Genomic DNA, 48,628 nt, shown 5'->3' on the forward strand with positions numbered 1-48,628 from the left:
TGGAATAGCTCTCGTTCGGGTCGTAAGGCTCGCTGCGCTCCTCGCGCGGCAGGCTGGCAGGCTGGTAGGTGGTGGGCTTGCCGTCGCCGGAACCGCCCTCCTGTTCCCCGGCCTCGCCACCGGCCGACCTGTCGGTGCCGGGGTCGTTCTCCGCCTGGAAATCGGGCGCCGGTTCTTCCGGCGCGAACCAGTCGTGGGGAATATCGTGCTCGGCGTGATGGACGGCGCCCGGCTCGTCGTTGCTTCCGGCCGGCTGATCCAGGTCCGGCTGCCCGTCCGGCGGCATGGTCCCGGCGGGCTCGGGCGCGTCGGCACCGGACGGAGGGCTCGCATAGGGGGGCTGCTCGCCGGTTCCGGGAACGTCACCGGAAGGCTCGGCCGCAGGGGGTTCCCGGGTCTGCTGACCGGTGTCGCCGCCGAAATCGTCGCGTCCCTCCGCGAACGACTCGGAGCGCCCCTGGCGCCGGGAGCCGCGGCCGGGCCGGGGATCGCCCATTTCCACGTCGGCGCCGATGGTGTCCTCGCGCTCTTCCAGGTCGCGTTCCTGGGCGAGCAGCGCTTCGCGGTCGGCGACCGGGATGCGGTAATAGTCAGGATGGATTTCGGAGAAGGCCAGGAAACCGTGACGGTTGCCGCCATACTCGACGAAGGCTGCCTGGAGCGATGGCTCGACCCGAGTCACCTTGGCCAGGTAGATATTGCCTTTCAATTGCTTCTTGCTGGCGATTTCGAAATCGAGTTCGTCCAGCTTGTTACCATTGACCACGACCACCCGAGTCTCCTCGGAATGGGTCGCGTCAATCAACATGCGCTTTGCCATATGTCTACCTCGTGACGCCGCCGGGCCCCCGCGCGACTTACGGGTGGCGGCGCGTCATCGTCAAAGGCGAAGCGTTCGGCACGGTTCCCACCGGATCGTCTAACGGCGCTTTCCACAGCAGCCAGGACGGGCGGGGCACCGGACGCCGGGCTCCGGCCCGACGGGGCCAAAGCCAGCTTCAAGGTTTCTCCTCCACCGCAGGTTCCGTAAGCGCCACCCGGCCGGTGCGCTGCCTGAAAAAAAACCGATAAATGGCAGCACGTTACCCGAAGGCGACGCCGCCTCTCCCAAGTGGGGATCGGCGGAATGCGGTATGTCGCACCCCTACCATAATGGGGGGCGCCGCATTCCTCAATCACAGAATTGTCTTGTTGGAATGGTGACAGTGGACGGCGGCTCAACCGGCGCGTCGCCCGGGGGGCTCTTCGGGGGCTCCGCCGCGGGACTGAGGCAGTTTGTGATGATCATGCTTGAACACTTTGATTTTCTTAGGGTATATGTATGACAAAATCGAACGTTCGTGCCCTTTCGGAGACCGACGCTGCGCGCGCTGTTCCTGATCCTCGCCGTCTTCTGGCTGGCCGCGGCGCACGCGGGGCAGGCGGCTGCGCGGCCCGCGGTCGTCGATGCGCGCCTCGGCGTCCATCCGGACAAGACCCGATTCGTGATGGAGGTGACCGACCAGATCGATTTCAGGGTCTTCACGCTGCCCGACCCCTACCGGGTCGTGGTCGATCTGCCTGACCTCGACTGGGATGCCGCCGCCAACCGGGGCAGTGCCGCCGCCGGGCTGGTGCGCGGCTATCGCTACGCCTCCTTCCGGCCGGGTACCCTCCGGCTCGTGCTGGAGGTCGCAGGCCCGGTCCGCGTCCGGGAAGCGTTCCTGATTCCGCCACGTGACGGCCGGCAGCCGCGGTTCGTGCTCGATCTCGAGTCGGTAGGGGCCGGCACCTTCGCGGCGGAGTTGAGCCGGGTCCACGGGACGAGGGGGGCCGCCGACGGCGCGGCGCCGCCGGTGCCGGCCTATACCGTTCCCCTGAGCACCGCCGCGGCCACCCGGCCGGTTGCCCGCCTTCCGGACCCGCCGACCGACACGGTCGCCGTCACCATGTCCCCCGCGGAGGCCGCGGTCGTCCCGCCGCAGATGCCGGCGGGCCTCCGGGAAGAGGCGGGCGGCGGTCCGGCGACCCTGGCGGCCCTGGGAACCGTGCCCCTGCCGCCCCGCCGGCCAAGCCCGCGCACCGACGCCAGGCGCGTCATCGCGCTGGACCCCGGCCACGGAGGCGTCGATCCCGGCGCGATCAGCGTAACCGGGGTCTACGAGAAGGACATAACGCTGGCCATGGCGCGGGCGGTGCGCGACCAGCTCGTCGCGACCGGCCGGTACAGGGTCGTCATGACCCGGGACAGCGACGTCTTCCTCCGCCTGCGCGACCGCGTGGCGCTGGCGCGCGAGGCCGGGGCCGACCTGTTCATTTCCCTGCATGCCGATTCGATCGGCAGCAGCGACATGCGCGGCATGTCGATCTATTCCCTGTCTGACAAGGCGTCCGACCGCGAGGCCGACATGCTGGCGGCCCGCGAGAACAGGGCCGACGCGCTCGGCGGCGTCAACCTGACGGCGGAAAACGACGAGGTCGTCAGCATCCTGATCGACCTCGCCCAACGCGACACCATGAACCAGTCCCGGCGCCTCGCCAACCTTCTGGTCGAGGAGGTCGGGCGCCATACCAAGCTGGTGCCGCGCCCCCACCGCTCCGCCGGTTTCGCGGTGCTGACCGCTCCGGACGTGCCTTCGGTGCTGATGGAGCTGGGTTACCTGTCAAGCCCGCAGGACGCGAAACTGCTGGCGCAGTCGGAACATCGGGTCAGGATCGCCCGTTCGATCCAGCGGAGCATCGATGGGTATTTCGCCGCAAGGGCTGGCGTAAGCCGGTCTTGACCTCAACATAGCCGTATTCGATCTGCTAGAGTGCGTCCCCGCAGGTTGGATCATGACAGGCCGGCTCGTTTGAACTGCGGTCGGGCGAACTGCGGTCGGGCGAAGCCCGAGGCCTTTTTATCGTTCGTGGAATATTGATGCGTATCTTAGCCGGGATTCTGTCCGCCGTTCTCTTCCTCGTCGTGGTGGCTGCCGGCGGCGCGGTGTTCGCGATCCACCATTACAGCCAGGGACTGCCTGAATACAGCCAGCTGGCCGATTACCAGCCGCCGACCGTGACCCGCGTCCATGCCGGCGACGGGCGCCTGCTGGCCGAGTTCGCGACCGAGCGGCGGGTCTTCATCCCGATCGAGGCGATGCCGAAGCGCGTGATCCGCGGCTTTATCTCCGCCGAGGACCAGAACTTCTACAGCCACCGGGGCGTGGATTTCGGCGCGATCCTGCGCGCCATCGTCGTCAACGTGGAGAATGTCGCGAGCGGCCGCCGGATGATCGGAGCCTCCGGCATCACCCAGCAGGTCGCCAAGAACTTCCTGCTGACCAACGAGGTGTCGTTCGAGCGCAAGATCAAGGAAGCGATCCTGGCCTTCCGCATGGAACAGGCCTTCACCAAGGACCGCATCCTCGAGCTGTACCTGAACGAGATCTTCCTCGGCAACCGCTCCTACGGCGTGGCCGCGGCCGCGCTGAACTATTTCAACAAGCCGCTGGACGAGCTGACGATCGCCGAGGCCGCCTACCTCGCCGCCCTGCCCAAGGCGCCGAACAACTACCATCCGGTCCGCCAGCACGACGCCGCCGTGGCGCGCCGAAACTGGGTGATCGGGCGGATGCAGGAGGACGGCGCCATCACTGCGGAGGAGGCGGCCCAGGCCAAGGCCGAGCCGCTGGAGGTCCGCCGGCGCGAGGAGACCGAATACGTCACCGCCGACTATTTCGCGGAAGAGGTCCGGCGCCAGCTGCTGGCCCGCTTCGGGGAGCAGCAGCTCTACGAGGGCGGCTATTCCGTGCGGACCACGGTCGACCCCAAGCTCCAGGACATCGCGACGCGCAGCCTGCGCGACGGACTGATCGCTTATGACCGCCGGCACGGCTGGCGCGGCGCGATCGGCAAGCTGGAGAGCTTCCAGAACTGGGCCAAGCAGCTGGCCGAGATGCCGGTCCCGGCCGGCGGCGAGATCTGGCAGATGGCCGCCGTGCTGGAGGTCGAGGCCGACGAGGCGCAGATCGGCCTGGCGGACGGCGGACGGGGCCGGATTCCGCTGTCCGAACTTAAATGGGCGCGCCGCTGGGTCGAAGGCGAACGGACCGGCCCCGAAGTCAGGCAGGCCGGCGACGCGCTGGCCCAGGGCGACATCGTCCTGGTCGAGCCGGTCGCCAAGGATGCGAAGGGCAAGGACCTGCCCGCCGGCACGTACGGGCTCCGGCAGATCCCGGCGGTACAGGGCGGGCTGGTCGCGATGGATCCGCATACCGGCCGCGTGCTCGCGATGAGCGGCGGCTTCAGCTCCCGGATCAGCGTGTTCAACCGTGCGACCCAGGCGCTGCGCCAGCCGGGCTCCTCGTTCAAGCCCTTCGTCTACATGGCGGCGCTGGACAACGGCTTCACGCCGTCGAGCCTGGTGATGGACGCGCCCTTCGCGATCCAGCCGGGTCCGGGGCAGGCGCTGTGGCGGCCGCAGAACTATTCCGAAGACTTCCTCGGGCCGACCACGCTGCGGGTCGGCATGGAGAAGTCCCGGAACGTCATGACCGTACGCCTCGCCAACAGCGTCGGGATGGACAAGGTCGCAGACTACGCCGAGCGGTTCGGCGTGGTCGACAAGCTTCCGCCCGTCCTGTCGATGTCGCTGGGCGCCGGCGAGACGACCGTGCTGAAGATGACCACCGCCTATTCCATGATCGTGAACGGCGGCAAGAAGGTGATCCCGGCCTTCATCGACCGTATCCAGGACCATACCGGCAAGGTGGTGTTCAAGCACGACATGCGGCCCTGCCCGAACTGCGGCGGCATCCAGTGGTCGCCCGACCTGGCGGTGCCCGACGTGCCCGACGCGCGGGAGAGCGTGATCGACCCGCGCACGGCCTACCAGATGGTCTCGATCCTCGAAGGCGTCGTCCAGCGCGGCACCGCCAGGATGATCTCGTCGATCGGCAAGCCGCTGGCCGGCAAGACCGGCACCACCAACGACGCGCTGGACGCCTGGTTCGTCGGCTTCTCGCCCGACCTGGCCGTCGGACTCTATATCGGCTTCGACCAGCCCCATCCGCTCGGCGGGAAGGAGACCGGCGGCTCGGTGTCGGCCCCGGTGTTCAAGGACTTCATGGCCGACGCCTTGAAAGGCGAACCGGCGACGCCGTTCCGCATGCCGCCGGGCATCCGGCTGGTCCGCGTCGACGCAGCCACCGGCCAGCTCGCCGAGCCCGGGCAGCGCAACGCGATCTGGGAGGCCTTCAAGCCGGGGACCGAACCCCGTCCGGGCGATTATGTCGTGCTGGACGGCAGCGAGATCGCGTCCGGCTCCGGTTCCGGCGGCGGCGCGTTCCTGCCGCCGGGCAGCGTCCCGCCGCCGGGCCGGACCCAGGGACAGGAGCAGGCGCCGTCCTCGACCGGGACGGGCGGGCTCTATTGACCCTTGGCGCGGAAGCTTCAAGGGTCTAAGTAAGCGTCACTGAACAGCGATCATGAACAATAGCGACGAGGAGGCCCGCCATGCGAGCCGAGATCGAAGCGGCTGCCGAGGCGATCAGGGAATCGCTGGCGCTGCTGAGGAGGCATCTTTGACTGGGAAAATGCAGTCAGGCGCCTGGACGAACTGAACGCCATCTCCGAGGACCCGAATCTCTGGAACGATGCCGACCGCGCGCAGAAGGTGATGCGCGAGCGGACCCAGCTCGACACCGCGGTCAACGGCTATCGTGCATTGGAGCGCGAGCTGAACGACAGCATCGAGCTGATCGAGATGGGCGAGGCGGAAGAGGACCAGACCGTCGTCACCGACGCGGAGAACACCCTGCTGGCGCTCAAGGACAAGGCCGCCAAGCTGGAGCTGGAGAGCCTGCTGTCCGGCGAGGCCGATGCGAACGACTGCTTCATGGAAGTCAATGCCGGCGCCGGCGGAACCGAAGCCCAGGATTGGGCCGAGATGCTCCTGCGCATGTATCTGCGCTGGGCGGAGCAGCACGGCTACAAGACCGAATGGCTGGAAGAGAGCGCCGGCGAAGAGGCGGGGATCAAGTCGGCGACGGTGCAGATCAAGGGCCACAACGCCTATGGCTGGCTGAAGACTGAGGCCGGCGTCCATCGCCTGGTCCGGATCAGCCCTTATGACAGCCAGGCGCGCCGGCATACCAGCTTCGCCAGCGTCGCCGTCAGTCCGGTGATCGACGACAAGATCGACGTCGAGATCCTGGACAAGGACCTGCGCATCGACACCTACCGGGCGTCGGGTGCCGGCGGCCAGCACATCAACAAGACCGACTCGGCGGTCCGCATCACGCACATCCCGACCAACATCGTCGTGCAATGCCAGCAGGAGCGGTCCCAGCACAAGAACCGCGCCAAGGCCTTCGACATGCTTCGGGCGCGCCTCTACGAGGCGGAACTGAAGAAGCGGGAGGACGCGGCCGCGGCCCTGGAAGCCACCAAGTCGGACATCGGCTGGGGGCACCAGATCCGCTCCTACGTGTTGCAGCCCTACCAGATGGTCAAGGACCTGCGGACCGGGGTGGAAACCAGCCAGAGCGGCGCCGTCCTGGACGGGGACATCGACGAGTTCCTCGCCGCGGCCCTGGCCCAGCGCATCAAGGGGCAGGGCGACAGCGAGGCGGCGGACTGAGGACAGGGCTATCGGAAGAGGTGTGTGGATGAAGGGTGCGGGATGGTGCGTCGGTGCTGCGATGCTGACGCTCTTGGCAGGCGGCCCGGCTTGGGCGGCCTGCCAGCCCGCCCCGACCGGCATGGTCGAGGGCATCCAGCGGGAGTTGGCGGTCAACGGGTTCGATCCCGGGGGGATCGACGGCCGGTTCGGGCCGCGCACCGCGGAGGCGATCCGGCAGTACGAGCGGGCGGCCGGGCTGCCGGTGACCGGCTGCGCCAGCCAGGAACTGCTTGACCATGTCAGCTTCCACCTGCCGAAGGTCTATTCGCGGAGCCGTCCCGATACCCCGACCCCCGAGGTCGAGGTCCAGGAGGGCCTGACCATGCGGGGCTTCTATGTCGGGGCCGTGGATGGCAGGATCGGTGAACGGACCCGCGCCGCTATCCGCCGGTACCAGCAGGAAGCGAACCTGCCGGTGGACGGGCAGGTGACGCCGGATCTGGCCCGGCGCCTCCGCGAGGATACGGCCACCCGGGCGCGCTGACCCGGAGGCCGGCGGCTTTGGATCGGGCCGGCGCTTCCCTGCGGGGGAGTGCCGGCCCGTTTCCGTTTCAGCAGGCGGTTTCGCGGGGAGTCTTCTCGACCTCGAGCCCGAACAGCGGACGCAATCTCGTCCCGACCACGTTTCCGGCCAGGGCGGCGACCAGCCAGACCCAGCCGTGCAGGCTGCCCGACGCGATGCCGCTGAAATAGGCGCCGATGTTGCAGCCATAGGCGAGGCGCGCACCGTATCCCAGCATCAACCCGCCGACGATTGCGCCGGCGAGGGACCGGAGGGGAACCCGCCAGACCGGGGCGAACCGCCCGGCAAGGCCGGCGGCCAGCAGCGCCCCCAGGATGATGCCGAAATTCATCACCGAGGTGACGTCTTGGAAAATGCTGTTCTCCAGCGACGCGGCGCGTTCCGGCGCGGAGAAATAGGGCCAGAAGGCCACGTCGAAGCCGAGCGCATCCAGCGGCTTCGCTCCCCACAGCACGAAGGCGGAGGTGATTCCCCAGGGGCGGCCGGCCAGGGCGAGCGTCGCGAAGTTCAGCACCGCCAGCGCCACGGCGCCCCAGACCAGCGGCCAGGATCCCTGGACGAAGCGCTGCCAGCCGTGATGGGCGGTCCGGTTGCCCGGGAGCAAGGCGCCGTGGCGCTTCCGTTCGAGGATCACGGTCGTTCCGGCGATCGCCGCGAAGACGGCGAGGTTCAGGGCCAGCGCCGGCAGGGCGCCCAGGCTGGCGACCAGCGAGACCGGGCCGATCGAGGGAAGCGCCGACCACCAGTGCAGATGGGCGGCGCCGACGACCGACCCGACGATGAAGAAGATCAGGGTGACGACCATGCGCGTGTTGCCGCCGCCCGCCGTGTAGAGCGTTCCCGAGGCGCATCCGCCGCCGAGCTGCATTCCGACGCCGAACAGGAAGGCGCCGAACAGCACCGAGACGCCGACGGGTGCCACCAGCCCGGTGACCGGCTGCCCGAAAAGCTCACCGGCCGCCAGGGCCGGGAAGAACAAGGCGCAGGCAAGTGCCAGCATGACCATCTGTGCCCGGATGCCGGCGCCGCGACGGTCCGAGATGAAGACCCGGAACGAGGAGGTGAAGCCGAACAGGGCGTGGTAAAGGGTCAGCCCCAGGGCTCCGCCGACAAGGTACAGGGCCGCCTGCCGGGACGACACGGCATCGGTCAGCCAGACCGCGCCTCCGAGGAGCAGCAGGGCGGCGACAGCCACCACGCGCGGGTCCATGGTCCGTTCCCGCGCCGGTATGCCGCTCGGCCTGCCGAGAGAAATGTCCGCCATCGCAATTCACGCTTTCTGAATGGTTTCTACCCATGTGGGTGGGATGATAGCGATGTGAATAGGGAATTAAATGCATATCTGTTGTGTGAAAAAGATGGGCATGCGTCCCGGATTGACCTTAGGGACCGCGGGGCGTAATGCTCGACCGCAGCGGCTGAGCAAAGGGGATTGGCGATGAGCACCGGCATCACGAGGCGCGACGTCCTGCGGCTTTCCGGAGCCTTGTCCACCTTCGCGGCGGGCTTGGCGATCGCCGGCCCGGCCGGCGCGTTCCAACTGCTGCCGGCCGAGGATTACGCCGGCGTGATCGAGGACAGCTGCGGTGCCGCCAACCGACTCCACCGCGCCATGGTGACGGAGGTCGAGCGGCAGCTCGGCGTGAGCCTCGACGATGCGCAGGCCCGCCGGATGATCGAGGCGATCCAGTGTCCCAACTGCGGGTGCTCGATCCTGAAGGGGTTCGCCGAAGCCGCTCCGGGCGACGCGCCGTTCTGAACGGATTCGTCCTGTCGAAATCGTATCTTTAGTGGCAATTTATCCCCATACAGGTTAATCCTGAATGGGGTAAACCGCCGCGTGGAGATACGATGAGCAGCGAGATACGCACCTTCAAGATCCGTGACGCCGCCATTCAGGAGGACGAACTGGCCCTGGCGGAATTCCTGCGCACCGTCGAAGTCAGCAGGATCGAAACGGCCTTCGCCGACGGGGCGTGGCACATCCTGGTGATGTACGAGGAACTGCGCAAGCGTGAGGAGACGGCGCAGATTCAGAGCGCCATCGTCGCGGCGCTCAATGGCTGGCGTGCTCAGACCGCGACCTCGCTCGACCTCGACCGGGAAGCGATCATGTCCTCGTCTGCGGTCCAGGAGATCGCCCGTTACGCGCCGACGACCGAAATCGAGCTGAGCGTCGTCGGCAGCGCGCTCGGCATCGACACCACCGTCCATGGCGCCGCGATCGTCCATGTGGTCCGCCAGACCCTGGAGGACCTGACCAGCTAGGCCGGCTGTCCGGACCGGCACTCCCGATTGGCCCCTGACGCCGTGCGGGCGGCGCGCTATCCTGTGTCCCCGGTTCGAAGACCGCCCATGTGGGCGGCGAGGAGGGACTATCATGCGCCTGCCGATATCGATGTTGTGCGTCAGCGCGATGCTGGCCGTGACTCCCGTCGCGGCCGAACCCGCCGTTCCGCCGCAGCGGGAGCCGAGCGGGACGGACCTCGCCATGGAGGGGCTGAACAAGCTGATGCTCGGGCTTCAGCAGCTGGTCGAGGAGCTGCCGCGCTACGACCTGCCGGAGATCACCGAGAACGGGGACATCATCATTCGCCGGATCGATCCGGGAAGGATTCCCGAGGCGCCCCGCATTCCCGGCGATCCCGCCGATCCAGACGGCGGCGTCGATCTCTAGGCTTTCCGAGGGCGGCTTGGCAGCAGGCTCGGCAGTACCAGGACGATGAACAGGCCGGTGACGACAAGGGCCAGCGCCAGCAGGTCGGCCCCGGCAAGGGGCTCGCCCAGGATCAGGGCACTGGAGAACACCCCTACGACCGGGATCGCCAGGGTTCCGATCGCCGCGATGTTGGCCGGGAAGAGCGACACGATTCGGAACCAGGCCCAGTGGCAATAGATCATCGGGATCAGCGCCGCATAGATCACTCCGAGGGCGCCCGGCGTCGTCAGGTCCAGCACCGACGAGGGGCGGCCGACCAGGAAGGCGGCCGCGATCACCGGCAGGCCGCCGATCGCGAGCTGCCACGCGGCGAGCTGGACCGTTTCCATGCGCCAGGGGATCGCCTTGAGCATCACCGTGCCCGCCGCCCAGGAGACCGCGGCGGCCAGCATCATGGCGGCTCCCCAGGGCGTTCCGCCGATCCGCCCGAATTCCGGGATCAGCAGGATCGCCAACGCCGCCAGCCCCAGCCCAAGGCCGACGACCCGAAGCACCGTCATCCGCTCGCGCAGGAAGATGACGCTCAGGATCGAGGCCCAAAGCGGCATGGTGAAGGCGATGATCGAGGCGCGCCCGGCCGCCATCAGCGTCAATCCGAACGCGGAGAAGACCTGCCAGCAGGTGACGTTGATGAAGGCCGTCAGGATCAGCGGGCCGAGATCGCTGCGCGGGATGCGCAGGCTGAGCCCCCGGGCACGAGCAAACAGCATCAGTCCGCCGGCCCCCGCGATGAAGCAGATCGCCCGGAAGGTCCAGGGATCCATGTCCAGGACGGCGAGCTTCATCGCCGGCCAGTTCGTTCCCCAGAACAGGGCGAGCGACGCCAGCAGGAAGAAACCCTGGCGGGGCAGCGGTTCGGATGCCGGGGCGGTCGTGGACAGGGCTGGCTGGGCCAAGGCGGTTCCTCAGGGTCCGGGATCGTTTTGGTTTGTTCCCCAACCTTAACCCTTCGCCGGGGGCAATGGCACCGGCTAATCAGCCGGACCGGTCGGGAGACTCGACCTTCAGCATGATGCCGTCGGTGCCGACCACCCTGACGGTGCTGCCGGCCGGCTGGTCCTCGCCGGTGACGGTCCATAGGGTGTCGCCGACGAAGGCGTGGCCCCTGCCGTTCACGATCGGCCTTTCAAGCACGACGAGCCGGCCGACCAGGGACGCGCCGCGCCGGTTCAGGGTCGGATCGGCGCTGGTCACGGGATGGCGGCGCTGGTACTGCCGGAACCCGACCGCCGACCCGATCGACAGGATGGCGAAGGCCAGGAATTGAACCTGCCACGGCAGGTCCGGCACCGCCATGAGTGTCAGCCCGACCACTGCCGCCGCGACTGCGAGCCAGATGAAGAAGGTGCCGGGCACGAAAGCCTCGACCGCCGCCAGGACGAGGGCGGTCACCAGCCAATACCAGGATTCGATTTCCATGCCGCCTCCGGCCGCTCAGGTGGACCAGGGCCCGGCGGGAGGCGGCGGCGCTGTCGGGGCCGGCGGCGGAGGCGGCGGATCCGCCCTGAAGCCCCCTTTAGCCAGCTCGGCGATGCCGCCGATCGTGCCGATCAGGCTGGAGGCTTCCAGCGGCATGAACAGGATCTTCTGGTTCGGCGCGGCGGCGATCCGGGTCAGCGCCTCGACATAGCTCTGGGCGACGAAATAGTTCAGCGCCTGGACATTGCCGCCGCCGATCGCGTCCGAGACCGCCCGCGTGGCGGTCGCCTCCGCCTCGGCCTCGCGTTCGCGCGCCTCGGCATCGCGGAAGGCGGCCTCGCGCCGGCCCTCCGCCTGGAGGATCGCCGCCTGCTTCTCGCCCTCGGCCCGCAGGATCGCCGCGGCGCGCTGCCCTTCGGCTTCCAGGATGGAGGCGCGGCGGTCGCGTTCCGCCTTCATCTGGCGGGCCATGCTGTCGACCAGGTCGCGCGGCGGCTGGATGTCGCGGATCTCGATCCGGGTGATCTTCAGGCCCCAGGGGGTGGTCGCCTCGTCCACCACGTGGAGAAGTTGGGTGTTGATCTTGTCCCGCTGGGACAGCAGCTCGTCCAGGTCCATCGAGCCCATGACGGTGCGGATGTTGGTCATGGTCAGGTTGAGCACGGCGGTCGGAAGGTTGTTGACCTCGTAAGACGCCTTCGCGGCGTCCAGCACCTGGAAGAACACCACGCCGTCGACCTTCACCATGGCGTTGTCGCGGGTGATGACCTCCTGCGACGGCACGTCCATCACGGTTTCCATCATGCTCTGCCTGGCGCCGACCCGGTCGATCACGGGGACGATCAGGTTCAGGCCCGGCGACAGGGTCCTGGTATAGCGGCCGAACCGCTCGACGGTGAACTCCTGCCCCTGGGGCACCGTCTTGACGCCCAGCACCACGGTGATGACCGCGAACGCGACGACCGCGATCACGAACAGCGAAAAGCCGTTCAGAACCAATTCCACTGCCGCTCTCCCCCTTGTCCCTCTGATCGGCAAAATGCCACAGACCAGGCCCGGGGTGTGAGCCTGTCGGCACCGGCCGGTGCGGCTATGTGCCCGGCTTGCCGCCGAGCAGCGCGCCCAGCGGGTGGAGAGGCTTGTGGGCGTCGCACAGGATCTTGAAGACGGCCAGGATGGGCACCGCCATCAGCGCGCCCGGGATTCCCCACAGCCATCCCCAGAACAGGATCGTCAGGAAGACCGCGATCGGGTTCAGCGTCAGCTTGCGGCCGACGATCATCGGCGTCACGAAATTGCCCTCGATCGTGGTCAGGACCAGGAAAGCCAGCGGCGGGGCGAGGATCTGGAGCGGGCCGTCGAAGGTCAGGGCGGAGACGACGCCGATGATGACGAGGCTGACCGCAGCCCCCAGGTACGGGATGAAGTTGAGCAGTGCCGCCATGACGCCCCACAGGCCGGGATTGGGCATTCCCAGCGCCGTCATGATGCCGGCTGTCGCCATCCCCAGCGCGGCATTGATCAGCGTGACGGTCGCCAGATAGGCCGCGATGTTCTTCTGGACCGTCCCCGCGATGGTCGCGTACTGGATGCGGTTCTCCAGGTTGGTCATGGAGCCCATGACCTGTTCGAGCATGCTGCGCCCGCCCGCCAGGAAAAAGAACAGCAGCACCAGCACGATGAAGGCCTGGGCCAGCACCACCTGGGTCTGGGTCAGCACCTGCTCGGCCAGGGTCGGCCCCCGGACGATCACGGCCTGCGCCTCGTCGTCGGCCGCGGCTGCCATCTGCTCGATCTGGTGGGAGGCCCGGCGGGCGCTTTCGATCGAGTCGCGCAGGTCGCCCAGCTTGAACTCCATCTCGCGCATGACGACCGGCGCCCGCTCGATCCAGGACGTCGCGGGCTCCGTCAGGCTGAAGGCGGCGCCGATCAGCCCGGCGAGCAGCAGGGCCACCAGGACGATGGCGCTCACCATCTCGGGGATGCGCAGGCGGCGTAGCGCCTTGACCAGCGGGCGCAGCAGCAGGCTGAGCAGCAGCGCCAGGAAGATCGGCAGCAGGAGGTCGCGCGCCAGGTACAGCGTATAGAGGACCGCGAGGCTGAACAGGCCGATCAGCGCCACCCGTTCGGCGGTGCTCCGGCTTCCCGAGCCCTGGGAATGGTTCGGCGTCGGTCCGGTGGCCCGGGGGCGGCCTTCCAGATGGGGGGCGGCGATGTTGCTGGTCATGCAGCGAACAACGCTTGGGGCCCCCAGTTGGTTCGCGCTACCCGCCCGAGGGGGGCGGGGGAGGCTCCCCGGTTCCCTTCGGAAGCCCGCGGTCCACCATATGGCGGTAAATGCGGAAGACCAGCGGCACCAGCGACACGATCAGGACGATGCGCACGATATGGTGGGTCGAGACGAAGGCGGCATCGACGCCGAGCGCCAGGGCCACCAGGCTCATTTCGGCCAATCCGCCCGGCGCGAAGGCCAGCACCAGCGCCGGCAGCGGTATTCCCGTCAGCCAGTGCAACACTACGGAGAACACCATCGTGACGGCCAGCAGCATCAGCGTCAGGCCGGAGGCGATCGCCAGCGTATGGGCGATCCGGCTGAGCCTGACGCCGGAGAACCGGCTGCCCAGCGCGGCGCCGACGACGATCTGCGCCGCGGCGACCAGGACGCCCGGCGGTTTGCCTGTGGTCAGGCCGGCCAGATGGATGGCGGCGCTCAGCAGCATCGGGCCGACCAGCATGTAGGCCGGCAGGCGCAGCCATTTGCCCAGGAGCGCGCCGACGGCGCAGGACGCCAGCAGCGCGAGATCGACCGGCGGGACCTCCGTCAGCCCCGGCCCGAGCGGTCCCCGGGCGGCGGGGCTGTATCCCTCGAAGAACTGGAACCACACCGGGACGACCATGACGACCAGCATGACCCGCGCGCTGTGGGCGACCGAGATGGTGCGGTCGTCCCCGCCCATCGCCCCGCCGACGATCACCATCTCGTTCAACCCGCCCGGCGTCGCGGTGAAGAACGAGGTGATCGGGTCGTAGCGGGCGACCCGCCGCAGGAACAGGATGCCCAGCGCCCCGCCGGTCAGGATGTAGAGCGCAAGGCCGGTCAAACTGAGCGCCCAGTCGCCCAGACGGCCCAGGATGTCGGGGTTGAAGGCGCTGCCCAGCATGATGCCCAGGATCATGATCATGGCGGAGCGCAGGCCGCCGGGCACATGGACCGGCAGGCCGCTCATGGCGGCCGCCGTGCAGAACACCATGGAGCCGATCATCCAGGCGAGCGGCAGGTGGAAGAAGGCGAACAAAGCGCCGCCCGCCGTCCCCAGCGCGAGGGTCAGCGCGAGTTGGCCGGGCTTGAGGCCGCGGATCGAGTTCCGCCACCGGTCGGCAGGAGAATGCGTCATCGGCCGGTCAGGAGACGATGCGGCCGAGCCGGACCGCCGTCTGTCCCCGGCGCAGCCGCCGGGACGGCATGATCAGGACGCAGTCGTCGTAGGGCGTGCGGATCTCCCTGTCGTCGTCATGCGCGATCAGGGTTCCGGCGCGTTCGATGACCTCCATCCCGACATAGTCCGCCTCGTACAGGAAGTCGCTCCCGGCCATGGTGACCGCTTCGGTGATCTCGATCACCTTCTGGGGCGGCGGCGGTGTCGGCGGAAGATGGGGGGCCGCGAACTCCGGCGTGACGGTCCCGGTCGCGAGCAGGAAACGGAGAGTCACCTCGATCGCCACCTTGGCCGACGACGCCGCCCAGTGCTGCCCGCATTCGGCCAGCAGCGCGGTCTTCCGGCCGGCGGGATCGACGAAGGGCGCGTAGTCGAGGAGACGCCGTCCGGCGGCATGCCCTGAATCCCTCACCACCCACTCCGGGACGCCGACCGCCTCGGCCAAGTCGCGCCCGCGGTCCGTGGCGCCGCACAGCACCAGGGGCGCGGTCGCGTTCTGCATGGAATGCAGGTCCAGCAACAGATCGACCGTGTCGTAGAGGGGACGCAAGGTCCGGGCACGCTCCAGTTCGACGGAACGGCGCGGCCCCTCCAGGACGTCCTCCGACCATACCCGGTTGAAATCCTCGTCGACGAAACGCGAATTGCCCGGCCGCTTCGGATCGAAGCACTGGTATGCCGTCGTGTTGGCGAAGCAGAGGGTCAGGGCTCCCCGGATCGGGCGTACGCCCTGGCGGAACAGGAAGTCCAGCGCGACCGGGCCGCAGAGTTCGTTGCCGTGGGTCAGCGCGTTCAACAGTACGTGCGGACCGCTCCTGCCGCTGTCCAGCGTCGTCACGAAATCGATGCCGGTATTGCCGGCCCGATAAGGCGTGATGTCCGGCGGCGTCAATTCGATCCGGTAGGCGGTCTGGGTCAACGTACTGGTTCCCTCGGGGCCATGGGCGGCGGAGTGCGGCGTAACGCTGCTGTCCCATTTCGGCCGGCCGGTCCACTATAGGATGCGCCGGGACTATGGACAAACCTGTACAGGAGCAAGCCCGTACGAAACAGGCATGCGGCGGAAACGCTCCAGCCTCCGGTATGGACCTAAACCTCGAATGTTTCCATCGACGGTACGCACGGCACGGGGTATATCGTCGGTGTAACAATTTCGAAACTCCAATCCGGAGCGGCTTCGTGCCGGGCGGAGGCCTGATGAGCTTTGTGATCGAAGATGTGCTGGTGCGTGACGATCCGGTCGGGAAGGTGGTCCCGCTCGTTCTCGACTCGCCCCACAGCGGCTCCGTCTATCCCCGGGATTTCAATTTCGTCTGTCCGCTGCCGGCCCTCCGGCAGGCGGAGGACACCTATGTGGACGAGCTGGTCTCGGCCGCGCCGGAGGCAGGGGCCACCCTGATCGCCGCGCTCTTCCCGCGCAGCTACATCGACGTCAACCGGGCCATCGACGACATCGAGCCGGAACTGCTCGACGGGCGTTGGCCGGAACCGCTCCACCCCAGCGACAAGAGCAACGCCGGCATGGGGCTGATCCGGCGCCTGTGCAAGCCCGGCATTCCCATGTATGACGGCCGACTCCCGGTCCCCCACGTCGCGGAACGGATCGACCGCTACTACCGCCCTTACCATGAGCAGGTCGCCGGCGCGATCGACCGGGCCTATGCCCGTTTCGGCACGGTCTATCACCTGAACTGCCACTCGATGCCGACCTTCGGCCGCGATCCGGCAAAGCGGGCCGATTTCGTCCTGGGGGACCGGGACGGCACCACCTGCGAACCGGATTTCACCCGCTACGTCGCCGCGTTCCTGACCAGCCTGGGTTACAGGGTCAGGATCAACGATCCCTACAAGGGGGTCGAACTGGTCCGGCGCTATTCCGATCCGAAGCGCGGCCTGCACAGCCTGCAGTTCGAAATCCACCGCGGCCTCTACATGAACGAGGAGACGCTGGAGAAGAACGAGGGCTTCGGCCGCCTGCAATCCCATCTGACCATGCTGATCCGGCATCTCGCAGCCTATGCCGGCGACGCGGTCAAGCTGGATGCCGCCGAGTAGGGCGTTTTTCTCGACCAATGCACCGTTGCGCGGCGACTGGCGGGCGGGTTAGACGGGGATCGTTTCGAGACGGCTCCGGATACCAGACCATGACTCCGCACCCATGATCCTGCCTCGCCGGCCCGGCCTTGCGGCCGTCCTGTCCTTGCTGACGGCACTTGCGCCGTCGGCGGCCGCGGCGCAGTTCTCGTCCGAAGACGAGGCGCCGCTTCCCACGGTTGAACTCGCCCGCGAGGGACCCTTCGAGGTGGTCTGCGTTGATAGCCGCAACCAGGAGATCACCAGCTTCGGGCCGCTGTTCCGGGTCCTGAGGGACAACGGGCGCGAGGTGCGCTGGCAGTACGAGATGGAGGACGGATTGACCTTCATCGGCCGCTTCGACGATCTGCTGACCTGCCGGTACGAGGACAAGAGGCGCCGGAAGCGCTGATGCTTCCGGCCGGCCGAAGGGTCAGGGAGCGAACTGCTCCTTCAGGATGCGCTCTTCCAGATTGTGTTCCGGGTCGAACAGCAGGGTCAGGGAGACGTCGCGGTCCTCGTGGACCTCGACGCGGACGACCTCGCGCACCTCGGTGAAGTCGCCGACCGCGCTGACCGGGCGCTTGGAGCATTCCAGCACGTCGAACACGATGCGCGCCGACTGGGGCAGCAGCGCGCCGCGCCAGCGGCGCGGGCGGAAGGCGCTGATCGGCGTCAGGGCCAGGATGCTCGATCCCAGGGGCAGGATCGGGCCGTGGGCGGACAGGTTGTACGCGGTGCTTCCGGCCGGCGTGGCGACGAGGCAGCCGTCGCAGATCAGTTCCGGCAGGCGGACGACGCCGTCCACGGTGATCCGGAGCTTCGCCGCCTGCCGCGTTTCGCGCAGCAAGGCCACCTCGTTGATGGCGAGGCCCTCGGTCCGTTCGCCATTCTCCCGGATCGCGACCATGCGCAAGGGATGGAGCGTCACCTTCTGCGCGCGGCCGACCCGGTCCACCAGGTTCTCCTCGCTGAACTCGTTCAGCAGGAACCCGACCGAGCCGCGGTTCATGCCGTAGACCGGAATCGGCCGCTTCAGCGTCCGGTGCAGCGTCTCCAGCAGGAAGCCGTCGCCGCCGAGCGCCACGACCGTGTCCGCATGGTCGAGCGGCGTGTTCCCGTAGCGATGCGCCAGCCGCACCTGTGCGTTGCGCGCCTCGTTCGTGTCGGCGGCGACGAACGCGATCGTCGGATGTCCCTCGGGCATGTCTCTGGGGTGCTCTTCCGTCGTCTCAGGATGGACAGGCCAGAGGCCCGGTGCCGGGGTCAACCGCCCGTCACGCTCATGTGTCGCGGCACGGGCGCCGCCTTGCTGCGGCGGTCGATGACGAAGTCGTGTCCCTTCGGCTTCCGCGAGATCGCCTCGCGGATGCGCTCCACCAGCAGCGCGTCGTCGTCACTCATGCGGACGGGCGCGCGCAGGTCGGCGGCATCCTCCTGGCCCAGGCACATGTAAAGGGTGCCGGTGCAGGTCAGGCGGACCCGGTTGCAGCTTTCGCAGAAATTATGGGTCAGCGGCGTGATGAAGCCGATGCGGCGCCCGGTCTCTCGCACCTCCACGTAGCGGGCGGGGCCGCCGGTGGTGTAGTCGATCTCGTTCAGGGTCCAGCGCTCGGCGATCCTGGAGCGGACCATCGAGAGCGGCAGGTACTGGTCCAGCCGGGCCTCGCCGCCGATGTCGCCCATCGGCATCACCTCGATGAAGGTCAGGTCGAAGCCTTCGTCGCCGCACCAAGCCACCAGCCGGTGGAACTCGTCGTCGTTGACACCCTTCAGGGCGACGCAGTTGATCTTGACGGCAAGCCCCGCCTCGCGGGCGGCCTTGAGGCCGGCCAGCACCTTGTCGAGCTTGCCCCAGCGGGTGATCGCCTCGAACTTGTGGGGATCGAGGGTGTCGATGCTGACATTGATCCGGCGGACGCCGGCCTCGTACAGCTCGGTCGCGTAGCGCTCCAGCTGGCTGCCGTTGGTAGTCAGCGTCAGCTCCTTCAGCGCGCCGGTGCCGAGATGCCGGCCGAGCGACCGGATCAGGTTCATGATGCCCTTGCGCACCAGCGGCTCGCCGCCGGTCAGGCGGAGCTTGGAGACGCCCAGCCCCACGAAGGCGCTGCAGATCCTGTCCAGCTCCTCCAGGGTAAGGACCTCCGCCTTCGGCAGGAAGGTCATGTCCTCCGCCATGCAGTAGACGCACCGGAAATCGCAGCGATCCGTGACCGAGACACGAAGATAGCTGACGGAACGGCCGAACGGGTCGATGATCGGAGACGGCAGGGGGGAGTCGTTGGCCGCTGACGGAAACAGTGTGCTGCTCATGGTATCCTTTTTCCTCTCCCCTGCGCCGCGGCTCATCTTGCGTGGATGGCAGCCGTCATTGGAAGATCATACTAGCAGGTTAGATCATGGATGCCTGCAATTTCACCCTTGGCGGTCCCGCGGTGCTGGCGCATGACCTATGCATGTGGCAAAGCGCTCTATACGGCCAGATGTAGCGATCCCGGGCGGCTCCGTAAACCGGGACCCGCCGGTCCAAGGCCGATTTCCGGAAGTTTATCCCTTCCGGCCGTCGCGGAAAGGGAGCGGCCAAGCGGGACCGGCCGTTAAGCCGGCCAGAGAGGACCGGCCGGAGAGCCGGCCAGACAGAAGGACAAAACGGATGAGAAAGTTCCTGATCGGCCTTGCGCTGGTTGCCGTCGTCCTGGTGGCGGTGGTGGTGGCCGTGCCGTTCCTCGTTCCGGTCGAACAGTACAAGGGACGCATAGAGGCCGAAGTCGCCCAGCGTACCGGCCGCGAGTTCCGGATCCAGGGGCCGATGTCGCTCTCCCTGTTGCCGACCCTGGCCATCGAACTTAACGACGTCTCGTTCGCCGGCCCGCCGGGCGCACGGACTCCGGAGATGGTCCGCCTCGGCCAGCTCGAACTTGAACTCAAGCCGTGGCCTCTGCTGCGGGGGGAAGTCCAGGTCGACACGCTGGTCCTGCGGGAGCCGAGGATCGCCCTGGAAGTCGATGCCCAGGGCCGCCCCAACTGGGTCCTCGACCAATCCCCGGCGGCGGACCAGCCGGCGCCGGCCGGGCCGGGCGACGGGCAGGAGCAGACCGCCGGAGTGCCCGACATCCGGCTCGGCGAGGTCGAGCTGGTGGACGGCAGGGTCAGCTACTTCGATGCCCGTACCCAGGCGCTGCACGAGGTCACCGACGTGGACGTGACCCTGATGGCGCCCGATCTCGCCCGGCCGGCCGACCTCAAGGGCCGCCTGGTCTATCGCGAGCGGCCCGTGACGGTCGAGACGCGCATCGAACAGCCCCGGGCCTTGATCGAGACCGGTGCCTCCGGGCTGACCGCGGCGGTCAACGGCGATCTGCTGTCGATCCGGTTCGACGGCGCGCTGGAGCGGGCCGCGGCGGGACCGGGAGCCACCGGGACGCTGGATCTCCGTGCGCCGGAACTGCGCCAGCTCGCGACCTGGGTGACCGGAACCGATCCGGGCGACCTGCCTGTCCAGTCGGCTTCGGTGGCCGGCGGGCTGGCGGCGAACGCCGACCGCATCGCCCTGACCGGCGGCACCTACAAGGCGGGTGACATGGAGGCGACCGGCAACGTCGCGGTCGCGCTCGCCGGAGCGCGTCCGAAGATCGAAGGCGTGCTGAACGTGGCCCGGCTCAACCTGGACCGTTATCTGAACCAGCCAAGGACCGCCGGGAGCGCGGCGCCCGCGCAGCCAACTCCGGCGGCACCGGCTGCGGCACCGGGTCCAGCGCCCTCTCCCGCCGGGGACGCGGGGTGGAGCACCCGTCCGATCGACTTCAGCGCCCTTCGTACGGTGGATGCCGACCTCAAGGTCGCCCTGGCCGGGCTGACCGTGAAGGGGGTCGATGTCGGCGCTTCCGACATGGCGATGACGCTGGATGGCGGCCGGCTCCGGACCGTGCTGGGCGAGACCGCCCTGTTCGACGGAACGGTATCCGGGCAGGTGAACGCCGACGCGTCCGCCGCGGTGCCGGCCCTGGCGCTCGATCTCCGGATCAACGGCGTCCAGGCGGAGCCGGTGCTGACCCGGTTCGCCGATTTCAACCGGCTGGCCGGAACGGCGCGGGCTGTCGCCTCGCTGAGGACGACCGGCGCCAGCGAGCGGGCCATGGTCGAGGGGCTCAACGGGCAGGGCTCGGTCACCTTCACCGACGGCGCGATCAAGGGCATCAACCTGGCAGCCATGGTGCGGAACGCGGCGGCCGCCTTCCAGGGGCAGCCGGTCGGCAACGAGCCGCAGCAGACCGACTTCGCGGAGCTGGGCGGCAACTTCACCATCCAGAACGGCGTGGTCCGGAACGACGACCTGCGCCTGCTGGCGCCGCTCCTCCGGCTGGAAGGCCGCGGCACCGTGGCGCTGCCGTCCAAGACGATCGACTATCGGCTGCAGCCCCGGCTTGTCAGCACGATCGAGGGGCAGGGCGGCACCCGCGACGTCACCGGCATCGCGGTGCCGGTCCTGGTCCGCGGCAGCCTGACCGACCCGAGCTTCGCGCCCGATCTCGCCGGTCTCGCCGAGGAGGCGCTGCGCAATCCCGAGGCGATCCGCGAGCAGATCGAGGGGCTGAAGGGCAAGAAGCCGGAGGAAGCGGTCAGGGGCCTGATCGAGGGGTTGACCGGCGGCCAGAACGCCGCTCCCGGCCAGGGATCGAGCGATCCGGCACAGCAGTTGCGGGGGCTGTTCGGCCGCTGACCTGCTGGACGCGGCGCCCGAATCGATATGTGAGGACGAATGATTGCCGCCTTGATGGGCCTGCTGGCCTGCCAGCTGGCGGGTGAGCTGCTGGCCCGCCTGCTCAGCCTTCCGGTGCCCGGTCCGGTGCTCGGGACGATTCTGCTGTTCCTGGTCCTGATCACCCGGGGGCGGATTCCGGACACGCTGCGCGACGTGTCGCGGACCCTGCTGGCCAACCTGTCCCTGCTGTTCGTTCCGGCCGGGGTCGGCATCATCCAGCATCTCGACCGCCTGCGCGGCGAGTGGCTCGGGATCGCCGCCGCGGTGTTCGGCAGCACCGTGCTGACCATGGTGGTCGCGGTGCTGGTCTTCCGCGGCGTCTCGCGCCTGACCGGGGCCGACACGGAGGCATCGGACCGGGGGCGGGCATGATCACGGACGTCATCGAACCGGCGATCCAGGATGTCTGGGTCTATCTGACCGCCCGTCCGCTGGTCTGGCTGACGGTCACGATCGCCGCATACCTGATCGGCCAGTGGTGTTTCGAACGGGCCGGCCGCCGTCCGCTGGTCAATCCCGTCGCGATCGCGGTGGTCCTGCTGGTGGCGTTGCTGATGCTGACCGGAACGGACTACCAGACCTACTTCGACGGGGCCCAGTTCGTCCATTTCCTGCTGGGGCCGGCCACGGTGGCCCTCGCCGTGCCGCTGTTCCAGAACTTCGCCCAGGTCCGGCGCGCGGCCCTGCCGATGCTGGCGGCGCTGGTTGCGGGGTCGGTCACGGCGATCCTGTCGGCGGTGGGCATCGCGATGCTGTTCGGCGTCAGCCTGGAAACCTCGCGCTCGCTTGCTTCCAAGTCGGTCACAATGCCGATCGCCATGGGCATCACCGAGCAGATCGGCGGCATCCCGTCGCTGACCGCGGTCGTCGTGATGATCACCGGCATCATCGGGGCGATGGTCGTGACGCCCCTGATGGACCTGCTCCGGATCGGCGACTGGCGGGCGCGCGGCTTCGCCGTGGGTGTGGCGAGCCACGGGATCGGTACGGCCCGGGCGTTCCAGGTCAACGAGATCGCAGGCACCTTCGCCGGCATCGCCATGGCGCTCAACGGCATCGCGACCGCGATCATGGTTCCGCTGCTGATCTCCCTGCTCGATTGAGCCATTTTTGTGCTGCGTGCTCCCCGGCTTTGCCCCCAAACTGGGCTTGGCGAAAAGAAGTCGGCTGAGGCCGTCCGGTAGAGGGAGGAACGCGTGGACACTCCGCAGGCCCGTAATTCGGCGCCCCCCGTGGCGCCGCTGGTCGTCGTCCTGGAGGGCGGTTTCGGCAGCTACGACAGGGAACGTGACGTCCTGCGGCCGTTCGGCGCCAGCCTCATGGAGCGGTCCTGCCGCGGCGATCGGGAGCTCCTGCACGGCGCGATTCGCCTGGCCGACGCGGTGCTGGTGCGCGAATGTCCGCTCGACCGTGCCGCCTTCGAGTCGATGGAAAGATGCCGGATCGTCGTCCGCTATGGCGTGGCGCTCGATACGATCGACCTGGCTGCCGCGGCAGAGCGTCGCATTCCGGTCGCCAACGTGCCCGAGTTCGGGGTGGACGAGGTCAGCGACCATGCGCTCGGCCTGCTGCTTTCGGTGGCGCGGCGCATTCCGGCGCGCGATCGGGACGTGCGGTCCGGCCGGTGGAACGTGGCGCGGGCCGAGCCGATGCACCGGCTCGCCGGCGGCACGCTTGGGTTGATCGGCTACGGCAGGATCGGGGCGGCCTTCCATCGCAAGGCCGCTCCCCTGGGGTTCGCCCGGACGCTGGTCCACGATCCGGCCCTGGGGGAGGCGCCGGAGGGTACCGAACTGGTCCCGCTCGGCCGGCTCTGCCTGGAAGCCGACGTGATCTCGCTGCATGCGAGCCTTGAAGCGGGGTCGCGCCACCTGATCAACCGGGCCATGATCGGCCTGATGAAGCCCACCGCGATCCTGCTCAACACTGCCCGCGGCGGGCTGATCGACGAGGCGGCCCTGGTCGAGGCGCTGTTGGAGCGCCGGCTGTTCGGGGCCGGGCTGGACGTTTTCGAACGGGAGCCGCCGGGAGCCGACAACCTGCTGATGCAGGTGCCGGGGGTCGTCATGACCGACCATACCGCTTGGTATTCCGAGCAATCGGTCGCCGACCTCCAGCGTTCCGCCGCCGAGGAGATCGCCCGGGTGTTCGGCGGCGCGAAGCCCCTGAACTGGGTCAATCCCTGGCGGGACGACGCCTGACGCCGCCGGTCCGGCCGCCACGCAACCGGGTTGCGCGTTGTCCTGCGCTGGGCGACCATCGCGCCGGTTTCGTCCACGGGGAGCGGTCATGGCGGACTTACGGGGCGATGGGGCGTCGAGCGACCTGGAAGTCGTCGATCACCTGATGAACGCGATGATGGCCCAGGCCACGGGAGGCGTGTCGCCCGCCGCGGTGATGCTGGCCTGGATGGACTGGGGGCTTCATCTGGCCTCCTCCCCGGCCAAGCAGATCGCCCTCGGGCAGAAGGCGGTCAGCAGCATCGCCCACTGGGGCGACTATGTCGCTGGCGCCGCCGCTGGTCGCAGCCCGCCGCCCGTCGCCGAACCCCACGGGGGCGACCGTCGTTTTGCCGCCCGGGAGTGGAGCTTCTGGCCGTTCAACGCCATGGTGCAGGGCTTCCTGCTGACCGAGGAGTGGTGGGACGCCGCCACGAAGGGCGTCTCGGGGGTCAGCCGGCGCCACGAGAACCAGGTGAACTTCATGGCGCGCCAGTGGCTGGACCGGCGCGCCCCCTCGAACTTCCTGGCGACCAACCCCGAGGTGCTGGCCTGCACACTGCTCGAATCGGGTGAAAACCTCGTCCGGGGAGCCCGCAACCTGGTCGAGGACATCCAGCACCAGATCGGCGGCGAACCGCCGGTCGGCACGGAGCGCTACCGCGTCGGGCGCGATATCGCGGCGACGCCCGGCCGGGTGGTCTTCCGCAACCACCTGATCGAGCTGATCCGGTACGATCCGGCCACGCCGCAGGTCCGGGCCGAGCCGTTGCTGATCGTGCCGGCCTGGATCATGAAGTACTACATCCTCGACCTGTCGCCCGAGAATTCGCTGGTCCGGTACCTGGTCGGGCAGGGACATACCGTCTTCATGGTGTCCTGGCGCAATCCGACGGAGGAGGACCGGGATCTCGGGATGGACGCGTACCGCACCGACGGAGTCATGGCCGCGCTTGACGCGATCGGCACCATCCTGCCGGGACGGCGCATCCATGCCTGCGGCTACTGCCTGGGCGGCACCATGCTCGCGATCGCCGCCTCGGCCATGGCGCGCGACGGCGACGACCGGCTCGCGTCGGTGACCCTGCTCGCCGCGCAGACCGACTTCACGGAGGCCGGCGAGCTGACCGTCTTCATCGACGACAGCCAGATAGCCTACCTTGAGCACATGATGTGGGCCCGGGGCTTCCTGGACACCACGCGGATGGCGGGGGCGTTCCAGCTCCTGCGGTCCACCGACCTGATCTGGTCGCGCCAGGTGGAACAGTATCTCAAGGGCCGCCGGGAGCCGGCGAACGACCTGGTGGCGTGGAACGCCGACCAGACCCGCATGCCCTACCGCATGCATGCGGAGTACCTGCGCAGCCTGTTCCTGGAGAACCAGCTGATGGGCGGCCGTTTCCTGGTCGACGGCCGGCCGGTCTCGCTCAGCGATATCCGCGCCCCGATCTTCGCGGTCGGCACCACGCGCGACCACATCGCTCCCTGGCGGTCGGTCTACAAGATCAACCTGCCGACGGACACCAAGGTGACCTTCGTGCTGACCACCGGGGGCCATAATGCCGGCATCGTCAGCGAGCCGGGCCATCGCGGCCGCGGCTACCAGATCGCCACCCGGCATCCGGAGGACCGTTACGTCGATCCCGACGCCTGGGTCGAATCGGCGCCCCGCCGGGAAGGGTCCTGGTGGCCCGCCTGGTCCGGATGGCTGGTGGAGCACGGCGCCCCCGATCCGGAACCACCGCCCCCCGTCACCGAGGGGCTGGGGCCCGCGCCCGGAACCTACGTCTTCCAGAAGTGAGCCCGGGGGCACGTCGAACCGGCAAGGCGCGGCTCGGGAAATATCGCCAATGGCTTAGCGAATCTTAACCAGAACGGCCTAATGCTTCGGGTCCACCGGACTTTGTCGAACGGACCCGATGAACGATATCCTGAACCGGCAGCTGCTCAGCGTCACCGGCCTCGTGCAGTTGGAGAAGCGCATCCGGCACGCGGCGACGCCGGAAGAGTTCGGCTTCCTCGTCGTCAACGAAACCCATGCCCTGGTGCGTTATCGCCAGGCGATCCTGTGGCGGAGGACCGGTGGCGGCGACGGCAAGGTGACGGCGGTGTCCGGTCTGGCGCTGCCGGACGCCAACGCCCCCTTCCTGGTCTGGCTGTGCAAGCTGCTGAAGCACCTGGATTCCAGACCGGAGTCCGGCGGCGCCATCGAGGCGGTCGACGCCTCCCTGGTGCCGGCGCAACTCGCGCAGGACTGGGGCGAGTGGTTGCCGCCCCATGCCCTGAGGATTCCCCTGGACGGCATCGACGGCCAGCGGCTGGGCTGCCTGCTGCTGGTACGGGACGAGCCCTGGACGGACCACGACCGCCACCTCATGGCCTATCTGGGCGACGCCTACGCGCATTCCTGGGCGGCTCTGCTGGACCGGCATCGGGGCCACCGCGCCGGCTGGCCGGGCCGGCGGAAGGGCCGGCTGGGCTTGGCCGTCCTGATCCTCGCCGCCGGGCTCGCCTGGGTGCCGGTCCGCCAGTCCGCCCTCGCCCCGGCGGAGGTCATCCCCAAGGAGCCGGTGGTCGTGCGGGCGCCGATCGACGGGGTGATCGACCGGTTCGAGGTGCGGCCGAACGAGATGGTCGCCGAGGGGCAGGTGCTGCTGGCGCTCGACCCCGCCCGCCTCCAGAACCGGCTGGACGTCGCCCGCAAGGCGCACGAGGTCGGCGAGGCCGAATACCGGCAAGCGGCGCAGCAGGCGGTGTTCGACCCGCGCAGCAAGACCAACCTGGCGATTCTCCAGGGACGCATGGAGCAGAACGCGGCGGAGGTGGCCTACTTGGAAGGCCTGCTTGACCGCATCGAGGTCAGGGCGCCGCGTCCCGGCATCGCGATCTTCGACGACGTCAACGACTGGATCGGCAAGCCGGTGTCGATCGGGGAGCGCATCCTGGTCGTCGCCGACCCGGCCGAGGTCGAGCTTGAGATCCATCTGCCGGTCGCCGACGCCATCGCGCTGGAGCAGGGTTCGGAGGTCGCCCTGTTCCTCAACGTCGATCCGCAGCACCCCATCGCCGGCACGCTGGAGTTCGCCAGCTATCAGGCCAGCCCGACGCCGGAAGGCGCGCTCGCCTACCGCCTGAAGGCCGCCCTGGCCGCCGATGCCGCCCGGCCGCGCATCGGCATGAAGGGCATCGCGAAGGTCCATGGCGAGGAGACGACGCTGTTCTACTACATCATGCGCCGCCCCTTGGCGGCTCTGCGCCAGCGGCTGGGCCTGTGACCGCCGCCGTCGGCCTCGGCGGGGCGCAGCAGCCGGCGCGCCTGCTGCCGCTGCGGGAGGAGCTTACCCTCCATGCGGGACCGCGGACCCGGGACGGTGCGCCCACCTGGACGCTGCACGACCCGGCCAACAACAGGTTCTTCCGGATCGGGTGGCTTGAGTTCGAGATCCTGTCGCGCTGGGGTTCGGGCGACATGGAGGCGATCGCCGCCGACATCCGGCGCCGCACCACGCTCGACGTCTCGGTCGATCATGTCGAGACGGTCGCCCGCTTCCTGATGGCGAGCAACCTGCTGCAGGCGCGGGGCGAGCAGGCGATCGAACGGCTGGTCCGGCAGGCGGCGTCGGTCCGCATGGGTCCGGCCAAGTGGCTCCTGAAGAACTACCTGTTCGTCCGAATCCCGCTGGTCCGCCCGGACCGCTTCCTGAAGGCGGCGTTGCCGCTGGTCGCGTGGATGTTCACGAAGGCGTTCCTGGCGGCGGTGCTGGCGGCGGCGCTGGCCGGCGGATATCTCGTGCTGCGCCAGTGGGACGCTTTCCTCGGCACCTTCCCGCACTTCTTCTCCCTGGAGGGCGCCGCCCTGGCCGCGGTCGCGCTGAGCGGCGCCAAGATCCTGCACGAACTGGGACATGCCTTCACCGCGCGCCGGTTCGGCTGCCGGGTGCCGACCATGGGGGTCGCCTTCCTGGTGCTTTGGCCGGTGCTCTACACCGACACCAGCGAAGCCTGGAAGCTGCCGTCGCGGCACCGCCGGCTGGCGATCGGCGCCGCCGGCATGGCGGCGGAGCTGGCGCTGGCGGCCGCGGCGACGCTGGCCTGGAGCTTCCTGCCGGACGGCCCGCTGCGGAGCGCCGCCTTCCTTCTGGCGACGAGCACCTGGCTGCTGACCCTGGCGATCAACCTGAACCCCTTCATGCGGTTCGACGGCTACTACCTGCTGTCGGACTATCTGGACATCCCCAACCTTCAGGACCGCTCCTTCGCGCTGGCCCGGTGGCACCTGCGGGAGATGCTGTTCGGGCTGGGCGATCCCGTGCCGGAGCGCTGGCCCGGTCACACGCGGCGGGTCCTGCTGGTCTATGCCTACTGCACCTGGATCTACCGGTTCTTCCTGTTCCTCGGCATAGCGCTGCTTGTCTATCACCTGTTTTTCAAGCTGCTCGGCATCTTCCTGATGGTGGTCGAGCTGGTCTGGTTCATCGCCCGGCCGATCTGGGGCGAGCTCAAGGAGTGGGGAATGAGGCGCGATCGCGTCCGCTTGAACCGGCACAGCCTCGCGACGCTGCTGGCGCTGGGCTGCATCGTGGCGCTGGTGCTGGTCCCGTGGCGCAGCGCCGTGCCGGCTTCCGCGATCCTGCGCGCGGAACAGCAGTTGAAGCTGTTCATCCCGCGCGCCGCCCGGCTGGAGGAGGTGCGGGTCCGGCCCGGGCAGATCGTCACTGCGGGAGAGGTGCTGTTCACCTTCCGGTCGCCCGACCTGGAGCATGAACTGGGCCAGGCCGAGCGGCGCGCCGAGCTGTCCCGCTGGCAGGTCCAGTTCCAGGGCATGAGCCGGGACCTGCTGGAGCGCAACCAGGTTTCCTGGCGGGAGCTGGAAGGCGCGCTGGCACAGGCGGCGGGCTACCGGAGCGAACTGGCGCGGCTGCTGGTCACGGCGCCGATGGACGGCAGGGTGGTGGAACTGGCCGACCCGCTCCGGCCGGGCGAATGGCTGACGGCCAACACGCCCCTGGCGACGGTGATCGATCCCGCGTCGGCCATCCTCGAGGCCTATGTCGCCGAAGCGGACCTGGCCCGGATCGCGGTGGGAACGCCGGGCGTCTTCCATCCCGACGACCTGGGCCAGCCATCGGTGCCGGGCACCGTCGTCGCGATCGACGACGGCAGCAGCCGAACCCTGCCGGAGCCTGTGCTGGCGTCGATCCATGGCGGCGACGTGGCGGTGCGCGATATCCGCGGCAACGAGGATTCCCTGATCCCGGAAAGCCCGGTCTATCGCATCCTGATCCGCCCGGATGCCGGGCTCGCCGCGCCGGACCAGGTCGTGCGCGGTCGAATCCTGTTGCAGGGCGAGCGCGAGAGCCTGATCGCCCGGACCTGGCGGTTCGCGGTCGGCGTGCTGATCCGGGAGAGCGGCTTCTGAAGCGGCACGGCGGAGGTCTCATACCGAAACCGTATCAGGGTTTCGGCTTGAGCGCCGGGATCAGCGGTTTCGCCGACACGGAGGCCGACACCTTTCCCGCGCCGGGGAACGCGGGCTTGGTCGCGGGCCGGGGAACCTGCGGCCCCGCCGCAACAGCCGGGGGCGAAGCGGGAGCAGGTGCCGCCAGGGATGTCGGGGGGACGGCCGGCGACGGCAACGACACGGGCAATGCTGCCGGCGCGGCTTGGCTGGCCGGCGGGGGAGGGGATTGGATTCCCGCCGCCTCCAGGTGGGTCATCCAGCTTCGTCGCGTGGCCGGGCGCCTGACCGGACCGACACCGACCGAAACCAGTTCCGCGTCGGTGAAGACCTGGGCCAGCAGGGCTTCGGCCCGGCGCTGGCTGACCGGCGGCATGCCGCGCCAGAGTCTCTGCGCATCGCGCGCGGCCGTCGCGGAACCGCCCAGGGCCGCGGCGGTGTACCAGCGCAATGCCGTGGGCGGATCCCATCTGACGCCGACGCCCCGGTCGTACAGCCGGCCCAAGACTTCGGCCGCTTCCCAGTCGCCCGATCCGGCTTTCGCGAGCAAGGCGTCGACCGCGGGGCGCGGGACCGTCCCGGTCTCCATGGCGTCGAGAACGGCCACGGTTTCCGCGGCCCGCGCCGAGGCGGGAACCGGGGCAAGCAGGGGAGCCGCCGGTATCGCCAACGAAAGCACGACGGAAATAGAGCGCCAGCGTAAGGGGATGGGCATCTTCAGGATCCAGGCGTGCGATAGGGGAAACATGCAGCCGTAGGATAGGCGGACTGTTTTGAGAGTTGGTTAATCCTCCAGGCCGCGCTTCTTGCCGGCCGTCCAGGAACCTATCCGTCCGCTCCGGGGTTGGGTTTGCAAAAAACCTGTCCCTGCAGACTTCGGAGATCCCTCATGCGTACGCCCGTCACCCTTGCCGCCACCTGCTTCCTGGCATTCGCCGTGCCGGCCTGGGCGCAGCAGGCGACCAGTCCCGCGACCCACGAGGACATGCCGGCCCAGGAAGGTCCGCTGGCGACCAACAACGAAGTCGAAAGCCTGATCGGCACGGACGCGGTGGCGGCCGACGGCCGAAAGGTCGGCACGATCGAGAACCTGCTGATCGCGCCCGACGGGCGCATCGACTATGTCGTCCTGGAGTGGGGCGGGGTGGCCGGGCTCGGGGAGCGGCAGGTGGCCGTCCCCTGGAACGAGGTCGTGCTGAGCGACGACAACAGCCAGGCCGTGATCGACAAGACCCAGGCACAGCTTGAGGAAATGCAGCGGTACGATCCGGACGTGCCGGCCGCGGCCGGTATCGAATCGAACATCCGGCCGCTGCGCTGAGGCGCCTTCCGGCGACGATGCCGCCGGCTTGCGGGGACCCGTCCTACAGGGTCCCCGGCACCCGGTAGCCCGCCCGGGCGCGTTCCTCGAGTTCCTCGTTGTAGACGATCCGCTTGCCGATCGGCCACAGCGAGATGATCGCCAGCTTCAGGTGCGCCCAGGCGAACGGGATGCCGATGATGGTCAGCGCCAATGCGATGGCGGTCAGCACATGGCCCAGGGCCAGCCACCAGCCTGCTAGCAGGAACCAGATCAGGTTTCCGAAGAAGCCGAGCGGGCTGGTGCCCAGGTCTTCCCGGCCGTCCCACTCGTCTCGGGAAACGGCGGTTCGCCCGAACGGCATCAGGGTATAGCTGGCGATGTTGAACGCCGAACGGGCCCAGGGCAGGCCGATGATCGTGATCGCCATGATCACCGCGGCGAACAGCCAGGCCACAGCCATCCAGATGCCGCCCGTGACGATCCACAGGATGTTCAGGATCAGGCTGACAGGGTTCATGAAATCTCTCCTTCGCCGCAGATATGGGGAGAATCCAGGTGGTTTCCATGGCTTGACAGCCCTGTTGCAAACGGGTTCCTACGACGAAAGATCGGTGGCGATAAGGTCGTAAGATGGTTGCTTCGGCGAACGAAACGGCCTATTGCTCTGTTCATCCGTGCATGGAACGGCGGCCCCGGCTGCCGTGTCCGCACTCTACCCTGGAGCTTCGCGTGAGCGACAACGGTCCGACTAGCTAGGCGGCCGGGCGTTTTCTCATCGTCCGTCCGCCTCTGAAAAGAGAATTGAAAGGATGTGACGATGACGCGCAACCTCGCTGTCGAGTTTCGGATTGCGGCCAACACCCTGCGCCGCCTCACCGGCAACCCCGATCCCCGCAAAGCTGCCCGCGCCCAGGAGATCCTGGCCGACAAGGCCCTGTTCCGTGAGTTCGTCGACCAGCGTCACCGCGCTCTGCGCACCCGCGCCGATGTCGCCGCGGAGGGTGACAGTAGCCGCTTGATCCGGTTGGCCGCCTGAGCGCGAGCACCCTGGTCGCAGGTCGTGGGAAGGGTCGGGCGGGCACGGGTCGGTGCCCGCCCGGTCCTACGCCTTTCACTCGACCAGCTTCAGCCCTATGATGCCGGCGATGATCAGCCCGATGGAGGCCAGCCGTCCGGCGGTCGCCGGCTCGCCGAACAGCACGATTCCGAGCACCGCGGTGCCGAAGGCACCGATACCTGTCCAGACCGCGTAGGCGGTGCCGATCGGCAGGGTCTTCAGGGCGTAGGCCAGCAGGACCATGCTGGCGGCCATGGCGGCTATGGTCCAGACGCTCGGCCACAGGCGCGAGAAGCCCTCGGTATATTTGAGTCCGATCGCCCAGCCGGTCTCCAACAGTCCGGCAACGAACAGGATCACCCACGCCATCGTGTTTCCTTCTTCCTTTTCCAAGTTTCGGCGGAGGCCGCCGACCTTCACCGTAGCGGATCGGGTCTCGCCGTCCTAATCTGCGTCACGATCGCAGCAACGGATTCACCATGAAGATATTCGGCATCGCCGGCTGGAGCGGCAGCGGCAAGACAACGCTCATGGTCCGCCTCCTGCCCGAACTGAACGCCCTGGGCCTGCGCGTTTCCACCATGAAGCATGCCCATCATGCGTTCGACGTCGATCAGCCGGGCAAGGACTCCCACAGCCACCGCATGGCCGGAGCTTCCGAGGTGTTGATCACGTCGGCCAACCGCTGGGCCCTGATGCACGAGAATCGGGGGGAGCCGGAGCCTTCGATCGAGGAACTCGTCCGGCACATGACGCCGGTCGATCTTCTGCTTATCGAGGGCTTCAAGCGCTCGCCGCACCCCAAGCTGGAAGTGTTCCGCCGCGCCACCGGCAAGCCGCTGCTGGCGCTCGAGGATTCGTCGGTCGTCGCGGTCGCCTGCGACGGCCCCGTCCCCGAAGTGACCGTTCCCGTGCTCGATCTCAACCAGCCCGCGGAAATTGCCCGCTTCCTAATGACGCACTGCAGCATGGGGTCTCGCGATAACGCAGCCGGTACGGGTAGTTGACGCCGGAAGGGTCGATTGTTTCTCTCCTGAAACTGATTGATTCCCCGCCGAGCGAACGTATCATTAGTCGCTGAGTCCGGATTCAACGCCGCATGGTTGTGGCGTGCGAAGCCACGATGCATGATGCGTGAGGAGAAGCTGATGACGACCCTGTCTGACGTCGGGCACGAGGGGGACGGAAGTCCCGGCGCTCCGATGGCGGACCACCCGGCCTCGTCGTTTGGCTTCCAGGGACTTTTGACGCCGGGCACGGCCCTCCATGCAACTCCGCTTTACGCGATCCTGGATTTGGCGGGCGACGCCTTCGTGGTGATCGACGCGCAGTTCCGGATCGTCCTGTTCAACCGGGCGGCGGAACGGATTTTCCAGTACGACACGGCCGACGTGATCGGGCGATCGGTCCACATGCTGCTGCCGGAGCGTTACAGGTCCCAGCATGGCAGGCAGATGAGGGAGTTCCAGGCTCACTCCGACGCCTCCCGGCTGATGGGCGAGCGTCGGCAGATCTGCGGGATGCGGCGCGACGGGACCGAGTTCCCGGCCGAAGCCTCGATCGCCTGGGTCAGCCTGGACGGTGGCGGAGCCTATGTCGTCGTCCTGCGCGATATCACGGAGCGGACCCGCGCCGAACAGCAGACCGCGCGGTTCGGCCGCATCATCGAGCAGTCGATCAACGAGATCTTCGTCTTCGATGCCGAGACCCACCGATTCGTGCTGGTCAACCGGCAGGCGCGCGAGAATCTGGGCTATTCGGCCGATGAAATGATGCGCATGACGCCGATGGACCTGAAGTTCGAGTTCGGCGAGGAGGCTTTCGCCGAACTGCTCCGTCCGCTCCAGGACGGCACCATGGACGAGGTCAGCTTCGAGACCTTCCACCAGCGGCGCGACGGCTCGACCTACGAGGTCGAGGTGAGGGTCCAGCTGCTGCGCAACGAGACGCCGCCCGTCTTCGTCGCGATCGCCCGCGACATCACCGAGCGTTCCCATTTCGAGACGCTGATCCGGCGCCAGTCGCTCTATGACGCGCTGACGCTGCTGCCCAACCGCACCCTGTTCACCGAGCGGCTGTCCCTCGCCGCGGAGGAGCGCCAGCAGGATGGCGGCCATGGCGGGCTGCTGCTGATCGATCTGCTGGGATTCCGCATGGTGATCGACAGCATGGGCCGCGCCGCCGGCGATCAGGCTATCCAGGAAGCCGCGCGGCGGCTGGCCGGCTGCCTGCGGTCCACCGACACCTTGGCGCGGCTGGAAGCATCGGAGTTCGCGGTGCTCGCCCCCAGCATCGACCAGTCCTCCCGCATCGGCGTGCTGGCCGACAGGATCCTGGCCGCCTTCGAAGCACCCGTCGAATTGGACGGGATCGAGGTCAAGCTTTCCCCCGCCCTCGGGATCACCAGTTTTCCCGGCGACGGAGTCGATTCGGACATCCTGATGCGCAACGCCGACGCCGCGCTTTGGAGCGCCCGCGAGGCGGAGCCGCCGCACAAATGCTTCTACAGCTCCGATCTCGACACCGAGGTGAACACCCGGATCGCCATCAAGTCGGGCCTCGCCCGCGCCCTTGAGCGGGGCGAGTTCTCCCTTGTGTTCCAGCCCAAGGTCGATCTCAAGAGCTGGACCGTCTGCGGCTGCGAGGCCCTGCTGCGCTGGCGCAACGCGGATCTCGGCAACGTCTCGCCGGCCTCCTTCGTGCCCGTTCTGGAGGAGACCGGCCTGATCATCCCCGTCGGCGAGTGGGTCCTGGAAACCGCCTGCCGCCAGTGCCGGCTGCTGATCGACCGGGGGTTCTCGAACATCCGCATGGCGATCAACCTGTCGGTCCGTCAGATCCGGCCTTCGTTTCCCGCCACCCTGATCGACATCCTGGAGCGGACCGGGCTGAAGCCCGACGACATCGAGCTGGAGATCACGGAAAGCGTCGTGATGAAGGACAGCGTCGAGGTCGTCCAGCTTCTCCAGGAACTGGCCGACATGGGAGTCCATCTGGCGCTCGATGATTTCGGCACCGGCTACTCGTCGCTCAGCTATCTGAAGCTGATGCCGCTGGAGACCATCAAGATCGACCGCTCGCTGATCACCGATATCGCCACCGGCGCGGAGGACGCGGAGATCGTGCGCGCGGTGATCGACATGGGGCATTCCATGTCCCGGCGCATCGTCGCCGAAGGGGTCGAGACCGAACAGCAGCTTGCCCACCTGCGCCGCCTGGGCTGCGACGAGATCCAGGGCTACCTGTTCAGCCGACCCATAGCGGGTCCGGACCTGATGAAGCTGCTGGAGGGCTTTTCAACCTATGCCTGATGGCTAGGGGGCTTCGATCCAACCTACCCACTTGCATATTCCCGCCGGTTCGGATATGACGTCTGAGTAAGACAGTTCTGTCCATAAGAGGCATGAATGAAGGCGGCCCACCCGATCAAGGTACTCTGCGTCGATGACAACGCCATGATCGTCATGGCGACGCAGGCCACCATCGACGCCACGCCCGATATGGATTGCGTCGGCTGCCTGTACTCCGCGGACGAGCTTGTCGATACGGTCGCGGAACTCCGCCCGGATGCCGTCCTGCTCGACCTCACCATGCCGGGCAAGGAGCCGCTGGCAGCACTCCGTGAACTGACCGATGCCCATCCGGAAGTGCCGGTCATCGTCTTCAGCGGCCTGAGCGACCGGAGATCGGCGGAAAAGGCCTTCGCCGCGGGGGCCCGCCGTTACTTGACCAAGGGGGGCGACGGGCGGCCCGTGCTGGACGCGATTCGCGCCGTCGCTTCCGAACAGCAACCGCCCCTGGCCGTCGCCAGCTGAGCCTACTCCGCCGGCAAGCCCTCCGTCGGCTTGGCGTGCTGCAGCTCCAGTTCCTGGATGCGGCGGCGTATCCGGCCGATCGGCTGGAGCCGGCGCGCCAGCAGGCTGTAGAGCAGGGGCGTGCCGAACAGCGACAGCAGCGACCCGACCGAGACGCCGCCGACGATTACCAGCCCGATCGCCATCCGGCTCTCCGCGCCGGCACCTTCCGCCATGGCGAGCGGCACCGCGCCGAATACCGTGGCGATGCTGGTCATCAGGATCGGGCGCAGCCGGGTCGCGGCGGCCTCCCGGATCGCCGCGTCCATGGCCTTGCCCTCGTCGCGCATCTGGTTGGCGAATTCGACGATCAGGATGGCGTTCTTGGCGATCAGGCCGATCAGCATCACCAGCCCGATCTGGGTGTAGATGTTCAGCGTCATGGCGCTGGCGACGATCGCCGCCAGGCCGCCGAACAGGGCGAGCGGCACCGTGAGCATGACGATGGAGGGCAGCGTGAAGCTCTCGAACTGCGCGGCCAGCACCAGGAAGGCGATCAGCAGCGCCATGCCGAACGCGAAATAGATCGCGGCGCTCGATTCCTGCAGCTCCCGCGCCGAGCCGTCGAAGGTCAGCCTGACCTGGCCGGGCAGCACCTCGGCCGCCGCCTTCCGCACCACGTCGATGGCGGTGCCCATGGCGATGCCTTCCAGGTTGGCCGTGACGGTGATCGCGCGCAGCCGGTCGACCCGGCCCAGCTCGCTGGGGCCGGCGACGTCCCGGACGGTCACGACGCTGGAGAGCGGCACCAGCTGTTCCGACGTTCCGGCGCGCAGGAAGATGTTCGACAGGTCGCGCGGGTTGGCGCGGTCGCTGCCCGTGGCCTGGACCACCACGTCGTATTCCTCGCCGCGGTCGGTGAAGCGCGTGACGGTCCGCCCGCCGACCAGCGTCTCCAGGGTTTCGCCGATCGCCCGCGTGCCGAGCCCCAGGTCGGCCGCGCGGTCGCGGTCCACCGTGATCCGGAGCTGCGGCTTGGTCTCGTCGTAGTTCGCCTGGATCGTGCCGAACCCCGGCTCGTCGCGCAGGCGGTCGATCAGCAGGTCGCGCCAGACCGCCAGTTCCTCGTAGCTGCTGCCGCCCAGGACGACCTGCACCTGGTTGAGCGCGCCGCTGCGGGCGATGCCGCCGCCCGCGAAGGCCGCGACCCGGGCGCCCGGCACCGCCTGCAGCTTGCCGCGCAGCTCCGCCATCAGGGCCGACTGCGGCCGGGCACGCCGGTCCCACGGCGCCAGCCGGACCTGGATCGTCGCCCGGTTCACGCCGGTCTGGCCGCCCCATCCGGGGTTCAGGATCGCCAGCACGCTGGAGACTTCGCCGCTTTCCCGGTAGGGCGCCAGGATGCGCTCGACCGCCTCCATTTCCCGCTTGGTGAAGTCCTGGCTGGCGCCTTCCGGCGCGGTCACCGTGATGCGGAAGCTGCCGCGATCCTCCGGCGGGGTGAACTCCTGCGGCACCAGGGTGAACAGGTACCAGGTGGCCCCGGTCAGCGCGCCGAGCAGGGCCAGCATCAGGACGGGTGCGGCCAGCACGCCGTCCAGGACCCTGGAATAGGCCCGGGTCATCCCGTCGAAGAACCGTTCGGTCAGGCGGAACACCGCCCCGCCGTGGTGGCCGCGCAGCACCTGCGAGCACATCATCGGCGTCAGCGTCAGGGCCACCAGCGCGGAGAAGGCGACCGACGCCCCCAGCGTGACCGCGAACTCCTTGAAGAAGCGGCCGACCGTGTCCTGCAGCAGGACGAGCGGGAAGATCACCGCGATCAGCACCGCCGTGGTCGCGATCACCGCGAAGCCGATCTGGCCGGCGCCGCGATAGGCCGCCAGCAGCGGCGGCTCGCCCAGCTCGATCCGGCGGCTGACATTCTCGACCACGATGATCGCGTCGTCCACCACCAGCCCGATCGCGAGCACCAGTGCCAGCAGGGTCAGCACGTTGATCGAATAGCCGAGCGCCGCCAGCACGGTGAAGGCGGCTATGATCGACACCGGGATGGCGACCGCCGGGATGATCGTGGCGCGCAGGTCGCGGAGGAACGCCCAGGTGACCAGGACCACCAAGCCCAGCGCGATCGTCAGGGCGTGGAACACCTGGTAGATCGATTCGGCGATGAACACGCTCTCGTCGAACGACACGTCGATGGCCGCGTCCCCGGGCAAGGTGGTGCCGACCTGCCGGAGCAGCGCCTTGACGCCCTCCGCCACCTCCATCGTGTTGGCGGTCGCCTGCTTGGTGACGCCCAGGCCGACGGCGGCGCGGCCGTTGACCGTGTAGTCCCCGCGGTCGTCGCGGGTGCCCAGCTCCACCCGCGCCACGTCGCCCAGCCGGATGAAGTCCCCGCTCCGCTGGGAAATGACGATGCGGGAGAACTGCTCGGCCCGTGACAGCCGGGTATCGGTGCGGACGGTGAACTCCCGCTGCGCCGACTCGATTCGGCCGGCCGGCAGCTCCGCGTTCTCCCGTCGGAGTGCCGTTTCGACGTCCTGGACGGTCAGATTGCGGGCCGCGAGCGCGCTCCGGTCCAGCCAGACGCGCATCGCGTAGATCCGCTGGCCGCTGATCCGCACGTCGGCGACGCCTGGGACGGCGGTGATCTGGTCGACCAGGACGCGCCGGGCATAGTCGGTCAGCTCCAGCCGGCTGAGCTGTTCGCTGGTCAGGGTCGCCCACAGGATCGGCGAGCTGTCGCTGTCCACCTTGGCGATGACGGGAGCGTCGGCTTCGTCCGGCAGGCTGCGGGCCGCGCGCGAGACGCGGTCCCGCACGTCGTTGGCGGCCCCCTCGATGTCGCGGGTCAGCAGGAACTCGATCCGGACGTTGGACGATCCCTCGCGGCTGGTCGAGCGGATCGTCTTGATCCCCTCGACGCCGCTGACGGCGCCCTCCATCACCTGGGTGATCTGGGTCTCGATCACCTCGGCCGACGCGCCCTCGTAGCTGGTGCTGATCGAGACGACCGGTGGATCGACGCTGGGATACTCGCGCACCGGAAGCTTCGTGAAGGCGAAGATGCCGAAGACCACCAGCAGGGCGTTGAGCACGATGGCGAGCACCGGGCGCTGGATCGAGACGTCGGATAGCACCATGGGTTCAGCTCCCGGCAGCCGGGCGCGCGGCGGAGGGCGGTTCCCGCTCGGCCTTGACCGGGGCGCCGTCGCGCACCCGCTGGGTGCCTCGGACGACGACCAGCTCGCCGGGCTCCACGCCCTCGACCACCTCGACCATGCCGTCGTGACGCTGCCCGATCGTGACGGCGCGGCGCCGGGCGTGGCCGTCGGTCACGACGAAGACGAACTGGCGCTCGCCCAGCGGGACCAGCGCCTCCTCCGCGATCAGCACGGCGTCGGCGCGCGACGACAGGGTCAGGCCGACATTCATGAACATGCCGGGCCGCAGGCGCAGCTGGTCGTTGGGCAGGGCGGCCACCACCTCGACCGCCCGGGTCACCGGATCGACCCGCGTGTCGATGACGGAGACCACGCCGGTGAAGGTCTCGCCGGGGAAGGCTGGGCTCCTGGCGGACACGGCGAGCCCCGGCCGGAGCCCGCCCAGCGCCGCCTCCGGCACGCGGAAATCCAGCTTCACCGTGCGGATGTCGTCCAGCGTCGTGATCGCCGTCCCGCTGGTCACCAGCGCGCCGGGACTGACCCGGCGCAGGCCGGTCTGCCCGGCGAAGGGCGCCGTCACGACAAGCTCCTGCAGCCGGGCGCGGGCGGCCCGAGCCGCGGCGTCGGCCCTGTCCAGCGCCGCGGTCAGCTCATCCACCCTGGCCTCCGCGACGGCCTGCCGGGTCAGCAGGGTGCGCGAGCGCTCCAGAAGCTGCCGGGCGTTGCGCCGGTCGGCCTCGGCGACGGCGAGCTGGGCGCGGGCCTCGGCGTCGTCCAGTTCGATCAGGACCGAGCCCCGCTCGACCCACTGGCCCTCGTCGAACCGGATCGCGCGGATGATGCCGGTCTGCTTGGAATTCACCGTCACCGCCTCGTTGGCGCGCAGGGTGCCGACCGCCTCGGCCACGGTCGCGATCTCCCCGATGCGGGCGGGCTCCGCCACGACATTGACCGGTCGCGCGGCGCGGTCGGGCGCCGCCGCCTGCGGTCCGTTCCCGTGCAGCGCGGGGATGCCGTACCAGGCACCCGCGGCGCCGGTGCCCAGCCCCGCGATCAGGAGAATCTGCCAGATCAGTCGCATGGTATCCTGGTCCGTCCGTACCGGGCCGGTGGAGGTTGGATCGATGGATGCCGCCGCAGGAACAATCGGAAAAAGGGCCTGTTGTCCGGTTCCCGCCGGGACAGGCTGCCGTCCTGATCGGGCCGCGAAAGCTCGATATTCATTGCAACAATAGCAGAATCGCCCTGTCCATGGACCACAATCTTGACGCCGACTTCGCCCCCGGTCGTGACGCGCGCTTGTTCGGCAACCTGGAACTCGACCTCGGCCGGCCCGGCCGCCAAACCGTCGCGGGCGTGGCCGAGGGCCTGGACGGGATGCTTTTGGGCGATCTCGCGCGGCGCGCGGAGTCCACCGGCCTTCTCCACATCGTCCGCGACCACCGGCGGCTGCTGCGGCTGCGTCGTGCGCTGGCCTTCTTCGCGCCGCAGCTGGAGGTTCTGCCGCTGCTGAGCTGGGACTGCGGTCCCTATGAGCGGTGCTCCCCCTCCGCGGCGGTCGCGGCCCGGCGGGTCGATACCCTGCTGAGGCTGGGCCGGCCGTCCGAGGGACCTCGGCTGATCCTGGCGACGGCCGCCGCGTTCCTGCGCCGCCTGCCGCCGCAGGGCGTATTGGAGGCTTCGACCTTCCGGGCGGCGCCAGAGGACGACGTCGAGGAGCCTTTGCGGCGTTTCCTGCTGCGGAACGGGTATTCCCCGGCGGAGACCGTCCAGGAAGTCGGCGACTTCCTGTGGGACGACGACCGCGTGGAGATCCTTCCGCCCGGCCAGCGGTCACCGGTCATGCTGCAACTTCTGAACGGCACCCTGGACACGGTCCGGCGGGGCGGCGCCGACGGGGAGGAGCTGGAGCGGCTGGAACTGCCGCCCCTGTCGGAGGTGGTCCTGACCGACGAGAGCATCGCGCGCTTCCAGACGAACTACCAGGAGCAGTTCGGGCGGGTCGAAAGGGTCGATCCGCTGTTCGAGGCGGTCGGGCAGGGCAGGCGCCTCACCGGGATGGAGCACTGGCTGCCGCTGTTCTACGGCGGCACCGAAACCCTGTGCGAATACCTTCCCGGCTGCCCCGTCACCCTGGACGACGGCGTGGAGTCCTATCGCGACGATTATCTGGAGCAGGTCGCCGACGCCTATCAGGCGCGCAGGGCCATGGGCACGATTGAGGAGAAGGTCCATCTGCCGGCCTTCCACCCGCTGCCGCCCGAGCAGGTCTTCGTCGATGAGGTCGCCTGGGATGTCTGCCTGGAGGCCCGGTCGGTCCTGGCGTTCCGCGCGGCGCCGCCGCAGCCGGGAGAGGATGTTCTGGATGCCGGAGCCCGCCCCGGTCCGCGGTTCCATGACGACGAGCACGGCCAAGACCTGGCCCGGCATGTCCGCAAGCTCCGCGCCGGCGGCGCCCGGGTGCTGTTCGCCGTGGAGCGCGACGTACAGCATGATCCCCTGAGACGGCGGATCGGGATGCCGGAGATGCCTGCTGCGGAGACCTGGGACGGGACGACGGCCGGCGACGCGGCGGTGGCGACCCTGCCGGTGGCGGCCGGCTTCGAGGTCGAGGGCATCCACGTGATCGCGCGGGCCGACATCATCAGTCCCGATCGGCGCGGGACCGCCGGGACCGCCGAGGCCCGGCGCGGCGCCCTGCTTCCCGACGTGCCGCCGATCGCCCTGGGCGACCTGGTGGTGCATGCCGACCACGGCGTTGCCCTGTGCGAGGGGCTGGAGACGATCGACGCCGGCGGCGCGCCCCACGACTGCCTGCGCCTGATCTATCGCCAGGGCGACAAACTGTTCGTTCCGGTCGAGAACATCGACCTGCTGTGGCGGTTCGGCATGCCGGGCGAGACGATCCAGCTGGACAAGCTGGGCGGCGCCGCTTGGCCCAACCGGCTGGAGCGGATGCGGGAGACGTTGCGCGACGCGGCGCACGAACTGATCGCGACGGCGGCGAAGCGGTCGCTCGCGAAGGTCGATCCGATCGTGCCGGATCCCGCCGCCTACCGCCGGTTCAGCGGCCGGTTCCCCTATACCGAGACGGAGGACCAGCAGACCGCGATCGACGATGTGCTGGCCGACCTCGCGTCGGGCAAGGTGATGGACCGGCTGGTGGTCGGCGACGTCGGCTTCGGCAAGACCGAGATCGCGTTGCGGGCGGCCTTCGCGGTAGCGGCCGGCGGCCGGCAGGTCGCGGTGGTGGCACCGACCACGCCGCTTGCCAAGCAGCATGCCGACGAGTTCCGCGAGCGTTTCGCCGGGTTCGGGATGGAGATCGTCGAGCTGACCGGAGGGACGCCGACGGACGAGGCGAAGGCTGCCCGGCAGCGCATCGCCGACGGGCATGCCCGCATCGCGGTCGGCACCCAGGCCCTGTTGAGCGAGTCCGTCCGGTTTAGGGACCTCGGCCTGCTGGTCCTGGACGAGGAGCAACGGCTCGGCGTCAAACAGAAGGAGCGGCTGAAGGACATCGCCGAGGGCGTCCATGTCCTGACCATGACGGCGACCCCGATCCCCCGCACGCTCCAGCTCGCGCTGGGCGGGCTTCGCGACCTCAGCCTGATCGGCACGGCCCCGGTGGAACGCCAGCCGGTCCGCACCCGCGTCCTGACCTACGACGGCGACATCATCCGCAAGGCGCTCCTGCGCGAGCGGGAGCGCGGCGGCCAGAGCTTCTACGTCTGTCCCCGCCTCGCCGACCTCGACCTGGTGGGCGATCGGCTGGAAACCCTGGTTCCCGATCTCCGGGTGCTGCGCGCCCACGGCAAGATGGCTCCCGAGGAGCTTGACGACGCGATCACCGCCTTCGTGCGTGGCGGCGCCGATGTTCTCCTGGCGACCAACATCATCGAAGCAGGGCTGAACATCCCCAATGCCAACACGCTGGTCGTCCACCGGGCCGACATGTTCGGCCTGGCGCAACTCCACCAGCTCCGCGGCCGGGTCGGGCGCGGCAGCACCAGGGCCTATGCCTGGATGACGGTGGAGTCGGAAGCCGACTTATCCGAAACGGCGCGCGGCCGCCTGGACGCCATCGCCATGCTGACCGATCCGGGGGCCGGGTTCAGCGTCGCCAGCCAGGACCTGGAACTGCGCGGCGGCGGCAACCTGCTGGGCGACGAGCAGTCCGGCAGCATCCGGGCCGTCGGGGTCGACCTGTTCCAGGAGATGCTAAGGCAGGCGATCGAGGCGGTCCAGGGCGGCAAGGAGCCGGAGGAGTTCTGGACGCCCCGGATCTCGCTCGGCATGCCCGTGCTGATCCCCGAAAGCTATGTCGCCGGCCTGGACGAGCGCATGGCGCTCTACCGCTCCATCGCGGCGCTCGAGACTGTCGAGGCGGCCAGGGCCTTCACGGAGGACCTGGCCCGCAGGCACGGACCGATTCCGCCGGAGGTCGGGACCCTGATCGGCCTCGGCGAGCTGAAGCGCCTGTGCCGCGACGCTCACGTAGAACAGCTCGATGTCGGGCCGCGCGGAGCCTTGATCACGTTCCGGCGCGAGCCCGAGGGATTGAAGGCGTTCCTCAAGCGCAACGAAGGTGCCCGGCGCCGCGACGACGGCAACCTTGTGGTTCCGCTGGCGGAGAACTCTTCGGCACGGCTCGACGCGGCCCGAAGGCTGCTGCGCGACTTGGCCGGCGGGTAACGCCGGTTCAGGAGATATCGATCACCGTCACGTTGACGGTGAACGTCCGGCCGTCGCGCTGGATCGTCAGCGTCACCGGGTGCCCGACCCCGGTCTGTTCCAGTCTGGTCGCGAGTTCCGCCAGGGTCGCGACCGGGTACCCGCCGGCGTGGGTGATGACGTCGCCTGCCCGTCGTCCGGACGGGTCGAAGCCTCGCAGGCCGGCGCGGTCGGCTGCCGATCCGGGGATCACCTCGGCTATGACAACCCCGGTCACGCCGAGCTGGGCCCCGACCTGCTCGGGCGCCACGCGGATGCCGATCCCGGGGGTCGGCACCCGGCCGTCCCGGATCAACTTGGGCACGATCCGGTTCACGGTGTCGGCCGGCACCGCGAAGCCGATCCCGGCGAAGCTGCCCGACCCGGACAGGATGGCGGTATTGACGCCGATCAGCCGGCCGGCGCTGTCGAGCAGCGGGCCGCCCGAGTTGCCGGGGTTGATCGCCGCGTCGGTCTGGATCACGCCGGCGATCTCCCGCCCGCTGCCGGCCGGAAGCCGCCGCTCCAGCGCGCTGATCACGCCGGTGCTGAGGCTTCGGGTCAGCCCGAAGGGATTGCCGATGGCGTAGACCGACTGGCCGACCTTCAGGTCGTCGGAGGTGCCGATCGGAATCGGGCGGAGCGCCGCGCGGTTCTCGCTCAGCCTCAGCACGGCAAGGTCGCTGTTGGGGGCGATGCCGATCACCCGGGCCGGCACGGCCTCGCCGCTGTCCAGCCGGACGGCGACGCGGGTGGCGCCTTCGACCACATGGTGGTTCGTGACCACATGCCCCGCGGCATCCCAGATGAAGCCGGAGCCGGCGCCGCGCGACCCCCGGCCGTTCGGATCACCGGATGGATCCGCACGGTCGGTGAAGATATAGACGACCGAGGGCGCCGTCGCGTCGAACAGGCTGATCGTCGATTCCTCGGACTCGGCCAGCGATCCCCGCGCCGTGACCGCCCGCGGCTCGCTGGCGGTCAGGAAGACGCCGCGCACGAAGCGGTCGCCGATCCAGATCGTCGCGACCAGCAGCGCCCAGATCAGCATGTACCGCCAGAACCGCTGCCCGCCCATCCGTCCCTCCCGCTCTACGTCGGCCCGACGGGGCCGGAAGTGTTTAAACGGGGTGCATGGGCCGGCGGTCAAGCACAAAGGCGGCAAGCGATCAGCCGAATGATCGGTTGTGACGAGCCGCCGGAACGCGCTTTTATACGGCGGAGAACCGATCCTTGGCGCCGGTGCCTTCGATGACCGATCCATACGAGATCCTGGGACTTTCCAAGACCGCGACGGATGACGATATCCGCAAGGCCTATCGCAAGCTCGCCAAGAAATTCCATCCCGACATCAATCCGGGCAAAGCCGACGCGGAGGCCCGTTTCAAGGACATTTCCGCCGCATACGCCTTGCTGTCGGACTCCGAGAAGCGCGCCCGGTTCGACCGCGGGGAGATCGACGCGAGCGGTGCGGAGACGCCGCGCAGCTTCTACCGCGGCTTCGCCGACGCGGGCGGCGGCGGCCGGTACGGGACGGAGGAGCATTTCGTCGACAACGAGGACATCGAAAGCTTCTTCGCCGATCTGTTCAGCCATCGCGGCGCTGGGCGGAGCGGCGCAGGAACGGGCGGGGCCGCCGGTACCGGCGGCTTCCGCATGCGGGGCGGCGACGTCAACTACTCGCTGCGCGTCCCGTTCCTCGACGCGGCGAAAGGGTCGCGAAAGCGCCTGACGCTGCCCGACGGCCGGACGCTGGAAGTCGAGATCCCGGCCGGCATCGACAGCGGGCAGACGGTTCGGCTGAAGGGGCAGGGGGGACCCGGGCTGGGCGGCGGCCCGGCCGGCGACGCTCTCATCCGGATCGAGGTCGATCCCCATCCGGTGTTCCGCCGGGAGGGGCGCGATGTCCGGATCGATCTGCCGGTGACCCTGGCCGAGGCGCTGCTCGGGGCCAAGGTCCGCGTGCCGACGGTCGACGGCGCGGTCGCCATGACCATCCCGAAAGGGGCCGACAGCGGCACCGTGCTCCGGCTCAAGGGGAAGGGCATGCCGGCATCCCCCGGCGGCGAGCGCGGCGACCAGTATGTCACGGTCCGTCCGGTCCTTCCCCGGCAGCCCGACGCCGAGCTGGAGGAGTTCATCCGGCGCTGGTACGACAGCCACCCGCAGGATCCCCGCGAAACCCTGGAGCAATCGCGATGATGGCGCTCGAACAGGTCCTTGCCACCGTCGGCCGGATCGACCGGCGGGATCTCGCCCTGTGGATCGAACGGCGCTGGGTCCGGCCGCACCACGAGGCCGGCGGCTATGTCTTCACCGACCTGGACGTCGCCCGGGTCACCCTGATCTGCGAGATGCGCGACGACATGGCGATCGACGACGAGGCGATGCCGGTCGTCCTCGGCCTGCTCGACCAGCTCTACGGCACCCGCCGCCGCCTCAGGCAACTGGTCGATGCGGTCGCGGCCCAGCCGGAGGAGGTCCGCCGGTCCGTCGCCGCGGAGTTGAGGCGCCAGGCTCTCGACGGAGGCGATGCCTGATGCATGGGCCTTGGCCGACCCCCGCGGGTCTGCTATGACCGCGCGATGACCGACGATGCCAGCAAGAACCAGAAGCCCGACCCGATCACCGAACGCATCCTGGCGATGATCGAGGATGGCGGATCCGTGTCCCCGCAGGAGGTCGCGCAGGCCTTCTACAAGGACACGAAGACGCCCGGAATGCCGGCCGACGGCTGGCACAAATACATGACGGCGGTTCGCCAGCAGGCGATCCACCTCGCCCGCCAGGGACGGCTGCAGATCACCCGCAAGGGCGAGCCGGTCGACCCGAACAATTTCAAGGGCGTGGTTCGGTTGAGGAAAGTGCCGCCGGCCCAGCCTTGACCGCCGCCGCGACGGCGGGAGCGGCAAGCGCCCGCTTGCGGCGCCACGACACCAGGCCCATGACGGCCCCGACCAGCACGAAGACGCCGAGCAGGCCGACCGTCACGGCCGTCGCCATTTCCCCCACGACCTGCTGGAGCGCCGCGCCCGCGGCATAGCCGGCGCCCGCGAAGCACGCGGCCCATATGCCCGCCGCGACGAAGTTGAGCAGGGCGAAGCGGCGCCACGACAACGTGCTCATCCCCATCGCGAACGAGCTGAAATTCCGTACGCCGTAGATGAAGCGGAAGCTCAGGATGAAGGCCGTGCTGTACTTCTCCAGCAAGCCCAGGGCCTTGTCCACGCCCGGCTGCCAGCGGGGATATCGGGTCAGCATCCGGGCGCCGGCATGGCGTCCCAGCATGAAGTACATCTGGTCTCCCAGGAAGCTGCCGACCCACGCGCAGGAGATCAGCAGGGTGAGGTTGACCACGCCTTCGCGGGCCGCGATGCCCGAGAAGATCACGATGGTCTCGCCTTCCAGGAAGGTCCAGACGGCAACGATGCCATAGAACAGGTCGCCGTAGCGATGGATGAGGTCGAATATTTCCATGACGGTCCGCTAAGGGATCCTTCGCGCGGGACAGGCCCGCATCCTGGGCGGAACTGGTGGCGCGCTTCTGAACTTTGGGAACCGGAATTTCCGGACGGTCGGGGCCGGCCGGGATGACGGCCCTGCCATATTCTTGAAATGAGGCCGGATTGTGGTCGTCTCGCCACGGGGCGGCTCCGGGGTGGGGAGTTAACGGGGAATTAGCATATTCCCCGGATATTTCGCGCGCCTGCGGCTCCGGACCTGATATGAACCGGCGCCGTCCGGGTCGCCCCGTTCCGGCGGGGACATCAAGAAGAACTGAAGAACGGGCGGACTCATCCATCTCCCTGGGGCAAGGGCTTTACGATGATACCAGTGCGCAGCACCGTTGGTCTTGGCGACGGGCGCTCCCGACCTGCCGGCTCATCCGGCTGGGCGACGTTCGATACCCTGTCGATGATCATCCTGGCGGTCGTGCTGGTCCTGGTCGCCGCCACGTTCCAGCACTATGGCATAAGCTGGGACGAGGAAATCCAGAACACTTATGGCAAGAAGATACTGTCGTTCTATCTGAGCGGCTTCGAAGACCGATCGGTCTTCATACATTTCAATCTCTACCTGTATGGCGGATCCTTCGATCTGGTCGCCGCCGTGGTCAACACCGTCTCGCCCTTCGGTGAGTACGAGACGAGGCATCTGCTGGGCGGGCTGGTCGGGCTGCTCGGGCTTGCCGGCGTCTGGCGCCTGGGGCGGCTGTTCGGCGGGCCGCGCGCAGGGTTCCTGGCCCTTCTACTGATGGTCGTGACGCCGGCCTATTACGGCCATATGTTCATCAATCCCAAGGACATTCCTTTCGCCTGCGGCATGACCTGGTCCCTGTACCTGATGTGCCGCGCCATGGAGACGCTGCCGCGGGTTCCGCTGCGCACTGCGCTGGGCCTGGGAGTGGTGCTCGGGATCACTCTCGGGACCCGCATCGTCGGGTTGCTCGCCGGCTTGTATCTCGCCGCCGCTCTGGTCCTGTATCTGGCGCTGGTCGCGGGGCGGGGAGCGGAGCGGCGGGAACTGGTCCGTACCACCGTCGCGCTGGCGCTGTCGTTCCTGCCCATGCTGCCGGTGATGTATCTGGCGATGGCGGCATTCTGGCCCTGGGCTTGGCAGGAGCCTTTGAACCCGATCCGCGCCGCGACGGTGTTTTCCAATTTCCCCTGGCCGGGGTCCGTCCTGGTCAATGGCGAGATGATCAAGGCGACCGAGCTGCCGTCCTACTACCTGCCCCTGTTCCTGGGCACCCAATTGCCGGAACTGGTCCTGGCCGGCATCGCCTCGGCCGCCGTGATCGCCTCGGCCTCGTTCCTGGACGGGAGGCTCGGGGACAGAGTAAACGGGGTGCCGCATGCGTTCGTGCTGAAGTGGACCCTTCTCGTCCTCGCCGCGCTGTTTCCGCTGGCCTATTTCATGGTGGCGCGGCCGCTCGCGCTGAACGGCATGCGCCATTTCCTTTTCATGCTGCCGCCGCTGACGGTGATCGCGGCCCTGGCGCTCGACCGCGTCTGGACCTGGACGGGCACCGCTTGGCCGCGGCTCAAATGGGGGCTGGTCGTGCCGCTCGGGGCCACGGTCGCATTCCAAGCCTGGACGATGGTCCGCCTGCATCCCCAGGAATACATATTCTACAACCAGTTCGTCGGGGGCGTGGCCGGGGCCGAAGGCCGTTTCGAATTGGATTATTGGGGAACGTCGCTGGCGGAAGCCACCGACATGCTCGAAAGCAAGCTGAAGGCGGAGAACGGCGGGCGGCTCGGCGGGCGGTACAAGGTTTTCGTCTGTGCGAACCCGACCTCGGCCCTTTATTTCCTGCCGCCCAACTTCGTTCAGACGG

General features: G+C 68.5%; 43 protein-coding genes (2 of these 43 running past the window's edge). 26 read left to right on the forward strand and 17 right to left on the reverse strand.

Annotated features, from left to right (window positions below):
* On the reverse strand, positions 1 to 820 hold the 5' end (the start) of the coding sequence (locus tag JL100_RS07650; protein WP_228421124.1) for an Rne/Rng family ribonuclease. The gene continues 2,924 nt to the left of window position 1, outside the view; 820 of the gene's 3,744 nt are visible here — the first part of the coding sequence; it begins with the start codon at positions 818 to 820; its stop codon lies beyond the left edge, outside the window.
* 520 nt (positions 821 to 1,340) lie between these two features.
* On the opposite strand from JL100_RS07650, the gene JL100_RS07655 reads away from it, so the two are divergent.
* From JL100_RS07655 to JL100_RS07670, 4 genes are all read left to right on the forward strand, one after another.
* Positions 1,341 to 2,762, forward strand: coding sequence for an N-acetylmuramoyl-L-alanine amidase (locus JL100_RS07655; protein ID WP_228421125.1), 1,422 nt, complete (start codon positions 1,341 to 1,343; stop codon positions 2,760 to 2,762).
* 137 nt (positions 2,763 to 2,899) lie between these two features.
* A complete protein-coding gene (locus JL100_RS07660) occupies positions 2,900 to 5,395 on the forward strand; it encodes a penicillin-binding protein 1A (RefSeq protein WP_202680123.1) in 2,496 nt (831 codons plus the stop codon).
* An 80-nt stretch (positions 5,396 to 5,475) separates the two neighbouring features.
* Positions 5,476 to 6,601, forward strand: a protein-coding gene (gene prfB / locus JL100_RS07665) for a peptide chain release factor 2 (RefSeq protein WP_202680124.1) whose coding sequence is annotated in 2 segments (ribosomal slippage) — positions 5,476 to 5,544 and positions 5,546 to 6,601 — 1,125 coding nt in all. Because the reading frame shifts where the segments join, the coding sequence is not laid out codon by codon here.
* Positions 6,602 to 6,629: 28 nt separating this feature from the next.
* The gene (locus JL100_RS07670; protein ID WP_228421126.1) at positions 6,630 to 7,127 is read left to right on the forward strand and encodes a peptidoglycan-binding domain-containing protein; all 498 of its coding nucleotides are present in this window, start codon (positions 6,630 to 6,632) and stop codon (positions 7,125 to 7,127) included.
* 67 nt (positions 7,128 to 7,194) lie between these two features.
* On the opposite strand, the gene JL100_RS07675 is transcribed toward JL100_RS07670, so the two are convergent.
* Positions 7,195 to 8,430, reverse strand: a complete 1,236-nt coding sequence (locus JL100_RS07675; RefSeq protein WP_202680125.1) for a YeeE/YedE family protein — start codon at positions 8,428 to 8,430, stop codon at positions 7,195 to 7,197.
* A 174-nt stretch (positions 8,431 to 8,604) separates the two neighbouring features.
* Here JL100_RS07675 and JL100_RS07680 point away from each other — a divergent pair, with 174 nt between their 5' ends.
* The 3 genes from JL100_RS07680 to JL100_RS07690 all read left to right on the forward strand — a co-directional run bounded on the left by JL100_RS07680 (position 8,605) and on the right by JL100_RS07690 (position 9,843).
* Complete coding sequence (locus JL100_RS07680; RefSeq protein WP_202680126.1) at positions 8,605 to 8,925, forward strand: hypothetical protein; 321 nt, start codon at positions 8,605 to 8,607, stop codon at positions 8,923 to 8,925.
* 92 nt (positions 8,926 to 9,017) lie between these two features.
* On the forward strand, positions 9,018 to 9,434 hold the full coding sequence (locus JL100_RS07685; protein ID WP_202680127.1) for an HRDC domain-containing protein: 417 nt from the start codon (positions 9,018 to 9,020) through the stop codon (positions 9,432 to 9,434).
* A gap of 112 nt (positions 9,435 to 9,546) precedes the next feature.
* Positions 9,547 to 9,843: a hypothetical protein gene (locus JL100_RS07690; RefSeq protein ID WP_202680128.1), complete on the forward strand. Its 297-nt coding sequence runs from the start codon at positions 9,547 to 9,549 to the stop codon at positions 9,841 to 9,843.
* On the opposite strand, the gene JL100_RS07695 is transcribed toward JL100_RS07690, so the two are convergent.
* The 6 genes from JL100_RS07695 to JL100_RS07720 form a co-directional block, all read right to left on the reverse strand.
* Positions 9,840 to 10,781, reverse strand: a complete 942-nt coding sequence (locus JL100_RS07695) for a DMT family transporter (protein WP_202680129.1) — start codon at positions 10,779 to 10,781, stop codon at positions 9,840 to 9,842. The genes JL100_RS07690 and JL100_RS07695 overlap by 4 nt on opposite strands.
* A gap of 79 nt (positions 10,782 to 10,860) precedes the next feature.
* The gene (locus JL100_RS07700) at positions 10,861 to 11,304 is read right to left on the reverse strand and encodes an NfeD family protein (protein ID WP_202680130.1); all 444 of its coding nucleotides are present in this window, start codon (positions 11,302 to 11,304) and stop codon (positions 10,861 to 10,863) included.
* Between the two features lie 15 nt (positions 11,305 to 11,319).
* Complete coding sequence (locus tag JL100_RS07705) at positions 11,320 to 12,309, reverse strand: SPFH domain-containing protein (protein ID WP_202680131.1); 990 nt, start codon at positions 12,307 to 12,309, stop codon at positions 11,320 to 11,322.
* 85 nt (positions 12,310 to 12,394) lie between these two features.
* Positions 12,395 to 13,531: an AI-2E family transporter gene (locus JL100_RS07710; protein ID WP_211113047.1), complete on the reverse strand. Its 1,137-nt coding sequence runs from the start codon at positions 13,529 to 13,531 to the stop codon at positions 12,395 to 12,397.
* A 37-nt stretch (positions 13,532 to 13,568) separates the two neighbouring features.
* Positions 13,569 to 14,699: an AbrB family transcriptional regulator gene (locus JL100_RS07715; protein WP_202680132.1), complete on the reverse strand. Its 1,131-nt coding sequence runs from the start codon at positions 14,697 to 14,699 to the stop codon at positions 13,569 to 13,571.
* 7 nt (positions 14,700 to 14,706) lie between these two features.
* A complete protein-coding gene (locus tag JL100_RS07720) occupies positions 14,707 to 15,660 on the reverse strand; it encodes a M14 family metallopeptidase (RefSeq protein WP_202680133.1) in 954 nt (317 codons plus the stop codon).
* Between the two features lie 278 nt (positions 15,661 to 15,938).
* On the opposite strand from JL100_RS07720, the gene JL100_RS07725 reads away from it, so the two are divergent.
* Together JL100_RS07725 and JL100_RS07730 are read left to right on the forward strand one after the other, a co-directional pair.
* A complete protein-coding gene (locus JL100_RS07725) occupies positions 15,939 to 16,796 on the forward strand; it encodes an N-formylglutamate amidohydrolase (RefSeq protein WP_202680134.1) in 858 nt (285 codons plus the stop codon).
* 103 nt (positions 16,797 to 16,899) lie between these two features.
* Complete coding sequence (locus JL100_RS07730) at positions 16,900 to 17,226, forward strand: hypothetical protein (protein WP_202680135.1); 327 nt, start codon at positions 16,900 to 16,902, stop codon at positions 17,224 to 17,226.
* A gap of 21 nt (positions 17,227 to 17,247) precedes the next feature.
* Here the strand turns inward: JL100_RS07730 and JL100_RS07735 are convergent, their stop codons facing one another.
* Both JL100_RS07735 and moaA read right to left on the reverse strand, forming a co-directional pair.
* A complete protein-coding gene (locus JL100_RS07735; protein WP_202680136.1) occupies positions 17,248 to 18,021 on the reverse strand; it encodes an NAD kinase in 774 nt (257 codons plus the stop codon).
* Between the two features lie 59 nt (positions 18,022 to 18,080).
* Positions 18,081 to 19,127 (reverse strand): GTP 3',8-cyclase MoaA, encoded by a 1,047-nt coding sequence (gene moaA, locus JL100_RS07740; RefSeq protein ID WP_202680137.1) that lies wholly within the window; start codon positions 19,125 to 19,127, stop codon positions 18,081 to 18,083.
* Between the two features lie 340 nt (positions 19,128 to 19,467).
* Between moaA and JL100_RS07745 the strand changes: the two genes are divergently transcribed.
* The 7 genes from JL100_RS07745 (at position 19,468) to JL100_RS07775 (ending at position 29,214) form a co-directional block, all read left to right on the forward strand.
* A complete protein-coding gene (locus tag JL100_RS07745; RefSeq protein WP_202680138.1) occupies positions 19,468 to 21,534 on the forward strand; it encodes an AsmA family protein in 2,067 nt (688 codons plus the stop codon).
* Between the two features lie 39 nt (positions 21,535 to 21,573).
* Entirely contained in the window at positions 21,574 to 21,948 is a 375-nt protein-coding gene (locus tag JL100_RS07750) for a CidA/LrgA family protein (RefSeq protein WP_202680139.1), read from the forward strand.
* Positions 21,945 to 22,679, forward strand: a complete 735-nt coding sequence (locus tag JL100_RS07755; protein WP_202680140.1) for an LrgB family protein — start codon at positions 21,945 to 21,947, stop codon at positions 22,677 to 22,679. Before JL100_RS07750 ends, JL100_RS07755 begins: the two co-directional genes overlap by 4 nt.
* 93 nt (positions 22,680 to 22,772) lie before the next feature.
* Positions 22,773 to 23,777: a C-terminal binding protein gene (locus tag JL100_RS07760; protein WP_228421127.1), complete on the forward strand. Its 1,005-nt coding sequence runs from the start codon at positions 22,773 to 22,775 to the stop codon at positions 23,775 to 23,777.
* An 88-nt stretch (positions 23,778 to 23,865) separates the two neighbouring features.
* On the forward strand, positions 23,866 to 25,596 hold the full coding sequence (locus tag JL100_RS07765; RefSeq protein WP_202680141.1) for a PHA/PHB synthase family protein: 1,731 nt from the start codon (positions 23,866 to 23,868) through the stop codon (positions 25,594 to 25,596).
* A gap of 118 nt (positions 25,597 to 25,714) precedes the next feature.
* Positions 25,715 to 27,070 (forward strand): efflux RND transporter periplasmic adaptor subunit, encoded by a 1,356-nt coding sequence (locus JL100_RS07770; RefSeq protein WP_202680142.1) that lies wholly within the window; start codon positions 25,715 to 25,717, stop codon positions 27,068 to 27,070.
* Positions 27,067 to 29,214 (forward strand): HlyD family efflux transporter periplasmic adaptor subunit, encoded by a 2,148-nt coding sequence (locus JL100_RS07775; RefSeq protein WP_202680143.1) that lies wholly within the window; start codon positions 27,067 to 27,069, stop codon positions 29,212 to 29,214. The genes JL100_RS07770 and JL100_RS07775 overlap by 4 nt, the downstream gene beginning before the upstream one ends.
* Positions 29,215 to 29,248: 34 nt before the next feature.
* Here the strand turns inward: JL100_RS07775 and JL100_RS07780 are convergent, their stop codons facing one another.
* Positions 29,249 to 29,968: a sel1 repeat family protein gene (locus tag JL100_RS07780; protein WP_202680144.1), complete on the reverse strand. Its 720-nt coding sequence runs from the start codon at positions 29,966 to 29,968 to the stop codon at positions 29,249 to 29,251.
* 174 nt (positions 29,969 to 30,142) lie between these two features.
* On the opposite strand from JL100_RS07780, the gene JL100_RS07785 reads away from it, so the two are divergent.
* The gene (locus JL100_RS07785; protein WP_202680145.1) at positions 30,143 to 30,574 is read left to right on the forward strand and encodes a PRC-barrel domain-containing protein; all 432 of its coding nucleotides are present in this window, start codon (positions 30,143 to 30,145) and stop codon (positions 30,572 to 30,574) included.
* A 43-nt stretch (positions 30,575 to 30,617) separates the two neighbouring features.
* Here the strand turns inward: JL100_RS07785 and JL100_RS07790 are convergent, their stop codons facing one another.
* Complete coding sequence (locus tag JL100_RS07790; protein ID WP_202680146.1) at positions 30,618 to 31,073, reverse strand: YccF domain-containing protein; 456 nt, start codon at positions 31,071 to 31,073, stop codon at positions 30,618 to 30,620.
* A 300-nt stretch (positions 31,074 to 31,373) separates the two neighbouring features.
* Here JL100_RS07790 and JL100_RS07795 point away from each other — a divergent pair, with 300 nt between their 5' ends.
* Positions 31,374 to 31,592 (forward strand): hypothetical protein, encoded by a 219-nt coding sequence (locus JL100_RS07795; RefSeq protein WP_202680147.1) that lies wholly within the window; start codon positions 31,374 to 31,376, stop codon positions 31,590 to 31,592.
* A gap of 75 nt (positions 31,593 to 31,667) precedes the next feature.
* Here the strand turns inward: JL100_RS07795 and sugE are convergent, their stop codons facing one another.
* Positions 31,668 to 31,982, reverse strand: coding sequence for a quaternary ammonium compound efflux SMR transporter SugE (gene sugE, locus JL100_RS07800; protein WP_202680148.1), 315 nt, complete (start codon positions 31,980 to 31,982; stop codon positions 31,668 to 31,670).
* Positions 31,983 to 32,092: 110 nt separating this feature from the next.
* Here sugE and mobB point away from each other — a divergent pair, with 110 nt between their 5' ends.
* From mobB to JL100_RS07815, 3 genes are all read left to right on the forward strand, one after another.
* Positions 32,093 to 32,620 (forward strand): molybdopterin-guanine dinucleotide biosynthesis protein B, encoded by a 528-nt coding sequence (gene mobB / locus JL100_RS07805; protein WP_202680149.1) that lies wholly within the window; start codon positions 32,093 to 32,095, stop codon positions 32,618 to 32,620.
* Positions 32,621 to 32,761: 141 nt separating this feature from the next.
* Positions 32,762 to 34,924, forward strand: a complete 2,163-nt coding sequence (locus JL100_RS07810; RefSeq protein ID WP_202680150.1) for a putative bifunctional diguanylate cyclase/phosphodiesterase — start codon at positions 32,762 to 32,764, stop codon at positions 34,922 to 34,924.
* Positions 34,925 to 35,020: 96 nt separating this feature from the next.
* Positions 35,021 to 35,428: a response regulator gene (locus tag JL100_RS07815; protein WP_202680151.1), complete on the forward strand. Its 408-nt coding sequence runs from the start codon at positions 35,021 to 35,023 to the stop codon at positions 35,426 to 35,428.
* Positions 35,429 to 35,430: 2 nt separating this feature from the next.
* Here the strand turns inward: JL100_RS07815 and JL100_RS07820 are convergent, their stop codons facing one another.
* Positions 35,431 to 38,553 carry an efflux RND transporter permease subunit gene (locus tag JL100_RS07820; RefSeq protein ID WP_202680152.1) on the reverse strand — a complete coding sequence of 1,041 codons (3,123 nt, stop codon included), beginning with the start codon at positions 38,551 to 38,553 and terminating at the stop codon, positions 35,431 to 35,433.
* Positions 38,554 to 38,557: 4 nt separating this feature from the next.
* Positions 38,558 to 39,655: an efflux RND transporter periplasmic adaptor subunit gene (locus tag JL100_RS07825; RefSeq protein ID WP_202680153.1), complete on the reverse strand. Its 1,098-nt coding sequence runs from the start codon at positions 39,653 to 39,655 to the stop codon at positions 38,558 to 38,560.
* 170 nt (positions 39,656 to 39,825) lie between these two features.
* Between JL100_RS07825 and JL100_RS07830 the strand changes: the two genes are divergently transcribed.
* A complete protein-coding gene (locus JL100_RS07830; protein ID WP_202680154.1) occupies positions 39,826 to 43,269 on the forward strand; it encodes a transcription-repair coupling factor in 3,444 nt (1,147 codons plus the stop codon).
* A gap of 7 nt (positions 43,270 to 43,276) precedes the next feature.
* On the opposite strand, the gene JL100_RS07835 is transcribed toward JL100_RS07830, so the two are convergent.
* The gene (locus JL100_RS07835; protein WP_202680155.1) at positions 43,277 to 44,365 is read right to left on the reverse strand and encodes a S1C family serine protease; all 1,089 of its coding nucleotides are present in this window, start codon (positions 44,363 to 44,365) and stop codon (positions 43,277 to 43,279) included.
* A 173-nt stretch (positions 44,366 to 44,538) separates the two neighbouring features.
* On the opposite strand from JL100_RS07835, the gene JL100_RS07840 reads away from it, so the two are divergent.
* From JL100_RS07840 to JL100_RS07850, 3 genes are read left to right on the forward strand one after another with little or no spacing between them, the layout of a single operon-like run.
* Positions 44,539 to 45,489 carry a DnaJ C-terminal domain-containing protein gene (locus JL100_RS07840; RefSeq protein ID WP_202680156.1) on the forward strand — a complete coding sequence of 317 codons (951 nt, stop codon included), beginning with the start codon at positions 44,539 to 44,541 and terminating at the stop codon, positions 45,487 to 45,489.
* The gene (locus JL100_RS07845) at positions 45,486 to 45,827 is read left to right on the forward strand and encodes a chaperone modulator CbpM (RefSeq protein ID WP_228421128.1); all 342 of its coding nucleotides are present in this window, start codon (positions 45,486 to 45,488) and stop codon (positions 45,825 to 45,827) included. The genes JL100_RS07840 and JL100_RS07845 overlap by 4 nt, the downstream gene beginning before the upstream one ends.
* 45 nt (positions 45,828 to 45,872) lie before the next feature.
* Positions 45,873 to 46,172, forward strand: coding sequence for a DUF3253 domain-containing protein (locus tag JL100_RS07850; RefSeq protein WP_202680157.1), 300 nt, complete (start codon positions 45,873 to 45,875; stop codon positions 46,170 to 46,172).
* Here JL100_RS07850 and JL100_RS07855 read toward each other — a convergent pair.
* Positions 46,126 to 46,764: a DedA family protein gene (locus JL100_RS07855; RefSeq protein WP_202680158.1), complete on the reverse strand. Its 639-nt coding sequence runs from the start codon at positions 46,762 to 46,764 to the stop codon at positions 46,126 to 46,128. The two genes, JL100_RS07850 and JL100_RS07855, sit on opposite strands and share 47 nt — an antisense overlap.
* A 357-nt stretch (positions 46,765 to 47,121) precedes the next feature.
* On the opposite strand from JL100_RS07855, the gene JL100_RS07860 reads away from it, so the two are divergent.
* Positions 47,122 to 48,628, forward strand: partial view of a glycosyltransferase family 39 protein gene (locus JL100_RS07860; RefSeq protein ID WP_202680159.1) — the 5' portion only. It continues 176 nt past the right edge of the window; only the first 1,507 of its 1,683 coding nucleotides appear in the window; it begins with the start codon at positions 47,122 to 47,124; its stop codon lies off the right edge, out of view.

The organism is Skermanella mucosa, assembly GCF_016765655.2.
Classification (GTDB): domain Bacteria; phylum Pseudomonadota; class Alphaproteobacteria; order Azospirillales; family Azospirillaceae; genus Skermanella; species Skermanella mucosa.

Excerpts from the sequence above, each read along its gene's own strand:
- JL100_RS07840 (WP_202680156.1), top strand. The coding sequence starts at position 44,539 with ATGACCGATCCATACGAGATCCTGGGACTTTCCAAGACCGCGACGGAT.
- JL100_RS07835 (WP_202680155.1), bottom strand. The coding sequence starts at position 44,365 with ATGGGCGGGCAGCGGTTCTGGCGGTACATGCTGATCTGGGCGCTGCTG.
- JL100_RS07745 (WP_202680138.1), top strand. The coding sequence starts at position 19,468 with ATGAGAAAGTTCCTGATCGGCCTTGCGCTGGTTGCCGTCGTCCTGGTG.
- JL100_RS07660 (WP_202680123.1), top strand. The coding sequence starts at position 2,900 with ATGCGTATCTTAGCCGGGATTCTGTCCGCCGTTCTCTTCCTCGTCGTG.
- JL100_RS07830 (WP_202680154.1), top strand. The coding sequence starts at position 39,826 with ATGGACCACAATCTTGACGCCGACTTCGCCCCCGGTCGTGACGCGCGC.
- sugE (WP_202680148.1), bottom strand. The coding sequence starts at position 31,982 with ATGGCGTGGGTGATCCTGTTCGTTGCCGGACTGTTGGAGACCGGCTGG.
- moaA (WP_202680137.1), bottom strand. The coding sequence starts at position 19,127 with ATGAGCAGCACACTGTTTCCGTCAGCGGCCAACGACTCCCCCCTGCCG.
- JL100_RS07850 (WP_202680157.1), top strand. The coding sequence starts at position 45,873 with ATGACCGACGATGCCAGCAAGAACCAGAAGCCCGACCCGATCACCGAA.
- JL100_RS07715 (WP_202680132.1), bottom strand. The coding sequence starts at position 14,699 with ATGACGCATTCTCCTGCCGACCGGTGGCGGAACTCGATCCGCGGCCTC.
- JL100_RS07845 (WP_228421128.1), top strand. The coding sequence starts at position 45,486 with ATGATGGCGCTCGAACAGGTCCTTGCCACCGTCGGCCGGATCGACCGG.
- JL100_RS07685 (WP_202680127.1), top strand. The coding sequence starts at position 9,018 with ATGAGCAGCGAGATACGCACCTTCAAGATCCGTGACGCCGCCATTCAG.
- JL100_RS07700 (WP_202680130.1), bottom strand. The coding sequence starts at position 11,304 with ATGGAAATCGAATCCTGGTATTGGCTGGTGACCGCCCTCGTCCTGGCG.
- JL100_RS07825 (WP_202680153.1), bottom strand. The coding sequence starts at position 39,655 with ATGCGACTGATCTGGCAGATTCTCCTGATCGCGGGGCTGGGCACCGGC.
- JL100_RS07690 (WP_202680128.1), top strand. The coding sequence starts at position 9,547 with ATGCGCCTGCCGATATCGATGTTGTGCGTCAGCGCGATGCTGGCCGTG.
- JL100_RS07755 (WP_202680140.1), top strand. The coding sequence starts at position 21,945 with ATGATCACGGACGTCATCGAACCGGCGATCCAGGATGTCTGGGTCTAT.
- JL100_RS07790 (WP_202680146.1), bottom strand. The coding sequence starts at position 31,073 with ATGAACCCTGTCAGCCTGATCCTGAACATCCTGTGGATCGTCACGGGC.
- JL100_RS07810 (WP_202680150.1), top strand. The coding sequence starts at position 32,762 with ATGACGACCCTGTCTGACGTCGGGCACGAGGGGGACGGAAGTCCCGGC.
- JL100_RS07780 (WP_202680144.1), bottom strand. The coding sequence starts at position 29,968 with ATGCCCATCCCCTTACGCTGGCGCTCTATTTCCGTCGTGCTTTCGTTG.
- JL100_RS07675 (WP_202680125.1), bottom strand. The coding sequence starts at position 8,430 with ATGGCGGACATTTCTCTCGGCAGGCCGAGCGGCATACCGGCGCGGGAA.
- JL100_RS07680 (WP_202680126.1), top strand. The coding sequence starts at position 8,605 with ATGAGCACCGGCATCACGAGGCGCGACGTCCTGCGGCTTTCCGGAGCC.
- mobB (WP_202680149.1), top strand. The coding sequence starts at position 32,093 with ATGAAGATATTCGGCATCGCCGGCTGGAGCGGCAGCGGCAAGACAACG.
- JL100_RS07750 (WP_202680139.1), top strand. The coding sequence starts at position 21,574 with ATGATTGCCGCCTTGATGGGCCTGCTGGCCTGCCAGCTGGCGGGTGAG.
- JL100_RS07820 (WP_202680152.1), bottom strand. The coding sequence starts at position 38,553 with ATGGTGCTATCCGACGTCTCGATCCAGCGCCCGGTGCTCGCCATCGTG.
- JL100_RS07670 (WP_228421126.1), top strand. The coding sequence starts at position 6,630 with ATGAAGGGTGCGGGATGGTGCGTCGGTGCTGCGATGCTGACGCTCTTG.
- JL100_RS07710 (WP_211113047.1), bottom strand. The coding sequence starts at position 13,531 with ATGACCAGCAACATCGCCGCCCCCCATCTGGAAGGCCGCCCCCGGGCC.
- JL100_RS07725 (WP_202680134.1), top strand. The coding sequence starts at position 15,939 with ATGAGCTTTGTGATCGAAGATGTGCTGGTGCGTGACGATCCGGTCGGG.
- JL100_RS07765 (WP_202680141.1), top strand. The coding sequence starts at position 23,866 with ATGGCGGACTTACGGGGCGATGGGGCGTCGAGCGACCTGGAAGTCGTC.
- JL100_RS07855 (WP_202680158.1), bottom strand. The coding sequence starts at position 46,764 with ATGGAAATATTCGACCTCATCCATCGCTACGGCGACCTGTTCTATGGC.
- JL100_RS07815 (WP_202680151.1), top strand. The coding sequence starts at position 35,021 with ATGAAGGCGGCCCACCCGATCAAGGTACTCTGCGTCGATGACAACGCC.
- JL100_RS07770 (WP_202680142.1), top strand. The coding sequence starts at position 25,715 with ATGAACGATATCCTGAACCGGCAGCTGCTCAGCGTCACCGGCCTCGTG.
- JL100_RS07795 (WP_202680147.1), top strand. The coding sequence starts at position 31,374 with ATGACGCGCAACCTCGCTGTCGAGTTTCGGATTGCGGCCAACACCCTG.
- JL100_RS07785 (WP_202680145.1), top strand. The coding sequence starts at position 30,143 with ATGCGTACGCCCGTCACCCTTGCCGCCACCTGCTTCCTGGCATTCGCC.
- JL100_RS07730 (WP_202680135.1), top strand. The coding sequence starts at position 16,900 with ATGATCCTGCCTCGCCGGCCCGGCCTTGCGGCCGTCCTGTCCTTGCTG.
- JL100_RS07735 (WP_202680136.1), bottom strand. The coding sequence starts at position 18,021 with ATGCCCGAGGGACATCCGACGATCGCGTTCGTCGCCGCCGACACGAAC.